Below are 57671 nucleotides of genomic sequence, written 5' to 3' on the forward strand. Positions count from 1 at the left end.
CAACACCAATAGCAACGCCAACAGCCATTGTGCGACATCCCCGGAAGTCACTACTTTCGCGGTCTGCCTGGGCAACGTAGCCGCTTCGTCAGCCCATGCAACAGGTGCAATCAATACCGAAATAATTTGGGTAGACAGGCGAGATACAGTCATCAGCCGAGCTTTCTGACTCGCTCCGACGGACTGATAATGTCGGTCAGCCGAATACCAAATTTGTCGTTAACCACCACGACTTCGCCGTGAGCGACTAAGGTTCCATTCACCAATACATCCATCGGTTCGCCGGCAAAACGATCCAGTTCCACAACAGAGCCCTGGTTTAGCTGCAATAAATTGCGGATATTAATTTTGGTTCGACCGATCTCCAGCGACACCGTCACCGGCACATCGAGAATGACGTCCAGCTTGACTTCATCACTGCTGGGACCGTTATTTCTGGATTTTTGCTCGCTAAACTCGGGAAACTCCGCTGCGGCAAAACCTTGTTGAGAGCTCTTGGCGGCGTTTGCTTGTTCCTTCAGCGCGTCACCCCAATCAGCTTCAGCATCGGCTTGCTCGTTCATCGCTGCGGCCCAGTCGTCGCCGATTTCGTCGTTTTCACTCATGCTTATCCTTCCCTGCTGTCAAATATTATCCAGCGTCATTTTTTCTGTAATTTCGATGGCGTAGTTACCATCGGAAAGCCCTAATTTGCCCCGAAAAACCGGCACATCCTCAACTTCGAGTAATACGGTTTCCGGCATTTCTATAGGAATCACATCGCCTTTTTTAAGCTCAATCACTTCGCTGATAGACATTTCTTTTTCTATCAGTTTACTGTTGACGACCACTTCGCTACGCATAATTTCAACTCTTAGCGAATCTTGCCAACGGCCATCCACCTCACCCCGGTCGCTGGTTACCGCATCCAGCAATTCTCTGATAGGTTCAATCATGGAGTAAGGCATTGCAATATTGATATCGCCACCGCCGCCCTCCAACTCCACATGGATAGTGGAAATCACCACGATTTCCGAAGGACTGACAATGTTGGCGAACTGCGGATTGACTTCTGAATTGATGTATTCAAAGTCAATATCCATCACGGGTTTCCAGGCTTCGGCTAAATCCTTGAAAATCATGTCGATGATCAGCCGAATAATGCGCATTTCGGTCGGCGTGAACTCCCTGCCTTCTACCTTGTTATAAAACTGACCGCCACCGCCGAAAAAGTTATCGACAGCGGTAAACACCAATCGCGGTTCCATCACGATCAATGCCCGCCCGCGTAAAGGTGACATCCGAATCACATTCAAATTAGTCGGTACGAATAAGCCTTGAATAAATTCGGAAAACTTCTGTACTTGAATCCCGGATACGGAGATTTCCGCAGCACGCCGCAAAAAGTTAAATAAAGCTATCCGAAAATGGCGAGCGAAGCGCTCGTTGACCATTTCCAAGGTGGGCATCCGCCCCCGAACAATCCGTTCCTGACTGTTAAAATCATAGACTCTCGCTGTGCCTCGACTGTAGTCTTCATCAGCCCCTGTATCGACGTCGCCATCGTCCACGCCATGCAGTAGCGCATCGATTTCGTCTTGTGATAATAGATCGGCGGTTGACATTTATTGCATTACAAATTCAGTGAAGTACACATCTTTAACGGTGTTTTTACCGGCCATTTTTTCCAAAACTTTACCAATTTCGGCTTGCATCATGGCTTTTAACTCTTGTTTTCCTTCCAAGGTTTTCGCCTTTTCCGCACCCACTGCACTGATGGCCATCAACAAATTGTTGCGTATCATCGGCTCATGCTTTTTCATCGCATCCTTACTCGCCTCACCTTTCATCAGTATTGTCAGGGATATTCTGATCACTTTTGCGCCGGAGCCGGCGGGAAAATTAACCAATAAGGGGCTTGGTAAATCATAATAAACATCAGGCTCAGCGACTTTTTCGTGGCCGGCCTCTTCTTCATGCGCGGCTTCATCCTTGTGCTCCGCCTTGTCGTGCTTGGCATCGCCTTCTTCTTTATGCTCGGCGTCAGCCGGCTTATTCAGAAAGAAATAAGCCCCACCTCCCGCGCCAGCCAAAACCAAGATAACCGCGACGATTATTATGATTATTTTCTTGGAAGACTTCTTACCTTCTTCTTTCCCATGGGCTTCTGCCATTTTCCACCTTTTAAATTTTTACAGCACAATACGCGCCAAAATATTCAAGCTCAATCAGACCACTGTACGAAAATCAGCTGGATTTGATCATACAAGAAAAAACATCGTTTTAGAATAATAGTATAGCCGTCACTGGAAAGCAGTTAGGCAAAAAGCGGAGCTCAGGTATGCACAAAATACCTGGAGGAATTGTAGCTGTTAAGTCAAATTTTTGACTCAGCTTGTGGATGTTTTGCAGAAAGAACTGCAAAGACCTCACGGCCTTTGCAGCTTTATCAAGATATTACAGTGAATTAACTGCGTTTAATTCTTGGAAGGCTTGCTCTAAACGAGTCACCATGCCAACTTGGCCGGCACGTTGCCAAACACGTGGGTCATAGTATTTTTTGTTAGGTTTATCGGCACCTTCAGGGTTACCGATCTGGCCTTGCAAATAGGCTTCGTTTTTCTTGTAAAACTCCATCACACCAGCCCAGGAGGCCCATTGGGTGTCGGTATCGATGTTCATTTTAATGACGCCGTAGCTGATAGATTCTTTAATCTCTTCTGGAGAAGAACCTGAACCGCCATGGAACACAAAGTTCAATGAGTTTTGCGGCAAGCCGAATTTTTCCGAAACGTATTTTTGCGAGTTAGCCAAAATTGTCGGCGTCAATTTAACGTTACCTGGAGAGTAAACCCCGTGCACGTTACCGAATGACGCAGCAATAGTAAATCTGTGACTAATTTTGCTCAGTTGCTCGTAAGCGTAAGCAACATCTTCTGGCTGGGTATACAGCGCAGAATGATCCATGCCGCTGTTGTCGACGCCGTCTTCCTCGCCACCGGTACAACCCAGTTCGATTTCCAGAGTCATACCCATTTTGGACATGCGCTCCAGATACTTACCGCAGATTTCAATGTTTTCTTGCAAGCTTTCTTCGGAAAGATCCAGCATGTGCGAGCTGAACAAAGGCTTGCCGGTTGCAGCGAAGAATTTTTCACCTTCATCCAGCATGCCGTCTACCCATGGCAGCAATTTTTTTGCCGCGTGATCTGTATGCAAAATAACAGGTACGCCATACAGTTCCGCCATGCGGTGAACATGGTGAGCACCGGAAATGGCGCCAACGATAGAGCAACCTTGGCCTTCCAGTTTCAGACCTTTACCAGCAACGAATGCGGCACCGCCATTAGAAAATTGAATGACGACAGGTGACTTGGCTTTTGCTGCCGCTTCCAATACCGAGTTAATGGTATCGGTGCTGATGACGTTTACAGCCGGCAACGCAAAATTATTTTCTTTGCAGATAGCAAAGATTTTTTGTACATCTTCACCGGTGACAACACCCGGCTTAACAACATCAAATATTTTTTGTGGCATAAATTTTATCCTGTTAATAACAAATCAAGGCCGCGTACTCGATTCGGCGGCCTTGCAAATCTTAAACAACCGAGCGCCTGCACTCGGCGGCTAGACCAAGATTAGGCTTCCAAGGCAGCCAAACGGTCCGACAACAATTTTTCCAGTGCTTCCAGCGCTTTGGCGAAACCATCGATACCTTCGGCCAATTTTTCTTTAGCCATCCGGTTTTCTTCATGCATGCGGTCAAAAGTGGCTTTATCGACTGAAATTTTTTCGATTGAAGCTGTTGCTGCTTTGGCAGGATCCAGTTTGCGCGGCAAGTCACCTTCAACGGATTGCAACTCTGCCAATAAAGACGGCGCGATGGTCAACAAATCGCAGCCCGCCAATTCGGTGATCTCGCCGATGTTACGGAAGCTGGCGCCCATGACTTCGGTTTTGTAGCCGAATTTTTTGTAGTAGTTATAGACTTCGGTCACTGACAATACACCTGGATCTTCAGCAGGCGCATAAGAATCACGGCCGGTGTCTTTTTTATACCAGTCTAAGATACGGCCAACGAATGGTGAAATCAGTGTGATGCCGTTTTCCGCACAAGCAATCGCTTGGTGTAAACCGAACAACAATGTCAGGTTGGTGTGAATACCTTCTTTTTCCAATACGGCGGCAGCTTGAATGCCTTCCCAGGTAGCAGCGATTTTAATTAAAACGCGCTCTTTTGAAATGCCTGCAGCTTCGTATTGAGCGATCAAGTCGCGACCTTTAGCGATGGTGGCTTCGGTATCGTAAGACAAGCGCGCATCGACTTCAGTCGATACACGACCTTCAACGATTTCCAGAATTTTCAAGCCAAAAGACACGGCCAAACGATCAAATGCCAGGGTCACAACTTCTGCAGCCGAAGCAGCGGCACCCAATGTTGCTCTTGCACCTTTCAAAGTATCGTCAACAATTCCTTGATATTGCGGCATTTGTGCAGCAGCGGTGATCAAAGAAGGATTGGTGGTTGCATCGCGCGGTTTGAAAGTTTCGATCGCTTGAATATCACCGGTATCGGCGACAACCACAGTTATTTCACGGAGTTGTTCGAGTAAATTTTTTGCCATAGGATTATCCTCAGATGTGTTGTTAATTTTTCCCCCTCGTTTGAACCGAGCTTTACAAGCAAAAGATGTTCAGCAATTCTTGCAGGAGATTGATTGCAAAAGAGTCCCTGGTGATGAAACTCTATTTTTAGCTATATTGATAAGACTGAATCGCCACTTGGCATATATTCAAAGCCGGAACACACGCTTTAAAACATACGAAGTGGCGATCATTTAAATCTACCGGTTCAGAGTTAACGCTTAACCCTTAAGTTCCAGCAACCGCATCAGGAATCAGATGCTATTAAGCTTTATCACGTAAATACTTTTCCACGCCAGTCGCTTTCGCAGCGGCAGCTTCCCGATCTCTTACGATTTGCTTTGCCATGTATTTGGCAACACCGGTAGCAGGATTGGAATCTTGTTTTTCCAAGTATTTGGCAACGCCGGTTTTATTCGCACCCATTTTTTCCAGATACTTTTCAACGCCGGTTGCGCCAGATGAAACTTGGTAATCATCAGCTGAAGAACCTTTGGCACTTTTAGGCGATTTTTTGTTGTAGATAAAAAATCCGGCTACAGCCAACAAAATTAAACCAATGTAGGAAAAATCAGAGGACGCAGCCTTTTCTGTTTGTATCACATCTACCGCTGCTTCCGCAGAAGTTGTGGAGGCAGCAGATGACGAACTTGACGATTTGGCCGCACTTGGTGCTGCAGAGCTGTGCTTGTAGTCAGCATCGCTATATAACACTTTAGGTTGAAAATTCGTCGCTGGGAAAGCTGGATCCGCTTCAACTTCTTTTACAGCTGGTTTCGCTGCAGGTGCTGTGGCAGCCGCAGGGGCAGCTTTGCTGTCGTTATATTCAGGATTGGTATAGAGTACCTTTGGCTGATAATCAGCCGCCGGATAATCCGATCCCGCCATAGCTAAGGAACTGGTCAGCATTAGAGCTGCCATCACGCCTTTCGTTAATTCATTTCTTTTCACGTCTATCACCTATGCTGTTAGAAACGTGAGGCTTCGATCATTTAATCCAAACCTCACCTAAGTTTACAAAATTAAAGAACGGCTTCCACATTAGCGACGACATTGTCCACGGTAAAGCCGAACTCTTTGAAGAGCTGACCTGCCGGGGCCGATTCGCCGAAACGGTCCAATCCTACGACTCTACCCGCGCTGCCGGCGTATTTCCACCAGCTGTCGGTTACTCCCGCTTCTACTACCACGCGCTGGGTCACGCTTGGCGGCAATACGCTGTCTTTGTAAGCTTGGTCTTGCGCTTCGAAGACGTTGGTAGACGGTAATGACACCACGCGGATTTTTTTGCCTTTCGCGCTCAATGCGTCAGCGGCTTTCAACGCCAATTCCACTTCGGATCCGGTGGCGATGATGATGGCTTCCGGCGCGCCGTCGCTGTCTTTCAGGATGTAGCCCCCTTTGCTGATCGCGTCAATTTGTGCGGCGGTGCGAGGCACGTGCGGCAGGTTTTGACGAGAGAAGATCAGGGTGCTCGGTCCATCTTGACGTTCGATAGCGGCTTTCCAGCAAACGGCCGACTCGACGGCGTCGCAAGGACGCCAGACGTGCATGTTGGGAATCATGCGCAGGGTGGCGGTTTGTTCGACCGGTTGGTGGGTCGGGCCGTCTTCGCCCAGACCGATGGAGTCGTGGGTGTAAACGAAGATGGTCGGGATTTTCATCAACGCGGCCATGCGCAGGGCGTTACGGGCGTATTCCGAGAACATCAGGAAGGTGGCGCCGTAGGGTTTGAAGCCGCCGTGCAGGGTGATGCCGTTCATGATGGCGGACATACCGAATTCACGCACACCGTAGTAGGCGTAGTTGCCATCGAAGCCCGGTTGGTTGACGTCTTTGCAGCCGGACCACAGGGTCAGGTTGGAGCCGGCCAAGTCGGCAGAGCCGCCCAGCAGTTCGGGCAACAGGGGGCCAAAGCCGTTCAAGGTGTTTTGTGAGGCTTTGCGGCTGGCGATGGTTTCGCCTTTGGCATCCACCGCAGCGATAAACGCTTTGGATTTTTCAGCCCAATCGGCAGGCAGTTGGTTTTTGATCACGCGACGTTCGAATTCGGCTGCCAATTCCGGATGTGCGGCTTTGTAGGCAGCAAATTTGGCGTTCCAGGCGCTTTCCAGTTGGGCGCCTTTGGCGTTGGCGTCCCAAGCGGCTTTGATGTCGGCAGGGATTTCGAACGGCGCGTGCGGCCAGCCCAGCTTTTCGCGGGTCAGGGCGATTTCAGCTTCACCTAAAGCGGCGCCGTGGCATTCTTCTTTGCCTTGTTTGTTCGGCGAACCGAAACCGATGATGGTTTGGCAGCAGATGATAGAAGGCTTGTCGGTGACTTTTTTGGCTTCTTCAATCGCGGCTTTGACGGCGTCGGGGTTGTGGCCGTCGACTTTAGGAATGACGTGCCAGCCGTAGGCTTCGAAGCGTTTCGGGGTGTCGTCGAGGAACCAGCCGGCAACGTTGCCATGACCACGGACTTCGCCGTCGATGGAGATGTTGTTGTCGTCGTAGAAGGCGATCAGTTTGCCCAGTTTCATGGAGCCGGCCAGGGAGCAGGCTTCGTGGGAGATACCTTCCATCAAGCAACCGTCACCCAGGAATACGTAGGTGTGGTGGTCGACGATGTCGTGACCGGGACGGTTGAATTGGCCGGCCAGGGTGCGTTCGGCTAAAGCGAAACCGACGGCATTGGTGATGCCTTGTCCCAAGGGACCCGTGGTGGTTTCGACGCCCTCGGTGTAGCCATATTCAGGGTGTCCTGGGGTTTGTGAGTGCAGTTGGCGGAACTGTTTCAGTTCTTCGATCGGCAGGTTGTAGCCGGCCAAGTGCAGCAAGGAATAAATCAGCATGGAGCCGTGGCCGTTGGACAAAATGAAGCGGTCGCGGTTGGGCCATTTAGGGTTGCTGGGGTTGTGTTGCAGAAAATCGTTCCACAATACTTCTGCGATGTCGGCCATCCCCATCGGGGCACCGGGGTGCCCGGAGTTGGCTTTCTGTACGGCGTCCATGCTAAGTGCGCGGATGGCGTTCGCTAAGTCTCGGCGCGAAGGCATGTTGGTCTCCTTTTTATTTTGTTATTTTAGTTGCGACATTCGATTACTCAAACATCACTCTGGCTGAGGCTGGTAAATACAAGGAAGACCAAAACCACACTCTCGTTCATTCAGACTGCTGGAATCGGTATCGCCTTGACACCCGAATGTAATGTAAAAAACCCGTGACCGAATTGCTCCGGCCACAGGTTTACACGCTAAGTTATTCCAAATTGGCGTGTCTTGATCTCATTTCTTCTTCTGCAATACCTTTGTCATGGATTACATGCGAAATTGTCGCTTCCAGGAAAAACAAGGTAGATAATTCAAACACAGTACCCATAGGCATGCCTTTGACTTTACCGTATTGTTCTGATCTGCCGATTTGCAAAGTGACATCAGCCATGTCGCCAATCGTTGAATCGTCCTTAGCCGAAATCAACACAATCTTTGCGCCGACTTCTTTGGCTTTTTTGGTAAAGGCAATCAACTGCTCGGTTTCACCGGAGCCGGAAATAATGATCAACAAATCGCCAGCTTTGATGCTTGGCGTAACAATTTCACCCACAACGCTAACGTCGTAGCCGCCATGCATCAAACGCATGGCAAAGAAATTGCCGACTAGCTTTGAACGGCCAGCGCCCGATATAAAAATGCGCTTAGCCTGATCCAGCATGTCCACCAAGGTTTTGTCATGCGAATCGGGTGTCGCTTCCAGAATCCCTGAGATTTTGTCAATAATTAACTGCTGATGCATGACTTATACCGCCGCCGCATCAACCAATTCACGGATTTCACGAGCTGCTTCAGCAGGTGAAGGAGCACCGTAGATAGCTGCACCAACAACGATGATATTAGCGCCAGCTTCAACGACTTGTTGTACAGTCGCTTGTTTGATACCGCCAGCAACAGAGATACGCACATTCAGACCCAAACGAGCGATATCGTTCAAATCGGTGAAAGGTGTATGACCGGCTGCTTGCGCGTCCAGACCAGTGTGAATACCAACGATTTGCGCGCCCAATTTGACAGACTCTCTTGCGCAGTCTGCTTTATCGGCCACGTTGATCAAGTCGATTTGAGTTTCAGCGCCGTGTTTTTTCGCAGCTTTGATAACGCCAGCGATAGTGGCCAAACCGGATACGCCCAATACGGTGCAGATGTCCGCGCCAGCAGCATAGAAAGCACCCGCTTCGTATTCGCCTGCGTCCATGGTTTTCAGGTCAACCAACAACAATTTGTCAGGGTAACGTTGTCTCAGTTCTTTAACCAGGTTGATACCGTTGTATTTAATGCAAGGAGTGCCGATTTCAAAAATATCGACATAGGGTGCTACTTGATCTGCCAACGCAACGGTTTGGTTGAAATCCAGTGAATCCAACGCCATTTGAATTAATGGTCTTGCCATGTGATGTGCTCCGAAAGTTTTAATTTTTAGTAATAGCCGATTCTTGCAAATTGCCACAACCCGCTAGGCTTGTCACGTACGTGTGATGCATTTGTAACTGTAAGGTAGAAATGGGATATATGTCAATGCTTAGCAACTGCGCGCAGCCTACAGGTTATGCGAACAAATTGTTACTAGACAAGTCCGCGGCGTAAGCTTAGGCTAAACAAAACCGCAGGCAAACCGAGCAAAATTCAATTTCAATTTTAGGATTCATCGCTTACGAACTGATAAATCTGGATATTTTTTTGGCTAATTGTCTATCCTCGCCGCAATTACACAGCATCCTTTAGCCTGATCACCAGCTCTCGACACCCAAATCGCAGCATTTTGCCTGCCATCGAAAAGATGAAAAAGTCATACCTCGATCTAACAACAACCGGAGAGGAACAGCTTGAAACGTCTCTTTTTTGCCTTATGGCCGGAACAAAACGCCAGGCAACAATGCGCGGCTTTAATCAGCCAACTAAACCGAACCGGAAAACCCGTTAAGGAAGCAAACTTACATGTCACCGCGTTGTTTTTAGGGAGAATTTCTGCAGAACAACAGGCCATAATCACCAGGGAGGCAGGAAAAATGCCAACACCGCTGATAACGTTAAATTTTGACCGCCTGAGTTTCTGGAAAAAACCTGCCGTGCTATGCCTGACCGCCAGCCAGTTCGATCAAAGCGTGTCGACATTAAACGAAAACTTGGCCCGCATAGCCAAACAACAAGGGATACCCATCGAAAACAGACTATTCAAGCCGCATGTCACTTTAGTTAAAAAGGCTAGTTCGGCAATCGATTTCGATTTCGCCCCCATACTTTGGCAATCAATAGGATTCTGCTTGGTAGAATCCTGCTCAGGTCCGGATGGCGTTGAATATCGAATTATCCAACGCTGGCCGGCAATTTAGCACCCCAAAACAGGAGACTGATCATGCCCTTTTTAAAATTGAACACCAACTCAGTGCTCGATACCGAACTGAAATCAAAATTATTAGGCGAACTGCCGCAATTGGTGTCCAAAGAGACCGGCAAACCGGAGCGCTACATCATGATTAGCATTGAGCAAAACGACGCCATGCTGTTTGCCGGCAGCACTGCCCCCTTGGCATATCTGGAATGCAAGAGCATTGGCCTGAGCAGTAGCCAAGCCAAAAACTTGTCTGCATCGATATGCCAATTGCTCAACACCCGGATTTCAATCCCTCAGGATCGGATTTATATCGAGTTCAATAACTGTCCGGCTGATTTTTGGGGTTGGAACGGCTCGACATTTGGCTAAACGACCCGGACGTCGAATAAATACGACCGTGTATTTCAGACAAAACAGACTCAATGAGTTGGCGCACCAAGCCCAAGCGCGCCAACTCAGTCGCCTTATTTGGGCTTTTTAGTTTCTTGAGGCTTTTCCGGCTTCTCTGGCTTAGCAATTTTTTCAGCCGTAGCGGGAGCAGAATCCCCAAACAAAATATTCTTCTCATTCTGTTGCGCGGTTTTCTCCCCAATTCCAGACACATTTTCCAGATCTTTCAATGTCTTAAAATCGCCATGTTCCTTACGATATTGAACCACCGCCTCGGCCTTCTTCGGGCCTATCCCGGTCAAGGCCTTGGAAATGGTTTCGGCATCCGCTTGGTTGATATTGATTGGTTCAGCAAATACGGCAAAAGAATACAGCATAAAAAGTACAAATAACTTTTTCATGGATTTTCTCCGATTGGATTTTAGGGCTGCCTGGACTAATCAGCACACACTTAATCAGCTGACTTTTCAAGCTAGCCAATCTTAGCCTGTTCTTTAAATTTTACAATTCAAAAACAAAAATCCACTGATTAATCGGCACTAGCCACAATCACAGCCCGAACCGGCGCCGGCAAGCCTTCACGAGTTAAATCCGGAGAATGCGGATCCAAAAATTCCGCCAAAGAATGAAACCGCATCCATTCGGTACTGCGCTGCTCCTCGACAGAAGTTTTGGAAACATCCACCAAGCGAATATTTTTAAACCCGCAGCGGCGCATCCATAACATCAAAGCTGCGCAGCTTGGCAAAAACCACACATTGCGCATTTGCGCATAACGCCCCTCAGGCACCAAGACATGCTGCGCGTCCCCTTCAACAACCAAAGTCTCCAAAATCAATTCACCGCCAGCGCGCAAACAGCCCTTTAATTCCAGCAAATGATCGATGGGCGAGCGGCGGTGATACAACACCCCCATCGAAAACACCGTATCGAATAGCCCCATGTTGGGCGGCACATCTTCTATCCCCAACGGCAACAGATAAATCGGCGCTTCGCCGTACAGCTTTCGGATAGCCTGGAACTGCATTACGCTGAGCAATGTCGGGTCAATGCCAACCACCAATCGCGCTCCCGCACCGAACATCCGCCAACAATGATAGCCGTTGCCGCAACCAACATCCAAAACCAAGCGATTTCGTAGCGGTGCGATCTGGTCTTTCACCCTGTCCCATTTCCGATCCGAACGCCATTCGGTATCGATGTCAATGTCGAATATCCGATAAGGTCCTTTTCGCCAAGGATGCAACTGCATCAACTGTTCGCGCAAACCGGCCCGTATCTCATCAGAAATATCCTCTGCCTGACCTATCCTGACGCTCTCCAACAAATCGACACTCGACGGCATCAAATCCGGCAAATCCTCTACCACCTGTTGCCAGCGCTTCAGATCGCCATGCGACGAATCCGCAAAAGCCGCCGCCAATTGCTCAGGCAAACGGTTTACCCAAACTTCGTCGCCGGCCGCCGCCAATGCTTGATAAAGACCTTCGTATAGCGTCATTTCAATGCAATCATCGAAGCGAAGTTGAAATACTGAAACCAAACTTCCGCGCTGGCGAAACCCGCCAACTTCAAGCGCTGTTGATGCGCGGCAAAGGTTTCCGGTATCAACACATTCTCCAAAGCACTGCGCTTCTGGCTGATTTCCAGCTCGCTATAGCCTTGGGCTTTTTTAAATAAATGATGCATATCAATCTGCAAAGCCTGCTGTTGAGCATCGTCGAACGCCAGTTTTTCGGACAAAATCAAAATCCCGCCCGGCAACAAGCCACGATAAATCTTGGCCAAAAAAGCCTGCCGATCAGCCAGCGGAATAAACTGCAGCGTAAAATTCAGCACCACTACAGAGGCATTGCTAATCGCAATATCGCGAACATCGGCACATAAAATTTCTATCTCGGCCCCACCACCGGATGCAACCGCCAGATTTTGCCTGCATTGCTCGACCATTGCCGCGGAACAATCCACAGCAACGATTCGGCAATTCTTAGTGGTGATTTGCTGATGCATAGCCAAGGTTGCAGCCCCCAACGAGCAGCCCAAGTCGTAGCAAACGCTGTCTTCCTTGGCAAAACGTGCCGCCAATAAACCGATCGCCGAGATAATAGTGTTGTAACCGGGAACAGAGCGCTGGATCATGTCGGGAAAGACTTTGACGACAGTTTCGTCGAAAGCAAATGCGTTGATTTCGCCCAGCGGACTGGCGTACAGAGAGTCTTTAGCGGATTGCATACTGATGGTCATTCCCGGCTGCCCCTAAACGGCACAACCGGGAACAATAAGAGAGGGAAAAACTTATGAATTATTTTTGCTGTTTAATGCTTCGGTATTGCGCTTGGCTAATTGGTTGATGACCTCTTGCAACGAACCGGTGCGCTCCACTTCGTTTTTGAAGCTGGTACGATAGTTGGTCACCAAACTGACGCCTTCGATCATGATGTCATAGGCTTTCCATTGGCCTTTGACGTTCAGCATCCGATAGTTAACAGCGATAGGCTGCAAACCGGGTTGCAGCACTTCGGTTTTAATCAGGACTTTTCTTTCGTCTTCTTCCGGGGTAATCGGCAAAAACCGCACGGACCAATCTTTAAATTCAAAGAAAGCTCGGGAATAGGTCCTGATCAACAACACTTGAAACTCCTTTTTAAAGCTCTCCTTTTCCGCCGGCGAAGCATCCTTCCACATTTTCCCCAACACCAGGGAAGAAATCAGATCGAAATCCACATTCGGATAAATGACTTCCTGGACGAAGGCATTGATTTTTTGGAAATCATGCGGAAAGGCAGGATCCTGTAAGCGTTGCTTCAACTTGTTGGACGCATCCTCAATGGTGCGTTGCGGCTCGCTCAAATCGGCCGCGCTAGCGGGCAAGGACAAAAACATGCCGGCAAACAAGCTAAAAACCACAACAAATATAAAATGCATATGACGTTTGATATTCATAAAAACCATCTCAAAAAGGTATCGCCGGCTAATTTCAACCGCCTTCATTCGATACACTGCTAAAATAAAGGCCGAAGCGCTAACCCGGCTCCAGATTCCAGCCAGCCCATCGGGCCAGCGAGTACCCTATTATATTACTATGGAAGAGATGTCACACCCTAACGACTTTTTCCCGGCCACCCGGATGCGTCGCATGCGTTATCAGGCCTTTTCAAGGCGGCTGATGCGGGAAAATCGCTTAAGTAGCGACGACTTGATCTGCCCGCTATTTGTTATCGAGGGCAATAACAAACAAGAAGCCGTCGCTTCCATGCCGGGCGTCAACCGATTATCCATCGACCTGGTGCTGCGCGAAGCCGAAACCTTATTAAATCTGGGCGTACCCGCCATCGCCCTATTCCCGGTAACCAATCCGGACAAAAAATCCTTAAGCGCGGAAGAAGCTTACAACCCTGACGGCTTGGCACAACGCTGCGTTCGGGCCTTGAAAGACGCCCTGCCGGAACTGGGGATCATCACCGACGTTGCCTTGGACCCTTTTACCTCGCACGGTCAGGACGGGTTACTGAATGACCAAGGTTATGTCGTCAACGACGAAACCGTCGAAGTCCTGTGCAAACAGGCCTTGTCGCATGCCGAAGCCGGCGCCGACATCGTCGCCCCTTCCGACATGATGGACGGCCGCATCGGTGCGATCAGAGCCGTGTTGGAATCACATGACCATATCAACACCCGAATATTGGCCTATTCCGCCAAATACGCCTCCAGTTTCTATGGCCCTTTCCGCGATGCGGTCGGCTCGGCCGGTAATCTGGGCGGCGGGAATAAATACAGCTATCAAATGGACCCGGCCAATTCCGATGAAGCCTTGCGGGAAATTGCGCTGGATTTACGCGAAGGCGCCGATATGATCATGGTCAAACCCGGCATGCCCTATCTGGACATCATCCGCCGCGCCAAGGAACAATTCGGTGTACCGACCTTTGCTTATCAGGTCAGCGGCGAATATGCGATGCTGAAAGCCGCGTCGCAAAACGGCTGGCTGGACGAACAACAAGTGGTGATGGAATCCCTGCTGGCATTCAAGCGCGCCGGCTGCGACGCGATACTGACTTATTACGCTAAATCCGCTGCCCAGTGGCTAAAACAACTATAACAACCAGACAAACGGACCCGGCATGAGCGAAGACTTTGATTTTGATGACAGTCATTCGACTGACGATCCACCCAAACAGCGCCGACGTTACTTCGGCCTGGAACAGGCGGTATTTATCCTGCTGGTCGTTTTATCGCTGACCGGCATCGCGATTACCGAATTCAACCCGCACGATGGCTATGGTTATTGGCTATTCATGGTGATCGTGTTTGGCATGCTGTCGATTTTCGTCTCCTGGTTACAAACCCGAACCAACGACAACGACTTTGGCGACATCGTCAAGGCCCAAGGGCTGCATTGGCTGCATACGCTGGTTGTGGTGATAGCCGCCGCATTGCTTAACAAATCCGAGCAGTTATCCGACAGAAGCGCCAGCCTGGTTATCTTGCTGATCCTGGCCTTAGCCACCCTGCTGGATGGCATCCGCATCGGTTGGCAGTACAGCTTACTCGGCTTTTTCCTGGCAGCCTGCGCGCTGATCGTGGCTTATTTCGAGAACTTTATGCCCATCAGTATAGGGCTGGGAGTGCTGGTGATAGCCTGCACTTTCCTCTGGGAATATTGGCGCAGCAAATACAGTACCGATGATGAAAATTGATAATTACGCGGTATTCGGCCAACCGATCAGCCACAGTAAATCACCGCGCATCCATAAATTATTTGCCGAGCAAACCGGCCAACTCATGGACTACGTCGCCCAGGAGGTCCCTGCGGAAACTTTTGCAGCGGCGACGACCCATTTTTTCACCGAAGGCGGCAAAGGCCTGAATTGCACCGTCCCGCTCAAGGAACTGGCTTGGCAATATGCCGACCAACTGACAGAGCGCGCTCGTCAAGCAAAAGCCGTCAACACCTTAGTCCGCCAAGCGGATGACAGCATTTTGGGCGACAACACCGACGGCATCGGCTTGCTTAACGACTTAACAATAAACCATGCCATCACGCTGAAGGACGCCAAGATTTTGATTCTAGGGGCAGGAGGCGCCACACGCGGCATCGTCCCTCCCCTACTGGAACAACGGCCATCGACATTGGTCATCGTCAATCGCAATGCGGGCAAAGCCCAAGCTATTGCCGAGGATTTCGCGGAACTAGGCGCGGTGCAAGCTTGCGATTACGCTAATCTTATAGATCGCCAATTCGATTTGATCATCAACGCCACGTCGGCCAGCCTCAGCGGCGATTTGCCGCCCTTGCCCGCCGCGCTGTTGAAAGCGGGCGGTAGTTGCTACGATCTAGCTTATGCCAACCAAGCCACCGCATTTGTGACATGGGGCTTGGCGAATAACGCCGCGCACAGCCTGGACGGCTTGGGCATGTTGGTAGAGCAGGCCGCCGAAGCGTTCTTTATTTGGCGAGGCGTGCGTCCGCACACATCGCCCGTAATTGGCCTGTTAAACGCCGAAAGAGAATTGCACAACACGAACGGATGAAATTATTGACCGGGGCGATGTCCATGGTAACAATCTCCCCAAACCGCCCGCCATTAACGTTTACTGGAATACTATGAGTGGAATTAGAGCTTTTTTTGAAAAATCCCAAGCTAAAGGCAAACCGCAGAGCGGTGGGCAACGCATTACGCCGGAAACTCTAAAACAGTTATTCCCCATCAGGAATTTAAGCGACGAGATATTACAAACTTTCGCCACTGAAAATCACGTCGAAACCCTGGCAGCCGGCAGCACCTTGTTCAGCGTCAACCAGCAAGCGACTTGCGCAATGTATTTGTTGCGCGGCACAGTGATCCTGGCCGACCACAACGGCAAAAGCTATGAAATATCGGCAGGCAGCGCACAAGCCAAATTCCCGATATGCAGCGGTATCAAGCACACCGCCACCGCGACCGCCAAAACCGAGATAGACCTGTTGCGGGTATCCCTGAAAATCATGCTGACGCCGAGTCGCCAAGACCACGGCAAACTATCTATCCCGGAAGAGTTGCATCACAATCGGCTATTGAGCTTATTCGTCGAACACTTCGAAAATAACGACCACGAGATAGAAATCCCCTCATTACCCGAAGTGGCGATCAATTTACGCAAAGCCATCCAAAAAGATGTCAACATCGACGAAGCCGTCAAAATCATCCAACTGGACCCTGCCATCTCCGCGAAATTGATCGAAGTCGCCAATTGCCCGTTATATCTGACCAACGTACCAGCGAAAAACTGCAAAGACGCTGTCGTGCGTATCGGCTTGAATGCCACGCGCAACCTGGTAACGGCGCTGAGTATGAAGCAGATTTTCAAAAGCAAATCGCCGCTGATTAAAAATCATTTGGAAGATCTGTGGAAGCAAAGCCTTTATCTGTCCGGCCTGTGCCATGTGCTGGCCAGCCACAGTATGCAGCAAAATCCTGAGAATGCCTTACTGGCCGGACTGGTCTGCGACATCGGCGTAATTCCCTTTCTAAGTTTTACCGCCAACTTACCACCCGAATACCATAATGACGCCGAAATCCTGGAAGCCATGCCCATCATCAAAGGCCCGGTCGGCGCCGTAGTGTTGAAGGAATGGGATTTTGCCGAAGAGTTCATCGACGTAGCCAAATCGTCCAGCGACTGGTTTCAAAACAGCGGCGATACCTTGACGGTGACCGATATAGTGGTCCTGTCCAGACTCCATGCCCTGATCGGCAAAACAGCGACCGCCGATTTGCCGGCGATTACCGCCATTCCGGCGGCGGCCAAATTGAAAAACTTCTCTTTGTCTCCGGAAAATACGCTGGCCATCCTGCACGATGCCAAAACTAAAATTCACGAAGCTTTGAGCATCTTTTCCTCCTAGCCGCATGATCTGGAAATTTTTAAAAAAATCCCCGGACAAAACGCCGACAGAGAGCAGCCCCTCCCCAGCAGCCGTCAACCAACTGCCCTTGAGCTATCTGCAAAAGCTCATCCCGCTGGGGGACTTACCGGCGGCGGACTTGCTGGCGATACCGGTGACCATGCGAAACTTTAACCCCGGCGACATCATATTTAACCGCGGCGCCGAGGCGGAACAATTAAGCTATCTCTACACTGGCAACGTCTATCTGGAAGCGAATAATGGCGCCGGTTATACGGTCGAAGCCGACACCTTTAAAGCCTGTTATCCTCTGGCAACATCCGGCGAACACGCCTTCAGCGCGATAGCCAAATCGCCTACCCAAGTCATCTACATGCCGCTGTCCAACTTGCAGCACAGCAGCAAACCCGTCAACAATCCGCTGATCAACCCGAAGAGCATTCCGCCCCAGCTGCGAAACAGCTTTTTTTTCGATAGCTTTTGCGATGCGTTCAGAGCCGACAACCTGCATGTTCCCAGCCTGCCGGATGTTGCCTTGCGCTTGCGTAGCGCCTTGCAAAAGGACATCAGCATCGCCGATGCGGTGAAGATTTTAAACCTGGACCCGGTTATATCCTCCAAACTGATTCAAGTGGCAAACAGCCCGATCTACCGCGGCAGCAACCCCATCACCAGTAGCCATGATGCCGTGAATCGGCTAGGATTTAAAACCACGCAAAACCTGGTTACCAGCATCAGCCTGCACCAGCTGTTCAGAAGCCGCAACCGGCAACTGAACAACATTATTCAGACACTTTGGAAACAAAGCATTCAGATTGCCAGCCTCAGCCACACGCTGGCCGGGCTTACCCGAAAAGTAAACGCCGACGAAGCCTTACTGGCTGGGCTAATTCACAACATCGGCGCCTTACCGATTGTCACTTTTGCCGAAAGCATGGACATGTCACGCTATACCGAAGAAGAATTACAGGCCAGCATCGCCTGCCTGCAAGGTTTGTTGGGCACCCATATTTTGAAAAAATGGCATTTCCCCGATAGTTTCCAGCAAATTCCCGTCAATACCACAAATTGGTACTTTGACGACGGCCAGGGCCTGCAACTCTATGACGTTGTGCTGTTAGCTAAATTTCACAGCCAACTCGGCGGCGCCAACACCCAGAAACTGCCGCCGCTAAACACCTTGCCTGCCTTTCAAAAACTGGACGATAGCGCACTGACGCCGGATATGTCTCTGAAGGCATTACAGGACGCAAAACAACAAATTGCCGAGGCCATCAATTTTTTCAGGACATAAGATGAATTGGTTTTCCAAGCTACTGGAAAAAAACACCACCGCCAACAAACCAAGCCGGAAAGCCGTGCCGCCTGGTGCAGAACACCGGGGTAGCCTACCAACCGACAACCCAGTATCCAAACCCAGCAGCACTCATCGGCAAGCGCTTAGCGTCGCACAGCTGAAAAAATTCGCACCCTTACGCGATCTCGATGACGCAGCCCTAAGCTCGCTGCCGCATCTCAGTTTGGCCTACGCCAAAGGGGCGATTATTTTTACCCTGGGGCAACCGACCAGCAGCGTACTGTATTTGTTGGCCGGCCAACTATCGATGCAACCGGATAGCGATAGCCACTATCAAATCGACGCCGATTCCACGCTAGCCAATCTGCCGTTGAACAGCGGTAGCCGCTGCGGCGCTACCGCCACGGCGCTCAGCGACGTGCGTATTTTGGAAATCCCTATCCAACTCAACCGCTTATGGACAGATAAAAGTCAGGAAAGCGCCAATTGCGTGGAACTGGTCGACATTCAACTACCGGAGCCGATCAACGGCAGCCGCTTTTTCAACAGCTTCGCACAAGCCTATCGGGAAAACAAACTGCGCCTGCCTTCCTTACCCGATGTCGCCCTGAAACTAAAAGATGCGGTGCAAAAAGACATCGGTATCCGTGGAGCCGCTGAGATTATTCAGCTGGACCCGCCTATCGTGGCGAAATTAATCCAGGTGGCCAACAGCCCCTTATATGCCACGGAAATACCGATCAACAATTGCCATGACGCGGTAGCTCGCATCGGCCTGAATGCGACGCGGAATTTGGTGATGGGCATCAGCATGAAACAATTATTCAGTTGCACCGACCCGGAACTCATGAAAGGCATGCAGGCCTTATGGAAAAACAGCCTGTATGTCTCAAGTTTAAGCTTTGTCTTGGCCCAGGAGTGCAGCAACATCAACCCGGAGGACGCCCTGCTGGGCGGTTTGATTGCCGACATCGGCGCGATTCCCTTACTGCATTTTGCCGAACAATTTCCCGACGGCGGCCCCAGCTTTCAGGAACTAAAAACCGCACTGCCCTATTTACGCGGCCCGGTCGGCGTACTGATGCTGCACACCCTGGGTTTTCCCGAACAACTGGGCAACATTCCGCATCAAGCAGAAAACTGGCTGTACGACAGCGGCCCTGAACTAACGATGACCGACATCGTCATCCTCGCCAAATTACACAGCTATTTCGGTTCCGGCAATGCCCGAGATCTGCCTTATATCAACTCGATTCCGTCTTACAGCAAACTAAATCACGGTAAACTCAACCCTGATTTTTCCTTGATGGTGTTGAAAAAAGCCCAAAACCGGGTCAACGCCGCCATGCATTTATTATCCTAATTTTCCCGATATTCATATCAGACTGGCTACCGACATGACCAATCCTTTGCTCGAAAACACCGAACTACCGCAATTTTCTAAAATCCTGCCCGAACACGTGGAGCCGGCCATCAGCCAGCTACTCACCGAAGCCCGGCAAACCATAGACCGGCAACTGCAAGCCGGCGGACCTTACACCTGGCAAAATCTGATCGAACCGATCGAAGCCGCCGAAGACCGCTTGAACAAGGCTTGGTCGCCGGTCAGCCACATGAATTCGGTAGTCAACAGCGAAGCGATGCGTGATGCCTACAATGCCTGCCTCGGCAAACTCAGCGAATACGCCACAGAAACCGGCCAAAACCGCGCCTTGTACGAGGTCTACCAAGCCATACACGACAGCGCGGACTTTGCCGAGCTCGACCGCGCCCAACAAAAAATCATCAACAACGCCCTGCGCGACTTTCATTTGTCCGGCGTGGATTTACCGCCCGAACAACAGGCGCGTTATAAAGAAATCAACCAGCAATTATCGAAACTAGCCAGTCAATACGAAGAACATTTACTGGACGCCACCAACGCCTGGCACAAACAGATTACCCATCTCGACGATTTGGCCGGCCTGCCGGAATCGGCTCTGGCCCAAGCCAAACAAGCCGCCGAAGCGGAAGGCAAAGACGGCTGGTTGATCAACCTGCAATTCCCGTCGTATCTGGCGGTGATGACCTACGCTGACAACCGCGAACTGCGCCGCGAACATTATGAGGCATTCTGCACCCGAGCCTCCGATCAAGGCCCACATGCTGGGCAATGGGACAATTCCGAATTGATGGAGCAAATCCTGGCGCTGCGCCACGAGAAAGCCCAATTGCTGGGCTTTAACAACTACGCCGAATATTCGCTGGCTACTAAAATGGCCAAATCCACCGAAGATGTGGTGAAGTTTCTGGAAGATTTGGCCGACAAATCCTGGCGCCAAGCCCGCCGGGATTTGACTGAATTGAAAGAGTTTGCTGCCGCCAAGCACGGCCTAAACGACTTGCAAGCCTGGGACATCGGCTATTACTCGGAAAAAATGCGCCAGCATTTCTACCAACTGTCGCAAGAAGAAGTGAAAGCCTATTTCCCCGACAACAAAGTCGTGCCCGGCCTGTTTGCCATCGTCGAAAAACTCTATGGCTTGCAAATCAGCGAAATCAAAGACTTCGACACCTGGCACCCCGACGCCCGCTTTTATCAAATCCTGGATAAACACGGCCAATTGCGCGGCCGCTTCTTCCTGGACTTATACGCCCGCGCCAAAAAGCGCGGCGGCGCCTGGATGGACGACTGCGTCTGCCGTAAAAAAGTCGGCGATGCACTACAAACACCGGTGGCGTATTTAACCTGCAACTTTACCCCGCCGACTGGCAACGACCCGGCCTTGCTGACCCACGACGAAGTGGAAACGCTGTTTCACGAATTCGGCCACGGTCTGCATCACATGTTGACCCAGATCGATCACCTCGGTGTCTCGGGCATCAACGGCGTCGAGTGGGATGCGGTAGAACTGCCCAGCCAATTCATGGAAAACTGGTGCTGGGAAAAAGAAGCGCTGGGCTTAATCTCCGGTCATTATCAAACCGGTGAACCGCTGCCCGATACGTTGTACGACAAAATGTTGGCGGCAAAAAACTTCCAAGCCGGCATGATGATGGTGCGGCAACTGGAATTCAGCCTATTCGATTTCAAGATGCATCGGGATTACGCTCCGGCCAAGGGCGGACAAATTTATACCATCCTCAAACAGGTGCGTGACCAGGTAGCCGTGGTCAAGGTACCGGAATTCAACCGTTTCGCCCATAGCTTCTCGCATATTTTCGCTGGTGGTTACGCCGCCGGTTATTACAGTTACAAATGGGCGGAAGTGTTGTCGGCGGACGCATTTTCCTTGTTCGAAGAGAAAGGCATTTTCGACCGCGATACAGGTGAGTCTTTCCTGCACAACATCCTGGAGCAAGGCGGCAGCAGCGATGCGATGACCTTATTCAAAAACTTCCGCGGCCGAGAACCCAATATCGACGCCCTGCTCAGACATAACGGTATCGCCGCGTAAATGTTTCCTGGATTGCCTTGGTGCTCGTCATCAAGGCAATCGAGTTTTTCAGGAGCGAAAATGAAAAACTGCCCGCAATGCGGCCAGCCCAGGTTGGGCGAGGCATTTAAATGTCCGAGTTGCGACGTGTTTTATTCCCAGCTCGACGAATTGCTGTACGCAGAACAGCAAAAGCAGGAAAGCCTGACGCTAAAAGGTACGCTTAAACGCATTCGCGCCGCCGAAGACCGCCCACAAGCCCTGAGAGCTGCGTTGAAAACCCTGTGGCTCAACACGCCCTTAAAAACCAAGATCGTGATTTGGACCTTAATAGCGTTCGTGTTTGTGCTGGTGGTGCCGGTTTTTTAATTGCTTAAACCGCTCAGGGACTAAAAATTAACCCATAGCCCCTGTCGTTATTCCACTTAATCTTCTTTAGTTGCTGCGGGTGCGGGTTCCGTCGGCGTATTGGTCACGGTTAGACTATTGGCATCCAGCTTCAGTAACACCGCATTGTTCTGATGCGCCTTCAACTCGGTCAAAGTGCGCCAGCCGGCATTATCCAATTTACGAAAAGCCGCAAAAAACCCCAATACCCGGGTATCCGCAGCCGGCTCGATCCGCAAGGATTTGTTCTCGCCGGGCTTTATCACCAACTCTTGTTTGCGTACCAGATCGGCGGCCAAAGTAGCCTGCTCTTTATCGAATATGGCAAAAAAATCGGCACCGTTAAAACCACTTTGCTCCCGCAATTCATAAATTCTTAACACCAACGGCGAGGCTTTACCGTCGGCGTCGGGGTTAATTGAGGCGGTGCTGTTTAGCGTTAGCTCAACGACTGTTGGCGGTGGCGGAGCCGGTTGCTCAGGCACCTCTGCACACGCAGCCAACAACGAGGCAAAAAAAACTGGCAGTAATCTGGCTAACAACATACGACTATCCCTTTAAAAATTAGTTAACGCCATTCTGCCATAGGCACACAGTCACAGTACAAGGATTCATTTCCGGTAATTACTCGGCCGGCGGGCTAGTTTTTCAACTTGGTTAGATGCGGTTGCGCTGGCTCAAGGGCGCCGTAGCGGTATTGCGTCGTGCCATTCGGCGTTTGGGCGTTTCGGCGTGAATGAGGCGGTTGTCGCTATAGTATTGGTAGCGGCTGACAATGAGGCCGGCCTTGCCGCGCTTTTCTTAAATCACGTGCCGCCGAAAGAGGGCCGTCTAATTCAGGACTTCACAGCGAATCAGTGCATTTCCAGGCTTACGATTGCACTGAAGCTAACAGTATCTACGCAGGCTTTATTAGTTACCACTGCAAATCATAGGCTATTGTGGGCTTAATATTGGAAGTTACCCTATTCATACTTGCACCATTCACTAGTCTATAAATGCATCATTTTCTAAATAGAAAAAAACAGCCTCTATAAATTCCTGCAATGTTGCATTTGGCACATGCTCAATCTTAAGTAAAATAATATCACTGAAATTTGGAGACTCAAGCCAGGAGTAATACCCCTGACCAGCAAGTTGACTGGGAATAAGCCCACCACTTTCTTTGGAATAATCTTCAACTTCGTCACTTGAAATAACAACAAACTCAGCCGCGACAATATTATCTTTATTGATCTTTGGCTTGGTATAGATCCTACCCGCCATGGGAAGCTCGTTAATTTCATTTTTTAAAGTTTCAAATCCTAAATAGCTTTTTAACATAACCACTCCTCTAAATAATTTTCTACTTGAAATCGGTGACGCCGCCCCATTTGTTTCGCCCCCCTTCCAACGGAGAAATAGTCAAATCTGGTGTACAGACGAACTGAATCAGGCGGCGACGTGCTGATTTTCTTCCCCATTATCTGATTCAGAGATGGCAGCAATGCCATCCTGAAACCGAATGCCGTTGATCACATCCGGTAGTTGTTTAAATCCGCGTATCTTGCGCCAACTTTTTTCGGCAGTCAGTGCCAATTGAAACACCAGGCCCAGTAGCGTATTCCGTGACACGCAGTTCTTGGTCCGCGTCGTCCGATGGCGAATGGTCGCAAAGCTCGATTCGATCGGATTGGTGGTGCGAATGTGTACCCAGTGCTCGGCGGGAAAGTCGTAAAACGCCAATAACGATTCACGGTCTTTTTCCAGAATATTGACTGCTTTGGGGTATTTGGCCTCAAAGTCACGCCGGAAGCTGTCAAAGGCTTTGCTCGCCTGAGCTTGGGTTTCCGCCATCCAGATTTCCTTCAAGCCTGCCTTGGCTTTAGCCTGAATCGAATCCGGTAATGCCGCCAGTACATTCGCCGTTTTATGTACCCAACAGCGTTGCGTCCGTGTCTGCGGCCAGGCTTCATTCACCGCCGCCCAAAAGCCCAGGGCGCCATCGCCCGTGGCGAGTTTCGGCGCGTCCTCTAAGCCGCGAGTCTGCAAATCCTGCAACACGCTCAGCCAGGATGCCTTGGATTCTGCTTCGCAGCTCTACCGGGTCTCGATAGCCATCCGAGAGTGCCAGGAGCCGCTTTTCACCGTGCTCATTGACCCCGATGATCACCAACGACACAAGCGATCATCTTCGCCGCGCAGGGCCGAATAGATGCCGTCCGCCCACACATACACATAACGCTGATTCGACAAATCCCGCCGATGCCAGGCGTGATAATCATCGGCCCACTGCGCTTTCAAGCGACTGACCACGGCTGGCGACAAGCCTTTCGCCTCTGCCCCCAGCAGCACCGACAAGGCGTCTTGCATGTCACCCGTCGAAATGCCTCGCAAATACAACCAGGGCAATGCCGCTTCCACACGCTTGGCCTTACGAACATAAGGCGGCACCAAGGTCGAGTTGAATTTGATGCCACCGCCGGAACGGTCTCGAACCTTGGGGATTTTGACGGCCACATTACCCACCCCGGTGACGATATCCCGCTCGGGTAAATACCCATTGCGAACAACCGTTTGGCGGCCTTTTAAATCCGTGACATGCCCGTAGTCATTCAAAAAGGCTTGGAGTTCCGCTTCAACAGCCTGTTGAATCAAGGCGCGGGCACCGCTTCTTAATAAATCAGTCAAACTATCCGTATTGCCTCATAGAAAAAGGTAACCGAAGTATCAGAGTCGTTGCCTCACATTAGAGGTAACCTGGACTTGTGAAAAAATGAGTTTCAATTGTTGCTCAATGGCGGCCTTAAGAGCAAATGGATTGAGTTTGGCATGATGTTCCTGGAGAGTCTGTTTGGTGGTTTCCGGAATGTCAGGATGATTGATCACCCGTTGGTAAGGGGTTTGCGGGGCATGGTATTTTTTCACGACTTTGGCGCCGTCTCGGTGTTTTTTCCGCAGTTTCAGACTGGGACAGAAATGATTCTGCAAAGGGCACCAAAGCGTGCTGTAGACCGCGTTCATCAACGGCACCAGCGCGGCATTATCCAGCCGGTCGTAGCCGAATAATTGCCTGGCGTGAGTCCAGTTTTTCTGCTCGACGTGGGCATTGTCGTTTTTCTTGTAAGGCCTGGAGCGGGTAAACGCCGGCTTTTGCGGGTGGTCGGTGAAATAGCGAACCAGGTGATGATTGAGAAATTCAGAACCATTGTCGCAATCGAAGCCTTTCAAAGGGAATGGCAACAGGTTCTCGATGGCCTGAATCTGTTCCAGGATACCTTGCGAGCCTTTATTCCAGGTGGCCCGGCATTCGGTCCAGCCGGTGACAATGTCCGTCATCGTCAGGCTCCAGACGAAATCGCCGGCCAGCGAATTGCCACAGTGAGCGACAGTATCGGCTTCGACAAAACCGGGCTGGGTCTCGTCCCAGTGATGAGTGCGGATGGGAATCTGGGTTTTCAACAGAGACCCGGGTTTGGTGCCGGACAAGCCTTTGGGGTGCTGGACGCGCAAGGGTTTGAGCAAGCGATCCAAGGTCGCCGCCGACACCTTGAGCAAGTCGGCGCGCACGCCATCCGCCAAGGGGCCGTATTGATCTTCGTAATGAGGCAGCCAGATCGGTATCGCGGCTTTCAGGCGCTTGCCGCACAGTTGATCGCTAGCAAACCAGATGCGCTTCAATGGCTCCAGCAACACCTCGGCTTGATATTTCCGCTTGGGGCCGGGCCGTTTGCTAGGCGAAGCGGTTGGCTTGGCTTTTCGATTCAGCAAACGGATCGCGTACTTACGGGCGTAGCCGCAGACTTCGCAAAACTCGTTTAGGATCGTTTGTTTCGTGGCCCTAGGTGCGGCTGCGCTGGCTATCGGTTTCTGCGAATAGGCGCGTGCCGTCATATTGAATGCGGGTTTGCATTGCGCGGTGCGTTTGGCGAGGCGCCGGCCCAGGGCAACGGTATTGCGTCGTACCATTCGGCGTTTCGGCGCGAATCAGGCGGTTGTCGCTATCGTACCTACGCGGGCTTCAAAGCACGCATAATATTAAGAGATTTTTTGTTTTTCCTAAAGTTAGTTTTGCATTCGCGAGGGAATGCGGCAGATCCATCAATATCTCCATTGCAATATCAAAATCTTCAGGAGCTTTTGTTTTCATGGTTGTGGTGTCCGGCCATATGATAAGAATATTACTATCCGGTAGGCTATCTAGCCCCGACCACAATGAATCCGCGAGCGCATCCCAGCTCTTCTTGTTTTGTAGTGGAGGTTCCAATGGTAAATTGTCGCGGACCGCTTTAAAGAACTGATCTTTAGAGCAAATGTTGGAAGGAAGCGTGTAAATCAGCCACCCATTTTGCTGACACTCGCAAACTATTAATTCGGCGTTTATTGAATCAGCAGTAATAAATCCTTGGGTATCTGACATCGTAATTACCTGATTTGCACAAACGCCGGATTTCCAGCGTCTCCATAGTGAGTCCATGTGTAGTAATCGCTCCTGCTTGACTGTTTACGACTCGCGTTCATGCTTACGATTACTCAAGAGCTGAATCGCGCATAAGTAGGTTTTCTTCAGCCTACAACTTATTCATGGCTCTTTATAGAAAAGCAATATCTGCCCCCCCTATTTCACATTCGTTTAAGTTTCTAAGCTTAATACCCAGTCCGTGCTCGGGGTCCCAATAACAATCAAAGGACAATCCTATGTTACTGGGACAATCGGCTTCCAGATCAATATATATCTTAACAAGCCTTATAAGCCGTCCCGCCTCTTCTGCCAAGCTTAACAGGCTGGTGTAAAACCCGCCGATATTTCCCCTTACCCACGATGTAAGTGATTTTTTCGAGTTGAAATCGGTCATGACATCGAGTTTCAAGCGTTTTGCCCCGGTTTCAAGGGCTTTTTATTCGCCTGAAGCCGTCTGTGGACGGTTTTCAGGCGAACTTCACCCTAGGCGGGCGCACTCCACGCCGGTTTCGGCGTGAACACCAATAGGTTGAGCATGCGCGTCAGGTTGTAGGCGGCAAAGCAAAACAAGGCCTGACCCGCGACTTTGGCTAAGCCGATGTGACGAGTTTTGCGCAGGCCGCCGACCGTTTTGACCCAGCCAAAGGCTTCTTCGACGATTTTGCGGCGCTTGAGACTTTGGGCGTAACCTTTGCCGCGCGCGGTGCGGCCATCGACGGCACTGCCGGTCTTTTTGCGGGCCACATGGGCTTTGATGTCACGGGACTCGAGTCCGTTGACGAACGCCGCTTGGTCGTAGCCTTTGTCGGCACCGACGCTGCCGCCTTGGGGCACGCGGCGTTTGATCATGTTTTGCGCGGCTTCGATTTCGGCGGTGCCGGTGGCTTGAGTGGTTTCGACATCGACAATCAGGCCGTTGCGATTCTCGGACAAGGCATGGGTGATGTAACGCAGTTTGGCCTCGGTGTATTCGCCTTTCTTGTAAAGCCGGGCTTCGGGATCGGTCGTACTGTGGTGGGTGGCGTTGCTGCGCTTTTCGCCGCTGAAGTCGACCTCGGGATTGCGGCCGGCGGGTTTGTCCGGGCCGCTGCCGTCTTTTTTAACGAAGCTTTTGTGCGAGGCCCAGGCTTCAATGAGGCTACCGTCGACGCTGAAGTGTTCGTCGGACACCAGATTTTGCCATTCGGCTATGGCCAGTACCCGCTCAAAAAATTCGCGACTCAGGGCTTCGGACAGCAGGCGTTCGCGGTTGGCGCTGAACACTGTGCGTTCCCACACGGCGTCGTCGATGCCCAGACCGACAAACCAGCGAAACAACAGGTTGTAGTCCAGTTGTTCCATCAACTGACGCTCGCTACGGACCGTATACAGGACTTGTAACAGCAAGGCGCGCAGCAGTTTTTCAGGGGCAATCGAGGGACGGCCTGTGTGCGAGTAACGCTCGGCAAAGACGGCATCCATAGAGGCCAATACGCCATCAACCAGTAGCCGTAAACGACGCAACGGATGCTGTTTGGGAATACGGTCTTCCAGGCTAACATAGCTGAACCAGCTGTTTTGAATGGCATCGTGTCCGCGCATTGAAAGGCTCCAAATTTAGGTAGCCTATTTTAACAGTTGGCGGCTCATCTATGCCTTAGCTTACTTGGCTTTTCGAGTTTTTCACCAGCCTGTTAAAGGATCAATTGTAATTTCGAATACTTGTTCGTACAGCAACTTCTTAGTTAAGACATTATCACAATAGTATTCAAAAGCCTTATCTATAACTAATTTTTCAATTCCTTCTTTATGGCTTATAAAATAATTAACAGCATCCAAGAATCTAGAGACTTCGGCATCAATATTATCAAACCTTTCTGCTTCGATAAAAATATCTATTTTTTTAGAGTCAGATAAGAATGTTTCATTGATTACCGACGAAAGAACATCATCATCCACGCGAATTTGATTTATCTCGAGCATACACATACCCCTAAAATTTTTCTTTAAGACAACCAGAGGATTTTGATCCAGAAAAATTGAGTCGCTTCGCCAAAGCCTTATAGATTGCTCCCGCCCAACAGTCCAATCGGATCCTGACGAACAAACCGCCCGGCATTCGGATCGTAATATCGATTCAGGTTGTAGTGCAAGCCGGTTTCTTGGTCGTAATACTGGCCTTGGAAACACAGCGGGTTGTCGATTTCTTGAACATCGGCCAGGGCCAGGTTTCCGTAGGCGCGGTAGCGGGCGGACCAGACGATTTTACCTTGGCTGTCGGTCAACTCCCTGGGCGTGCCGAGATGGTCCAGGTGGTAGTGGTAGGTGCTGCCGCCGGCTTGGGTGTGGTCTTGTTCGTGCAGCGCCAAGGGCCGGAAGCTGCCGGGTTCGAATAGGTAGGTGCGGTTGCGCTGGCTATCGGTTTCCGCCAGCAGGCGCGGGCCGTCGTATTGAAAGCGGGTTTCGCCCTGCGCGGTGTGTTTGGCGATGCGCCGGCCCAGGGCGTCGTAGCGGTATTCGCTGATTTCTTGCGGCGTTTCGGCGCGGACCAGGCGGTTATCGCTATCGTATTGGTAGCGGGTGACGATTGGCCGGCCTTGCCGCGTTTTTCTTAGATCAGGTTGCCGGCCCAACGAGGACAAAGCTTTCTGATTCTGGACTTGGCGACGAATCAGTACGTCTCCCTGGATAAGACTAATATACGGCTAATTTTGCCTAAGCGGCCTAACAGGCTGGTGAAAAACCCGCCGATATTTCCCCTTACCCACGATGTAAGTGATTTTTTCGAGTTGAAATCGGTCATGACATCGAGTTTCAAGCGTTTTGCCCCGGTTTCAAGGGCTTTTTATTCGCCTGAAGCCGTCTGTGGACGGTTTTCAGGCGAACTTCACCCTAGGCGGGCGCACTCCACGCCGGTTTCGGCGTGAACACCAATAGGTTGAGCATGCGCGTCAGGTTGTAGGCGGCAAAGCAAAACAAGGCCTGACCCGCGACTTTGGCTAAGCCGATGTGACGAGTTTTGCGCAGGCCGCCGACCGTTTTGACCCAGCCAAAGGCTTCTTCGACGATTTTGCGGCGCTTGAGACTTTGGGCGTAACCTTTGCCGCGCGCGGTGCGGCCATCGACGGCACTGCCGGTCTTTTTGCGGGCCACATGGGCTTTGATGTCACGGGACTCGAGTCCGTTGACGAACGCCGCTTGGTCGTAGCCTTTGTCGGCACCGACGCTGCCGCCTTTGGGCACGCGGCGTTTGATCATTTTTTGCGCGGCTTCGATTTCGGCGGTGCCGGTGGCTTGAGTGGTTTCGACATCGACAATCAGGCCGTTGCGATTCTCGGACAAGGCATGGGTGATGTAACGCAGTTTGGCCTCGGTGTATTCGCCTTTCTTGTAAAGCCGGGCTTCGGGATCGGTCGTACTGTGGTGGGTGGCGTTGCTGCGCTTTTCGCCGCTGAAGTCGACCTCGGGATTGCGGCCGGCGGGTTTGTCCGGGCCGCTGCCGTCTTTTTTAACGAAGCTTTTATGCGAGGCCCAGGCTTCAATGAGGCTACCGTCGACGCTGAAGTGTTCGTCGGACACCAGATTTTGCCATTCGGCTATGGCCAGTACCCGCTCAAAAAATTCGCGACTCAGGGCTTCGGACAGCAGGCGTTCGCGGTTGGCGCTGAACACGCTGCGCTCCCAGACAGCATCGTCGATACCCAAACCAACAAACCAGCGAAACAACAGGTTGTAGTCCAGTTGTTCCATCAACTGACGCTCGCTACGGACCGTATACAGGACTTGTAACAGCAAGGCGCGCAGCAGTTTTTCGGGGGCAATCGAGGGACGGCCAGTGTGCGAGTAACGCGCGGCAAAGACGGCATCCATCGAGGCCAGTACGCCATCGACCAACAGCCGTAAACGGCGCAACGGATGCTGCTTGGGAATGCGGTCTTCCAGGTTGATGTAGCTGAACCAGTTGTTTTGGATGGCATCGTGTCCGCGCATTGAAAGGCTCCAAATTTAGGTAGCCTATTTTAACAGTTGGCGGCTCATCTATGCCTTAGCTTACTTGGCTTTTCGAGTTTTTCACCAGCCTGCTAATCTTCAAATTCGTCAGTTTCGACAAGCTGGTTTACAAACAATTGAAAAGACACGCCTAACTTCTTTTTTGCCTTCTCATGATTTTGTTCGTCACTCAACGCTTCATCCCATCTGTCAACCGCATAAAAGTAAACTTCGCCAGATGTATCGATGCAAAAGTAATTTCCCCCATGATCAATGGCAAACGGGATCAATCCTTTGGGCATTACATTCTTTGCAACCATCAGTAAATAACTATCTTCCAAAGTCCGCTCGGTTCCAACCGGGAATTTCATAGGCAAAAATTTTTTAACCCATAGAGAACAGCCATCCTCCAAAATCCAAAAACTATTTGAAGGTATACCGCCATTATGTATTAAATAATGATTGACCAATTCTTCCGGCAAAACGAGATTCAAATGTTGCTGAATATCTCCAATATCTTCTGAAGATAAATTTACTCCCCCCTTTGAGAAAAGTATTCTTGACACCATATTCTGCACCTCCGATTTAACCACATTTAGGTTTGCGGCCCTTCAACCAGCCGTTTTTGTTGGCTATATCGACTGACTCTTTACTGTCATACTCAACACCATATTGCTTCTCAAACTGAGACACCGAGCCTCTATGCGGAAAACTAGCCTCGTGAGCCTCAGTTTTCACCAACTGCATAGTGGTTTTCCCTGTAGACGGATTAAAATCATCAACGTGATGCCAAGTATACCCTTCGGCATCTACAGGGCTTATTCCCGCAGCCTTATAGGCCTGGACAAAGTCTCTTGATCTCGAACCCTGCATCGTTATTTCCACAATGCTTTGCTGCCCAGTTCCCGATGGGAACAAATCCGGGCTACCGGAAAAATCTACACCGGTAAGCGGCGCTAATCCGAGAGGGTCCACTGACATTATCGGATTCACAAGATAACAATATATGTTTATCCCCCCTTTGATGCCAATCGGATCCTGATGAATAAACCGCCCTGCATTCGGATCGTAATACCGGTTGAGATTGTAATGCAAACCGGTTTCGGCATCGTAATACTGGCCTTGGAAACGTAGAGGATTGTCGATAGTTTCGACATCGGCCAGGGCCAAGTTGCCGTAAGCGTGGTAGCGGGCGGACCAGACGATTCTGCCATTGGTATCGGTCAGCTCCCTGGGCGTGCCGAGATGATCCAGGTGGTAGTGGTAGGTGGCGCCGTTGGCTTGGGTGTGGTTTTGTTCGTGCAGCGCCAAGGGCCGGAAGCTGCCGGGTTCGAATAAATAGGTGCGGCTGCGCTGGCTATCGGTTTCTGTGAGCAGGCGTGGGCCGTCGTATTGAAAGCGGGTTTCACCTTGCGCGGTGTGCTTGGCGATGCGTCGGCCTAGGGCGTCGTAGCGGTATTGCGTCGTGCCATTCGGCGTTTCGGCGCGAATCAGGCGGTTGTCGCTATCGTACTGGTAGCGGGTGACGCTGTGGCCGGCCTTGCCGCGTTTTTCTTCGATCAGGTTGCCGGCGACGTCGTAGCTGTAGTGGCGGTCGCCCATCATCAGCAAGCGGTCGCCTTCGACGCGGCCGGTTTCGGCGCTGGCGCCCAGCAGGTTGCCGGCCGGGTCGTGGACGAAGCTTTCCGGGCTGAGGCCTTCGCTGCGGATCAGGCGGGCGGCGGGATCGTAGTGGTATTGGCTGCGGCCCTGGCGCAGGTCGTCCAGTTCGCGGAGTTTTCCGGCCGTATCGTAGCTGTACTGGCGACCGATCAGCGGCGCCTGGCCCTTGCCGGCGACACGTTGCCGCAACAGGCGGCCCAGCGGATCGTAGTCGTAGTCGGTGTTGAGTGGGCCTTGGCTGCGGCCGATTTCCCGGCCCAGATCGTCGTAGCGGTGGCTGGTGAGGGTTTGGCCGTCGAATTCAATGCTGTCCAGGTAGCGCTCGCCGAAACGGTAGTCGATGCGGTGCCGGTCCGGGGTTTCGGTGTGGATGCGCCGGCCCAGCAGGTCGTATTTGTGGCGGACGATGGCGCCGTTCTGGTTTTCCTGGTTGATCTGGCCCAGGGCGTTGTAGCCCAGCAGCACCAAGCTGTCGGCATTTTTGGCTAGTTGCAAGCGGCCCAACGGATCGTAGCCGTATTGGCTCAGGCTGCCGTCGGCGGCGTGTTTTTTCAGCAAGCGGCCGAGGCGGTCGCGTTCAAAGCGGGTGACACTCCAATCGCCGTCGGCGGCGGGTTGCAGGTAGGCTTCCAGCGCGCCGGCGGCATTGTAGCGGTAGCGTTGGATGCGGCCGTCGAAGCCGATTTCTTCGATGAGGTTTTCGTCGCGGTCGTAGTTAAGGCTGTAGGTTTCGCCTTTGGGGTTGACCAGGCCGATCAGGTTGCGTTCGCTGTCGTAGCGATAACGCATTTCATGGCCCAACGGATCGATGCGGGCGGTGGGTTGGGACAGGCCGTCGTCGTAGCGGTATTCGGTGGTGTGACTCAGGCCATCGATGTAATGGGTCAACAAGCCGGCGGCGTTGTAGCGCAGTTGCACGGTGCTGCCGTCCGCGTGTTGCACCGCGGTGACACGGCCGGCCGCGTCGTAGCCGTAACGGGTGGTGCGTTTGTCTTGATCGACGATGGCGACGATACGATCATCATCGTCGTATTGGTAGCGGGTCTTGATGCCCTCAAAGCCGATCTCGCCGACCAGGCGCAACTGTTCGTCCCACAACAGCGAGCGGGTGCGGCCCAGTGCATCGGTGATACGCACCGGCACGCCTTGAGCGTTGTATTGATACTGGGTGACCGCGCCGTTGGCGGCGACGGTTTCTTCCAGACGGCCGTTGGCGTCGTAGCGGCGCAGCCAGCGCTGATCCAAGGCATCGATCAGTTCGACCGGACGGCCTTGTTTGTCGTATTTGACGCGCTGGCTAAAACCCAGCGCATCGGACACCCCGATCAGGCGGCCTTCGTTATCGTAGTTAAAGCGGGTGACGCCGCCATCCGGTGCTACGGTTTGCGCCAGTTGATTGTCGGCGTTGTAGCTATGGCAGGTTTCCCGGCCTTCCGGGCTGCGTTCCAAGAGCAACAGGCCTTGCGGATCGTGATGATACACCGCGACGCCGCCACGCGAATCGATGGCATGGCTGACGCCGTCCGGTAACCATTCGAAACGGTAATCGTAAACGCCGTTATCGCCCCAGTTGTGCAGACATTTGCCTTGCGGCGTGTCTTGATCCCATTCGAAGTAAAAGTTAAAGCCGGTGGGCAGGGTGCGGCGGGCGATGACATGATTGCGATAAGCGTAGCTTTCGCCTTGATCGAGGCGGTCGCGAGCACCGATTAAATCGCCTTCTTCGCTATAAAGATAATTTACCAGCGGCTCGCCGGCCGCTTCGAATCCGCTTCCGACACGTTTGCCGGGACGAATCGCGACGATGCGCCGGCCTTGGCGTTCCAACAGTAAATGCTTGTTCCAGCTGGCGGAGATGCGCTCGACGTCGCCGTTGGCGTCGCGGTGAAAATACAGGCTTTGGCCCTGGCTGTTGTGCCAGGCCCGCAGAGGGCAACGGCCAGACCGACCGGTAAAGGTTCTTGCTAAGCCGCTAGGATCGACGATGCGATACTGGCCGTTTTCCCGGTACAAGCGAACCTGTTCCGGTAGATTAATGCTATGGGCTCCGGGCTTGGGCAAGGGCAAATCGATACGCTGACCATCGGCATTGCAAAACGTCACGCGCTCGCCGATTTCCAGCCACTCGTCCAACGGCGTCAGCCAGCCGAAACCCAATTGATGATCAACATCGGATTGGCTGCTACGGTAATAACGCCGCCAAGCCAAGGGCAATGGGCCATCCCAAGTAAAGTCGATTTTTTCCAGCATTTCCTCGCCGGTGAGCATGCTGATCGGCTCGCCGGCGGTTTTGCAATCCTTACCCGGACATGCGGTTTGTTTAGAGGTGGCGGCCCCGCCGGCGGCTTCCCCCTCCGCCGCCGCACCCGCACGAGCCGGCGCTTTACCGGATGCCGATTTGCCGGTTGCTTGCGATGGCGTTACTGCTTCCGAGGCGGCTCCCGATTCGCGGGCCAAGCCTTTTTTTCCGCGTAAAGAACGCACTTTTGCCAACAGCGCGACGAAGGCCGCAACACCGATCACCGCGATGGCTTCCGCCAGATGCGTGGCAGCTTCGTCTAGATCTTGTTCATTGCCCGCAGTGGCGGTGATCGCCAAAAATTCGCCCAGGTCGCGGGCGACGCCGAATACCGCGAGCCCGAACATCAGGATGCCGCCGACCAGCATCAGAATATCGACGATTTCGCCAACGCCAAACACGTGGGCGCCAGCCCAAATAACCAATGTGGCGGCCATGATCGCCAAGCTTTCCGGACTGAGCAGCGCTTCAAACTCGCGGCGCATACTGCCGGGCAGTTTGGGTGCGGTTAAACGCAAGGCTTCGGAGAATTTGCGCTCCAGCGTCCAGCTCCCCACCGTTTCCACCGGTATGGGCATAGGCATATTAGGTGCGGGAGCCGATTGGACCGCGCTAGTACTGGCAGTTGCGGGTGGCGGTGGAGGCATCGGCGCTGCGACTTTCGCTTTATCCCCCTTCAGCAGATAAAACCAGGTGTCTTTACCGACGATACCGTCAGCGTTAATGCCGACGCTTTGTTGATACTGGCGCACGGCATTCGCGGTAGCCTGAGCAAACCGCCCATCAAGGACCAAGTTTGGCGATGGACTAAGACAGGCGTTAAGTAAGCCTTGCAACTGCCGAACCTCAGCACCTTGCGAGCCCGGCTTTAATGTCGGTAAACCGCTACGAGTCGGTACTATGCGCGGTGCTGCCTTAGCCGGTTGGCCGGGTAATACGCCTATGGGTGTCGGCCGTGGCGTAGCATCGCGGATCGTCGTGCCGGCATCGATGTTGCGCGGCCGGATCTCGGAGCCCGTTGGCCTGGGATCTTTCCATCCGGCCATCTATACCTCCATCCAGGCACACGCTGTAGTCTGGATGGACGCATTGTCGTCGCCACCCAGCTCGACGCCGGCCCGGCGTCCCTTATCCCTGTAGTATTCCAGCATTATCCTTACTCTATCCGGTTGGTTTCGCGCGGCGGAAAAATGATCATCAGTTGATCATCACCATCCCGCCTTTAAGGGTCAGCATGCCATCGCCACTCACCGTGGTCTGCAAGCCCTTCAATTCGGCCTGGGTGTCTGCCTGGATTTTAACGGTCATGCCTTTGATCGTGACGCCACTATTGTCGATTTTGATGCTGTTGGAGCCCACTTTAAGCTCTATGGACTGCCCGGCTTCTTCGGAAATGCTGCCGGCGTTGACTTTGACGGTCCGGTTCCCTTGGGTGACGGTCAAACTGTCGTTGCCTTTGTCGATTTCCACGGTGTGATTGCCGGTCTTGACCGTCAATTTGTCGTTGCCTTGGTCCAGCGTGATGGTGCGGTGATTGTAGATGTCCACGGTTTGGTCGCCGGCATCTTTTTTCTCGAAACCGATTTTTTGCACGTCGTTGTTTTCAACAATGCGCGTAAAGTTTTTCTCGGCGTGCATGTAGAGCTCTTCGTTACCTTTCTTGTCTTCGAAGCGAATTTCGTTGAAATTTTCAGCCGCCCCATTAGGCGTGCTGCGGGTTTTGATCCCGCTTTGGGTTTTGTTGGCATCTAAGCTATAAGGCGGCATTTGTTGGGCGTTATACACGCGCCCGGTGATGATGGGATTGTCCGGATTGCCTTCCAGAAAATCGACGATCACTTCCTGGCCGACGCGCGGAATAAACATCGATCCCCAATTATTGCCGGCCCAAATCTGCGCAACCCGCACCCAAAATGAGCTATTTTCATTTTTTGTGCCAAGCCGATCCCAGTGAAATTGCACCTTAACCCGGCCATATTGATCGGTCAGGATTTCGTCACCGCTGCCGCCGACGACTATGGCGGTTTGCACACCCTGCACTACCGGCACGCGGGTACGCCGCGGCGGACGGTAGGCGTATTCGGTACTGATAACGGAATAGGTACATTGAAACTCGTCCATGCCGCCCGCTTCGGCGATACCGTAGTCGTTGTTTTGGATCTGGAATTGGGTGGATACCGTCAGATATTCACGGTTTTGATCGGCACGCGGAAATTCCGACAAGGTGAATTTTTGTCCTACCGCCAGCGTGCGCACATTGCCGAGCGCAACGGTTTGCTCGTGCTCCGCGCGTAGCTCTTCCATGCGCAGGCGTGAGTATCGCTCACCCTCGCTGTCTACTTTGAACTCCCCCGGATAGTCGTAGACGGTTTTGCTGGCTTGAGCATGTTCGCCAGGCAAATCTTTGACTTTGTCCAAAGGCGCGGTTGTCGCCTCGAAATCGAAATCCTTTAAGCGGTAACTGCCGGAACGAATTTGCCGTCCAAGCCGCCATTCATAAAAATGCTCCTCGTCGCGCCCGCCCTGGTTTGCGGCAGGGTAGTATTTGACCGTGGCCGGTGTCGCTGCCGCCAACTTGGTAATGTCGTCGCACAACACCAGCGAATGAATGCTGTCGGTATGCGTGAAGTAATAGTAGATACCTTCTTCTTCGAGCAGCCGGCTAATAAAATTGAAGTCGGTCTCCCGATACTGTACGCAAAAATCGCGGGGTTGGTAGGTGGTGGAAAACTTTGTCGTTACGTCGGTATAACCATGCTCGGCGAGGACAGCCTTGACCATGTCCGGTACATTTTTGGTTGCCGACGCCGGCGATAAAACGCGACAGTTACTGGCTTGCGTCAGTAACCACACTTTCGGATGCACAATAGCTCGGTAGAAATACAGGTCGCCGAGCATACCGAATTGGTTAATCTGCGTGACAATGCCGTTGAACGGGCGTAGCGCACCGTTATCCAGTTGCAATTTGACGGTAATGCTGGTGCCCAAGACCGTTTGCAGATCAATATCGCCGTTCTCGCTCAGCAATTCCAACTCGTACTCGAACAAACTGCTCAATTGTTCTTTACCAGTCATCCGATACAGCACAAAGGTATCCGCACCGGCGGCTGTCACCACCGAAGCGGTGCGAGATTCTTGAGAAAGTGGCATGGTGAAATCCTAACGCTAAAACGATAATTTTGAGATAAAGCCGGCGTCAGCCACCGATCAGTACCGTAGGGTAACCGAGAATAATGGTGCCGCCATGGGCGCACATATCACCCATCCTGGCGGCCGGCATGTTGGCTATCATCACGGTTGCCGACCCTTTTGCGATGGTATCTGGCGGCCCAACACAGACCAACATATCAGTCGCGCGCGCCGCAGGCATATTGCCTATCATGACGGTCGGCGCACCGGGGCCGCTGATCGGTCCGCCGACATGCGGGACCGGTCCCGTAAACATCGGGCAAACATGCATATCTGTTAATCGTGCGGCCGGCTGTCCCATCGCAATCTCCTTAAGCCGCCTGCCAAAGTCGGCCGTTACCGCCGTTGGCAATATCAATAGCCTGATCGATAAAAAATTGGTATTTCTCATAGGCCTTTTCCGGCTGAGTCAATACCGCCGCCAACATTACCGCACCGGCCACCGCCTTGGCCGTCAGATTATCCGCAGGAGGAACCGATGGTGCGTCTTCCGGCGCCATACTGCCATCACTCCAAAACGCGGCCATGGCTGCCCATGCGGCAGGGTTTTCGAAGGATGCGCTGTGAGCGGCAGCGTTGGCGGCCCGGCGATTAGGCTCGGTTGGCTTAAATACCCACAACTCTGCAGCATCGAGCGCTTTAACGACTTCAGGGGGTGTTTGCGGGCTCACCACACTGCGCGCAGAAAGGCAGGCCCACCAGGTCGCTTCGCGCTTGGGTAACGCTCTGGCCATAAAACGCACGGCATCGGGATAAAGTTGCTGTTCGAGCAATTTATTCAAAAAATCAACCGGCGCAGGGTCCGCAAGTAGGCCTGCAGTTGCTTGCTGATCCAGTTGAATATCCTGGCAAATCGCCGAGGCTTTAGGTATCGATACTTTAGTTAATGACACTGCGCCAGCCATGTATTCCCCACTTTCCGTTCACCTTTCAAATATAAATCGAAAAACCGTTCAGCTTATTATGCCGTTTATCTCACTACGCAGACTCATCATCGTCACTCCATTCTTTTTCATATCCGGCGTTAACCAGATAAGATCTTAGTGTGTTCATGATGTACTCATCATAGGCTTGAAGATCGCGATGACCAGCGGCATCAAACCCTTGCTCAGCATCTTTAACCGACTCGTCGACCATCTGCCAGAAAAACGCCGTCAGCAGTTTGGCCTCGTGGGCGTTTTTTACATATCCTTTGTCAATAATCTCGATGATGCCATTTGCTTGTAGTTTATGAGCATAGTGCATGAGTATTTCTTTTTCCTCAGGATACTTGTAGGCAATCATTTCAAGAACCTTTCCACATGCGGATATACTGCCATTCTATCGGCAATCATCAATAGTTTTGCCGCTAAGGCGTCGATGGTCATACGCTCGGTAACTGTTAACAAATAGTGCTGATTATCCCGAGTATCTTGTACAAACTTGAGCCCAGCCGGCAATTCAAAGCTCGCCAATAACCAATTAATATCAATTGGCTTATCTTTATTCCATTTACGTTTTAATTTGATCTGATCTTTTAAATGATTCCATCCAGCCGAAAATGAAAGCCCCATTTGTTCATGCGGTTCCACCCAGTTTTTGCACGGCGAAAAAAGATAATCTTTTTCTCGTATACCTTCAATCATAGCTCCTTGACTTTGATCCAAATACAAAGTCGGATGCTGTCCGGCAACAATAGGCCGAGCCCGAAACTCCCCCAGCCCCTTAATATATTCCCGCAAATCATTGACTGAATTTAAATGTGTCATCTTTACTTACAGAGATTATCATTGTGAAGTACCCCAGACTTTTTTAAATTGTCAAAATAGGCGAAAGCTATCGTAGCTCAGAATAGCGTTAACGTATTCTAAGGAATGACTCCTAGAATACGTTTCACTACTCGGACCTTCAGTTCTTAGAACCCCTTAGCCATTACTCCCGATAAGCGGGAATCTTGGATTCTTACGGTTTTCTTGCATAGAGTGATAATGACCTGGATAACTAAATATGGACGGCGCAGGCCACAATTACGAAAATACATTCCCCAGAATTGTGTCTTTATATACGCTGCAAGCGTTACCGCTATCTCTATTTACAAATTTAATCCCAATTCCACGTAGCCTTATTGAAATTTAGGAACTTCCCCGTATCCAATTCGACACCGGCGTTAATCCCAGATTTTGTCGCCAAATTCGAGCCAACACCTGGGACAAATTGCTTTAGCTTGGGGTCGTAAACTTGAGTTGCACTGGCGCGTAGGCTTAGGTCTCGACAGCAACACCAGATAATTTCATGTCCAGCCAAGTCCTTAACAATATCCTTGAGTTTCTTCGCTGCGGTAACTCGATAGACTCTGCAATTGGCAGAATCCGGATTCTGAGCCAACGCAGCATCAGTTGGTCCGATATATTCTGCATCATCGGGATACAGCGTCATATTCTGGCAGCTACGATACTCACCTACGATGTTTGTTGGGCTACCTTTAAAGGTTCCATTGACAATTTTATAAACATCGCTCGAAAGCATGAGCTTTGCATTCTCAGTATAAAACTTAACGGTTGTTCCTTTTGGCAGATCAAAGTATCCATCCGACACAGTCCAACCACCATGCCCTGTCATAAAATATTTCATTTTCAACTCCCCTATTTTTTATTGAGCAAATAGTTTAATGATCTAAAAGCTTCAATCATTTGTAACAAACCCAGCGACAAGGACTGAGCAACGGATAGGCATCCGATGTGTCAGACACTGGAACCTAAAGCAGATTTTTCACACAATATCAACGCGCTCTATTCGACTATAAATTAACAAGTCGTTCCAAATAGCTCACCTGAGTTTGAGCCCCCCGGTGCTAGGTTATTAACCGACACTAATCTCGATTTTGGGTCTAGCGTTACCAGCCTGCCAATTGACCCATCTAATTTTAATGCTGCCTGCTTCCCTACACCCTGAGCCAATACTCGGAATTGCACATATTTTGCATCCTAACTTACTTTTAACAAATAGTCTTTCAACCACTTACCAAACAAATACGCCGTAAAAAATAGCCCATCTAAATAATTCAAAAATCACTCTTCCGTATTATTAAATACCCAAAAAACAAGCCAAACCATCATCAAATCAATTCTTCATATCAACTTTAAACGCGCATTTAAAATCAATTTTTTATGGCCTATATTTTCTTGTAAAAATTGATTTCACTCCAGACTCTCTAAACAAACTTTTACTCTGTTTTCCGACAGCCCGTATTAATTCACCAGCAACCACTCTTTAGGCATGAAAATACAATCAAATAACCAACTCGCAACCGAGTATTCGAACCTAATCTAAAAAGCGATAGTTAAATTTCAAACAAGTTTTTGCCAATTCGCAACATCAACCGACGACTCAGCCATCACAGTTACTATCCGATGATTCGTCCCCTGACCGACAATAATTACTATGCTAAGCCTGTCTAATTCGGCAATAGATTTACTCCCCCCATTTCCTAGTATCACTTCATAAGCCTTAACAAAACTGGGTAACGGACTTACGAAATGAAACCTGCTATCAGGATACGTAACATGCTTATAGTAGGTCGGCGACGGCGAACTTTTAAGCGCTAACGATACAAGTTGCTGCTCGTCTTCCTCTTTCTGATCCTCCCAAAAAATCTGCGGAGTCATAATAGGCACCTTGACAATCTCCTCGGTGGAAGTGCCATGCCACCCCTTCTTTATAACAACCTCTTCCTTTTCCCCTGTCTTAACTGAACGAGTTACTTTTTTTTGAAAAAACGTAACTCGTGCAGCTCCAGTTTTATGAGCCATCGCCAAAGTCTTAGAACGATGTTTGCCGTCTTTATGACCTGCGAAATAACCTGCCAAAGCGGACGCCACATCCATATTAATACCGCTCACCGCCGCTTCCGCAATGCTCTTACTGACCGCCATGATTTTATCCTCTACTTAAAATTGAACATTCGGAAAACTACAACGAGCCCCTTAAACTTTGTCATCTATGGCCCCGAGTGGAGCATCAGACCAACTTAAGGTGTCAGGAAAACCCATACCCAAACTCACCGTCCTCAACCTTCACATGCACTCTTTGGATAGGCGTACCCTCCATCATTCGGGTCAAGAACTCCTCACTAATCTTCGGCAACACGGTATTGGTCAAAATGGCGTCTATCATCCGTCCGCCGCTTTCCAATTCAGTACAACGGCTGGCAATCAGTTTGATGACTTCGTCGTCGTAACTGAACGGGACTTTGTGCGATTCTTCGACGCGCTTTTTGATTCGGCCCAATTGCAACCGGGCGATTGCGCCTATCATTTCGTCGTTGAGAGGGTAGTAAGGAATAACGACTAAACGTCCAAGCAAGGCTGGCGGAAATACTTTTAACAACGGTTCGCGCAAAGCCTTGGCAATGCCTTCCGGCTCCGGCATTAAATCCGGGTCTTTGCACAAGTTGGCAATCAGGTCGGTGCCGGCATTGGTGGTCAGCAAGATCAAGGTATTTTTAAAATCGATGACCCGGCCTTCGCCGTCTTCCATCCAGCCTTTGTCGAACACTTGGAAGAAAATCTCGTGCACATCGGGGTGGGCTTTTTCCACTTCGTCCAGCAATACCACACTGTACGGCCGGCGCCTTACCGCTTCGGTCAACACGCCGCCTTCGCCGTAACCGACATAGCCCGGAGGCGCGCCTTTCAAGGTGGAAACGGTATGCGCTTCCTGGTATTCGCTCATGTTGATGGTGATGACGTTTTGCTCGCCGCCATATAAGGTTTCGGCTAGCGCCAACGCGGTTTCTGTCTTACCCACGCCGGAAGTACCGGCCAGCATGAATACACCGATGGGCTTGTTCGGATTATCCAGGCCGGCGCGCGAAGTCTGGATGCGCTTGGCGATCATCTCCAGTGCGTGGCGTTGGCCGATGATGCGCTGCTCCAGCAAATCCGGCAGCTTCAGTACCGTTTCGATTTCATTTTTGACCATCCGGCCAACCGGAATGCCGGTCCAATCTTGCACAACAGCGCCTACAGCCTGCTGATCGACGGTTGGCAAAATTAGCGGCGACTCGCCTTGTTGTGCGTGGAGTTGAGCCTGCAAGGCTTTCAATTCGGTCAGCCAAGCGTCGCGATCATTGGCTTCGCTACCAGCATCGCCTTCCGCCGGTTCGGCTGTATCGACAGCGTGTCCAGCCGATCTGAGTTTGCCGCGCAATTCCAAAATCTTGCCGACCAATTCCTTCTCGGCATTCCAACGCTCTTCCAAACCAGCCAGCCGCTCCTGTTCGGCAGCCAATTTTTCGTTAGCTACTTGCTCCCGCGCAGCCACTTCGACACCGACGGCTTTTTCCCGGCCGATAATCGCCAACTCAGTTTCCAAGGCTTCTATGCGTTTACGGCAGTCGTCCACTTCGGCGGGCACCGCGTGTTGGCTGATGCCGACTCGGGCACAGGCGGTGTCTAATAAGCTGACAGCCTTATCTGGTAATTGCCGGGCGGGGATATAGCGATGGGATAATTTGACGGCCGCTTCCAGCGCTTCATCCAGAATCAACACCTGGTGATGTTTTTCCTGCACCGAGACCACGCCGCGCATCATGCCGATGGCTTTTGCTTCGCTCGGCTCCAGCACTTGCACGACCTGAAAACGTCGGGTCAAGGCCGGGTCTTTTTCGATATGTTTTTTGTATTCCGCCCAGGTAGTGGCCGCGACGGTGCGCAATTGGCCGCGTGCCAGCGCCGGTTTTAATAGATTGGCGGCATCGCCGGTACCTGCCGCGCCGCCCGCACCCACCAAGGTATGGGCTTCATCGATAAACAGAATGATGGGTTTTGGCGAGGCTTGCACTTCTTCGATGACTTGGCGCAGGCGGTTTTCGAATTCGCCTTTCATACTGGCGCCGGCTTGCAACAAGCCGACATCCAAAGTCCGCAAGCTCACATCGCGCAATGACGGCGGCACGTCGCCGGCGACGATCTTCAGCGCAAAGCCTTCGACGACTGCGGTTTTGCCGACACCGGCCTCACCGGTCAGAATCGGATTGTTCTGCCGGCGGCGCATCAGAATATCGATGACCTGCCGAATCTCTTCCTCACGGCCCACGATAGGATCTATTTTGCCGTTACGCGCCTGCTCGGTCAGGTCAACGGTAAATTGTTTCAGCGCCTCCTGCTTGCCCATCGCTGCCGGTGCAATCGCACCGCTGGCTTCGCCGGGCGTAGCGCCAACCAGCGAACCATCATTGGCAACCAATCCATCTTCGGGTGAACCGGACACAATCTTCGGCAACTCGTCGGAAACCGTATCCGGTCTGAGTTTTTCGAACTCTTTGGAAATTCCCAGCAACTCGTTGCGCAAGGATTTGGTTTTCAACATACCGACCAATAAATGGCCGCTGCGCACCTGAGACTCACCGAACAACAATGTGCCGAAGACCCAGCCGCGTTCGACACTATCCTCGATATGCGGCGAAAAATCGGAAATAGCTGTAGAACCGCGCGGCAAGCGGTCCAGCGCGTTAGTCACGTCCTTGGCAATCACCGAGGCATCCAAACCGTAATGCTTCACCAAGCGGTGCAAATCGGAGTCTTGCAGTTGTAGCAGTTGGCTTAACCAATGCACCAACTCGACATAGGGGTTGCCTCTTAGTTTGCAAAACACCGTCGCACCCTCGACGGCTTTGTAACAAACCTTGTTCAATTTCCCAAACAACTTGACTCGGCTAATTTCCGCCATGGTGTTTATTCCTCGCTAAAGTTTAAGTGTGGTTCAGCAGGCAGCATCAGCCTGTATAAACGGATTAAGCGTTAAATCATCGGCATCGCCTGCACCGCGGCGCGGTCCCAACCAAGTACTCCAACCCAATTGCGCATCGCCGTTCATACTATGCGCGCCGGTCGTTTCGGGTTTTCCTAAGGCCAGCTCTTCCGGTACTTCGGCTTTTTCCAAAATCAATTGTGCGTCCCAGACCATTTCGTCGCCGACATAATTGCGGACGATGGCCACCAACTTGGGCAATAACACCCCGCCCGGCAGCAAGGCCAAATATAGGCTACGGCGCAACGGCCCGATAACGACACGAAACTTATGTTGACAACCCCAAACGCTAGCGCCGATCACAACAGAGCTCCCCAGAGAACAGGTGTCTTTGCTCCAGCCCAAACGAGTTTGCTCACGGGGTTGAATGTCCATCCATTCGCCAACAAATTCGGCGACGCGGACCGGCACTTTAAAAATATCCGAGACAATGGCTTGTAAACCCCCAGGATGTTTGGTCTGCGCGGCAAAATGCCCGGCATAAAACAATTTGCCTCGGTCGGTCAGTGCGTCCCGGTTCTGAAACGGCGCCCCGGAAATACCCAGCATGGCACCCACGTAAAAACCAAAGCGGTCTGTATCCGGCCGGTCGTAATGCACTTCCGGGCGGGCATTGGCCCAGGCCCGGTAAAACAAACTAATCATGCGATGATGAAAAACATCGGCAAAACGAGCAAAGGTCGGATCGTGATGGTGGCGCTGCCGCTCTCGGGCATACTCGGTCAAATGCAGCGGCAGCGGGCCGTTGGGACCGAACAAACCCATAAAATTCACCGCCAATCTCGGTTTACCCAGCCCCGTCCCGCCCGGCGAATAGTAATCGACAGCGGTAGCAGGAAATTCCAGTTCCGGCTCCTGGGAAAAACGCACCGCATCGTCGGCCGCTTTTACACTGGTACCGAAACGCGGCTTATCGCTATTCAGGCATTCGATTAACCGCACCGCCTCGAAAAAATCGAAGCGCGACGCATCCTTCGTCAATTCACCGATTAAATCGTGTGCCGACATCCCATCCTCGCAGGCCAGCGGGCCACTTCACCACGATCAGTAGTGCGTATTACGGTTTCTACGAAAGAATTGATCGATACGTAGCGGGCGAAAAACCGCTCCAATACCGTTGCCAACAGAAAATAGCCACCACCTTCAAATGCCGACTCGTCTAGCATGACGGTAATTTCCAAGCCGCGCCCGAACACCATCGGCCCCTTGGCATCGATGCGTCTGACCACATTTTTTGAAGCTACGGAAAGCACGCCCTCAACCTGTTTCTTGATGGCCGGTTCGCGCTGGTCAGCATACAGGCCCAACAACTCACGCAATGCCGCCGCACCGCTCTTGGCATCGGTATCCAGCAGCGACAGATAGTTCAGCGACAAATGATTGATCAGGCGCCACACGGTATCCGCCTCATACGCAGCCGGCAGCGGCCGGGTCGGGCCGGCGATACAACGCACCGATTTCACTGGCGCACTAACTTGCAAGGTAAAATCGGTATCACCTTGGCCTACCGGCATCACCAGCGGCAAATCACGATTGGTACATAAGGTATCCAGCCCCAATTGCGCCAACTTGCCGGAATACGGCGCCTGGGCCGCATCGACCAAGGACACAAAAACTTCGCTGCCGATATAACTGGAACGCACGCCCTTGCGACGTTGATTTGAAGACAGCACGCGATTCACTCGCCGTAAGCTGAAAAACGCAGTTTCCCCGGCGTGCTGGTAGGACGCTTTAGAGCCGTAAAAAGGCAGAAAGGCCTGTTCGCTCTCCTGATCGGCACCGAAACCGGTGGCTTCATTGACGCTGTGCACTTCATAATCCATCGGCCGGCTGCGATCCACCACGATGTGATATTCAGACTGCCGCTGGTCGATATGGATCCGGTCGGCACGCTTGGGGAACAAATTGATAGCCGGCACGCAGAACAAGGCCAAATTGTTCTGATCCAACACATTAATCAGTTGCGGTTCGCTGCGGTCGAACAGCACGAACAACTCAATCTGTTCACTGTCACAGTTACTTGCTAGCTCTCCCAGTCCACCAAGTTCGACAAACAGGTAACGGTCCGGGAATGCGAAATATTCCTGCAATATTCGATAACCGTCGAACGAGCGCGGCGTCTGTCTGAGTAAAGCCTCGTCCGGCTCGAACCCCAGACCGCGTAAACCGCCGGCAGACAGCGTGCGAATTTCCGTCGAGACCCCGTTATGGAAACTGCCGACGATGCCGCTTACATTTGCCAACAGTTGTTCGTACAAGCGATACGGGATATTGCCGACACCGCGCAGAAACAGCGGCAGCCGGTCCAGGGCAATTTCGTTGAACTTTAAACCGCCCACACTATTCAAGACGATACGTAAGGCCGCTTTGACCGGTCCGCGAAAATGTTTGGCCGTCAAGCCGCGACTGGACACGGCAGCCAGACTCGGCAGATATTCAATTTGGCCTATCTGCAACGGTAACAGTTGCAAGTCTTGCGCAGTACGGTACTCGCAGGCGGTTTGTTCGCCTCTGGCGATCTGGCTGCGCAACACGGTATCCTTGGCTATCGTGATCCCGTCTGCCAGAGCCGCTTCGGCAAAATCGGGTTTCATCTCCACCACCGTCATTGATGGCGTAGCCGACAAATAGTGCGGATAGATAATCTGCAATAATTGCTGGGTAAAGCTGGGAAACTCGGAATCGACCTTCAATTGCACTCGAGCCGCCATAAAAGCGAAGCCTTCGAATAAGCGCTCTACGTACGGGTCGGAACATTCGAAAGTATCCAAGCCCAAGCGATTGGCTATTTTCGGAAACTCTGCGGCAAACTCCGCGCCTACTTCACGGACGTATTGCAACTCGCGGTTATAGTATTTAAGCAGCCGGGGATCCATGGTTAACCGTCCAGTTCCTTGACGCTGATTTCGCCGGTTTCCAGATCCAGGTCGCTGCGAATGTATAAATGTATCGGCAGCGGCTGCGCCCACAAATCGCCTTCGATACGAAACGACAACGCCTTGTGATTCATTTGATCATCGGCTTTTGCCAATTCTACCGACAGCGAGTCCGCCAAGATTCTCGGCTCGAAATCATTAATTGCCTGCCTAACCTTGCGTTCGATCTTTTTAACGTCAATCCCGGTCAGCGATACGCCGGACAAGACCGGCGTTCCGTAATTCAATACGGAACGAGCCACAAACGGATAGTCGGTCAAATTGACCATGCTCTCGAACGCTGCGGTATTCAGCAGCCAGCTTAAATCGCGCAATACGCTCTGCCGCAACTGGCGCAGAGACATGACACGTTGCTCGCGGGTTTCCGCGCGTTTGTCGGGAGCTTCGTCGGTCAACCGATCCAGCAAGGACGGTTGGAGACGTTCCGCGTGCAGTAAATCGGCCATTATTCCAGCCCTACCGGCGCATTGAATTCAATAGTACGGACATCTAACAGCGCGTAATCGTCGACGTCGGTGGCCAATAGGCGCTGCCCCTTGCCATGCATTAAACCGTCTGCGACTTCAGTCCATTCGGTTAAACGGGACAGGCGGATGCGAGCGTCCGAGTCGGCTTCCGAACCCGGATAACGGCAAGGTATCAAGCCGCTGGCTTCGCCACCATTGATCCAGGTAAATTGCGCCGGTATCCATACCAAATCGCGTAAATCGGTGGGTTTTTCCAGCTGTATCTTGCTGATCTGCATAAACGGCACCCAGTAGTAGCGACCATTGACGACGGCCTCCAACACCGGTCCCAAACGGCTATCAGCGTCTGCTAACCATTCAAACGGTGTACCGTCCAACGCTCCAGCGGTAGCCGGCGCCTGCTGTAAGGCCTCAGTTCGTAATGCCACGGCCTGCTGAAAATCGCCGCTGTTTTCCCGTATTAGCGCTTCTAACAGTAAAGCCAACCATGCTGGCGGCTCGCCAAAAATCAAAGGCGTTTTGCGTGCGGCAAACACGTCCTTACGTAATGCTTCACAGAGTAAAACTTGTTCGTAGGTACTAACCATCAACAAGGTGGAGGCATCCAAATCGCGCAACACATTAAGTTGATTTAGCGCCTTATCCCACAGGCCCTGCACGCAATACAGCTGAAACAGCAGGATCCGCGATTTAGGATCGGCCGGATTTTGCCTGATGTACTGCTGGGTTTGCTGCAATGCCGCATCCAGCTCGCCTTCGGCGATAAGACGTGAAACGTCCTGCATACGATTCTCCGATGAGTGCAAAAATAACCCCAGTGGTTTTGGTTCCACCGGGGTCGGGGATTACACGGTTTCGTTTTTCATCAAGTTCCAACCTTTGAATGCGCCGGCGGCTGGTGCTTCGCCTTCGCCGAAAGTGTTGTACTTCATTTTAACTTCGTTGAAGTTGATGGATATGCTCTCGTGAGGGCGGTCACCGCCGCTGGATTGGCTGTAGCCGCTGATGATAGCGTCGGCCAGTTCGATTTCCAGATACACTTGACCCTTGGCATCCGCGCCGCCGGTTTGGATGAAATGGAATGTTGCTGTACCCAAGCTTTTGCCGCAGATGGACTGCATCCACAGGTCGACGGACGCGATGTCCATGCTTTTAGTCAGGGTGACTTCGGAAAACGAAGGATTGCTGGTATCGCGGTCTTTGCCGACGCCGCTGGTCGAAATGGCACGACCTACGCCCATTTGCAAACTGTCTACGGTAATCCAGTCCGTATGGCTGGCTACGGTGCTATCGCCTTTAATTTCGGTCGCGAATTTTAATAAGATCATAGTGCTCTCCTTTCGAAGTTAGTGATAAAAATACAAACGGGCATCCACCCACAGATTTACAGCTCCGGCAAGCCGGGATATAAAACGACTAACCGCCACTGCCGGGAATTTCGTATTGCTGCCCCGGCAAATAGCGTACTTCCTAGCCTTATTCAACGAATAGGACTTAACCTTTTTGCGACGGTAATTTAGATGTCAGTCGCAAGGAAACCGTCAACCCTTCCAACTGATAGTGCGGTCTAAGGAAAAACTTAGATTGATAATATCCAGGATTACCCTCGACTTCCTCGACCACCACTTCCGCACCGGCCAATGGCCGACGCGCTTTGTCTTTTTCGGTGGCCACTGCTGGATTGGTCAACACGTATTGGCTGATCCAGGTGTTCAACCACGCCTGCATGTCTTGGCGCTCCTTGAACGATCCGATTTTGTCTCGAACGATGCATTTCAGATAGTGCGCAAACCGGCAGGTGGCAAACAAATACGGCAGGCGCGCGGCCAGATTGGCGTTGGCGGTGGCATCCGGATCGGTGTATTCAGCCGGTTTTTGCAGCGATTGCGCACCGATGAATGCGGCGAAATCGGTATTTTTTTTGTGCAACAAGGGCATGAAACCGCTTTTGGCCAATTCCGCTTCACGGCGGTCGGTAATGGCGATCTCGGTCGGGCACTTCATGTCGACGCCGCCTTCGTCGGTAGGAAACGAATGCACCGGTAATCCTTCCACTGCGCCACCGGATTCAATACCGCGAATCTGCGAACACCAACCGTAATATTTGAACGAGCGATTGATGTTGACTGCCATCGCGTAAGCAGCATTAGACCAAGTATATTTACTGCTATCGGCCCCAGAGGTATCTTCCTCGAAATCAAACTCTTCGACCGGATCGGTTTTCGAGCCATAGGGTAAACGGCTCAGGAAGCGCGGCATAGCCAAACCAAGGTAACGCGAATCTTCGGACTCCCGCAACGAGCGCCACGCCGCGTATTCCGGCGTTTGAAAAATTTTGGTCAAATCGCGTGGATTGGCCAATTCAGACCAACTTTCCATTTGCAGCACCGATGGCGCCACGCCGGAAATGAACGGGGTATGCGCGGAGGCACTGATTTTTGCCATCTCGCCCAACAATTCCACATCTTGCGGACTGTGATCGAAATGGTAGTCGCCCACCAAGCAACCGAAGGGTTCGCCGCCAAAGGTGCCGTATTCTTCTTCATACAGTTTTTTGAACAGCGGGCTTTGGTCCCAGGCGGTACCTTTGAACTTTTTCAGGGTTTTACCCAACTCGTTTTTGGTGATATTCAACACGCGAATTTTCAACATTTCGTCGGTTTCGGTGTTGTTGACCAAGTAATGCAAGCCGCGCCAGGCGCCTTCCAGTTTTTGAAAATCGGGATGGTGTATGACGAGATTTAATTGTTCGGTGATTTTCTGATCCAGGCTGGCGATAATCGACTGGATCGTTTTAATGGCATCGTCGGATACTTTGGAAACATCCTGTAACGCATATTGCGCCAACGTTGTTACTGCGGTATTGACCTGATTGGCTGCCTCGGTGCCTGGCTTGAACTCCTTGGACAATAATGCGGAAAAATCGTCCAACTCCAGGGTTTGGGTTGCGCCTTGTCCGCCTTGGGTTTCTAATTCGGCCATGGCTTACTCCCCTTTTCCTTCAGCGGCATCACCGCCTGCTTCCGCCGGTTTCGCTGACGCCGCCAAGGTTTGTAGCAACGCGGGGTCGTTAACTAACTTCGCGATTAATTCCTCCGCGCCGGTTTTACCGTCCATATAGGTAATCAAGTTGGACAACTGGGTTCTGGCTTCCAAGACTTTATCCAAGCCCGCCACTTTTTTGGCAACCGCTGCGGGAGAAAAGTCATCCATACTTTCAAAGGTGATATCGACATTCAAATTACCTTCGCCGGTCAAGGTATTGGGAACTTGGAATGCGACCCGTGGTTTCATCGATTTCAATCGATCATTGAAATTGTCGACATCGATTTCCAACAATTTGCGATCCGCCACTGGTGCTAAAGGTTCGGCTGGTTTACCGGACAAATCTGACATGACGCCCATCACGAACGGCAACTGCACCTTTTTTTCGGAACCGTAGAGTTCAACATCGTATTCAATCTGTACCCGGGGTGCCCGGTTTCGTTGTATAAACTTCTGACTACTTTCAGCCATTGTATTCTCCGCTTGACATTAAGAAGGACTACCAAAAATCAGTTTCTAACTTGGGTCGGGACCCTTTATCGCACTTATTTGGGAAAGCGCATCCGGCATTAAGTTTTGGACGATTTCCAAGAAATCTGCAGTTGCCAGATGCTTGGCCCGACGCAACAAAATGGGCACGGGGCTAGACGGCTCGTAGTCCGCATAATATTTACAAAGCGCATCCAACGTTCTAACCACATCTTGGCGCGACTCAATGGCGCCGCTCACCGCTTTGGATTTAACGGGCTTTACCTCATCACCCGCCTCAGCGCTGCTGCCATCGTCGCTTGCCTCAGTCTCGGCGTCGCTGGACAACCGCGACCCCGCGTAATGATCGAAATCATCCCTGACTTCCTTCAGTAAAGCTTTCAACGGCGTCAATACCGCGCCTTGGCTGGCTCCGACTTTTTCGTTGACGAAAACATCGATCCGCTCGACGATCTTGATACTGTCGACTAAGGCCTGATAATTATCAGCTAACGCCGCGTCATCCATATCCAGAAAAGCCGCGTTGATAGCGCCGTTGTCTGGCTTTGTCAGGCCCTTGGGCACTTCCAGCCGGTCGGTTGCGTACTGAATGTCACGCAAACAAAACCTGCCGATGGCTTTCGACTCGACCAGCACCGCCAAACTTAGAGGCCTGATTATCAGGTCGAAGCTGGCAAGCTCTTCCAAAATATTGATTCGCGACGTCGGATCCATGCCATCGTCCGGATCGAGTTGAGGGTGTATGGAATCCCAATAACGAGTCAAGGACTCTTCCAGAAAGCTCAGTCCATCGCGAAAACCTCTCCAACCTTCAACATTGATCAGTGTCCGGATCAAGTACAAAATGACTTGCAAATCCTTGGAACGCTGCAATAACGCCAAAGCCTCCTTGTAGACCTCGCGCCAGTTAGGCGGCAACGCCTTCTCGCCAGAAAACTGATTTTCCGGGGTCCCTAAGATATTGGTGTCCAATGCCACTCTGGCATTGTCATACTCAAGGTTGTCACCACAAGGCTGCTCCGCCGAAACGGGTTCTAGTAATCCGGACAAATCCGCCATTTTTAAGCCTCTATGGTAATCCAATTGTTAACATCAACCGATTGAAAAGCGGTAACGAAACCTTGTGCCTTGCGCCCCGTTTCTTACAATCGACCCAATTCTATAGTGCCCCGGACTTGTTACGCCGGTATTAAGCCCAAAACCAATTCGCATTAGTCTAGTCGGTTTTTCATGTCACGCTTTAAACTAAAAAACCCTAAATGTCGCGGAATCTTATACCTATCAAGTTGCATTTGCTCATCAATAGATAAGGCATCGGGATCATTTAACATGCCAACTCATGAACCCTACGCCTACAAAACCGTAAGACATTGATATAACATGATTTAAAATTCAAACGGCGTGCTAAATCACAACATGCACACACCATTGCAGCGCCAAGTCGGCACGATATTTCGTAACGGATACGATATTCGGTACTTGCGGTGCCTGGCTACCGCGAGGGGAAATACCGTTTTCCATTGAAAAAATCCGTCCATTGTTTCGTGGTGCAAAAGCATCTCGCGTTCTAGCGTCGCCGAATGCTCACATCGGCTGCTTCAAATCTTGGGTCTATCTATACTAAGCGCACGTTGACAGCCATTCCCCAAAGACACTACCAACCACAACCATCCATCTGATGGATCTACGCGCTTTTAAGATTGTTGAAGCGTATTTCTTCCAAAAGATACCGAGACCTAAGAATCCGGACGTAAGGGCAGCATCCTGATTTCGGCTTAACCACTAAATTCGGCGACTAACACAGTAATATTATCTCGACCGCTTCTGCTCAAAGCTTGGTTAATCAGGGCTTCAGCGGCCGACTGGCAACTGCCTGAGCCCATCAATTCCGCAATTTCGGCTTCCGATAATTCTTTATCCAAGCCGTCGCTACAGAGCAGATAACGATCACCGCCGGCAGCCTGAAAGCGCAGCACATCCAACGCCAGCGTCAATTGCCCACCCACCGCGCGGGTAATCACATTCGCTCCCACTTGCTGGGCCGCCACTTCCCGGGTCATCACACCAGAATCCATCAATTCGTCGATCAAGGTATGGTCGCGGGTAATCTGCGTAAACTCGCCTTGGCGTAATTGGTATAAACGGCTATCTCCCGCCCAAATGGCGGCGCACTGGTCACCCTTGGCCAGCAAGGCGACTACCGTGGTTCCGACAATACTGCCTTGCTGAATGCCCGAAGCAAAACGGCATAAATCGTCGTTAATCTTATGTAATTTGCGGGAAACGGCTTCGACCTGATTATCCAGGTTTTCGGTAAATTCCAAGGTCGATAAAGAATCCACCACCAAGCGGCTGGCAACATCGCCGGATTGATGCCCCCCCATGCCATCAGCAACCACCCACAGCCCCAGTGACGGGCAATCGAGCAAAGCATCCTCATTGTGCTTACGCTTATTGCCGACCACCGTAACCCCGTAGGAAGCCCACTTTGTCGAGTTCGGAAGCGTTATGTCCTGGCTCGCCGTTGCGCCTACCGCAGAGGCGCTCGGCTCTCTCTCGATTTTTTTGACGCTTTGGTCTTGGCGATAGCTCTGCACCTGCCAAGATCTGCCAGCCTGCGGCATACCCTGCAAAAAACTCGCGTAAGCATCGATAGGCGGCAAGCCTTCGCAAATCAGCAGATTGGGGCGATTCGACTGACCGCCTTCACTTGCCCAAATACTGTAACCCGGCATAAAGCGATCCAACAAACGCTGACTCAAGTGCGGAAACACTACATACGTCTGATCCAGCCCCTCCAAATCGAAACGAAATGCGAGCTTGCCGTTAGATACCCCGAATCCGCCGCTAGAATCAGCTTGAAAATACGGCGGTGTCAGGCTGTCAGCCGAACCGATTTCCATCAGCCCCTTATCAAACCGGTCCAGATCGCAGGAGTCATTCAACACTGATAGCGCAGCGTCTTCCAATTGTGCAAACCATGCCGATTCCGGCGAAAACAATGACAACAAAGACTCCGCACTGACGGCTTGCGCCAACGTCAACGGATAATAGCGACCGACCCTATCCACACTGGGCATCATGACACCGGCCCAAGCACTCGCACCGCACACGCCAGGTCTCAAAGCAAAGCGCCAAAGCGGGCTAACCAAAAACAAGGATAACCAACTCTCTCCTAATGTTTCCTGACTGGAACGCATCGACGCCTGTAACCACTGATCCCATGGCTCGATAAAGTGCCTGGGCAGCCGCCGACTGACAAAATCGCCAAGGCCCGGCACTTTTCCGAAAAAGCCGACGCTCAACCCATCCATAGCATTCATAGCGACTCCGGACAACGAAAGCTTTGATATTCGCTGATGCCAAATGGATTATTAACACTGGCCGCGCGCAACTCAAATTTTGCGGTATAGCCCTCCAGTTGTACGGTCAAATTGAAGCGGTCCGGCAGGCCAGTGGGTTGGATGTTGAATTCGTCGAACATCCTGAACAATGCCCAGGCCCCTTCCTTAGATTTGCTGACTTGTTTGCCGTCCAAACCTTCGAACACCACTCTGACCCCGGCACTATTATTGGTGCCGGGCCATTGAAACTTGGTGAGTTGCTCAGGGCCATGGCGATAAACCAACTCCTGGCCTTCGACATTTAACCTGAAGGTGCTGACTTTGTCGTCCAAGGCTAAGGGTTTTAACTCGAATTGCACTTGCGGCACCGCGCCGCCGCCGGGAAAAAATGCGTCACGAATTTTCGATGCAATCTGAAACTGGCGAATACTGGCTGCCGATAAGCCTAAAGCCTTATCCGAACTAAGCTCCTGCCACTGCACCGCTGCGGTATCGACAAATGCCTTGAGGTTAGCGTTAAAAAACTGATCGACAATCCCGTTAGCGGCAAAAACTTTGCCGAAATCAGCCATCAGCACATCCTGCTGAGTATTTTTCGCAAACGGATAACGGCCAGCCAAAGCACTTTTGCACGGCATCGTCACCGCTGTTTTCAACATTTCGTTGAGTTGCCCTTTCGCGCCGGTTTTGATTTGTTGCCCGCCCGTGCTGGTCAACGCATTCAGCGAGGCTGCAACCGGACCGGGCAAACGGGCAAATTCCATTTTGGCTGCTTGCAGAGGGTCAACACCGCCGCCGGCAAATCGCGCCGCTTCGGTAGACAAGGCTTGACCGCCACTATTGGGTGCCGACCCAATCTGCATCAGATAATCGTGCAGATTTTTGATACTCGCCATCGTCGCATTGATCGGAGCAGGCCTGTCGGCAGCGCCCCGCACTTGCATATTGTAAGGTTCGAAGTAAGTTTCCAAAGCCTTGACCGGGTCCACACCGCCGTCGCTTTGTTTAGCCATCGCCAGCAGTTTTTGGGTAGCGGCCTCCGGAACCGCCAAGGCCCCGCCGGTGGATTTTGCCAATGCATCGGCCAATTCGGACGAGAGCTTGCTTAACGCGGTATTTTTTTCGACCAACTCCAACAAAAGCTTCAATGGCGAATCGGGTCGCGACAGCAGATCCAGCGTATCTACCAGCTGGTTATTGCTGGGCTGCGGGCGGAACTTAACCGCCGTCAGCACGCTATCCCAGGTCTTTTGGTAATCTCCCAAATACAGGCGTTTGAAATCGCTATATAAACGATCAATTTCGACAGGCGTACTTGCGCCGTTTACGCCAAGTACCCAATTTTGTTCGCTGGCTTCCTTGACGTAAACCATGCCTTTTTTCAGAAATAGCTCCGTATAACCGTAACTGCTAAACAAGCCGGGGACCACCAACGTATCCAATTCCTTGCCGTTCGCAGTAAACACTCGGCCGCCATTCGGCGCTAATTGTCCGGCAACCGAAATGTCGTGGCTGCGATCAAACAGCGCCTCACTTTTAAAACGGCTATAAAGTTGATTGACCAGAGGAATTTGCGTCAATTTATTACGCACTGCGTCGACAAAACTGTTATCGATAGCAGCTGGATCCAAATTCAAAGCCAACAAATTATCCAGATGTAACTGTAATTTGGCTTGGGTCTCCGGGTCGGTGGCGAACATTTGCTCCCAATCCAATTTCACCCAAGGCTGTGCAACCTTGGCATCCATCCGTTGCGGCTCGCCGAACATCAGATAAACACGCAATAATTGGTAAAGTACATCCAGATTTTTGCCTTCATCGCTTTGCATCCGCTCTTTCAAGCGCAGCGTAATCAAGGCTTGAAAATTTTCACGAAGCAAGCGCTGATAGGCAATATCGATGGCTGAATCGATTTTGTCGCCTTGGTATAAACCAAAACCGCTGCTCCAGCCGGTTTGTGCATACACGTCTTTGGCGGCTTGTAAGGCATTAAGCTTGGGCAACAAGGCCAAAAAACCGGAGCGCGAATCGGTGGGAACAAGATTACTGGCTCGGTAAATTTCTACCTGTTTTTCGACATCGGCAATCGCCGACTTATTCGTGGCAAAACTGACCATCCACACCACTACCGCTATTGCCACAAGCGCAAAGGTGGCGGCAAAGCCGGCGAGGTTCATCAAACGAAAACGCCGCTCGACCTTTGGATCCACACCCACCAATTCGGCTTCTGGAAACACCACTTGTTTCAAAAGCTTAGTCAGAAAGTAGCTTTTACCGCGCCCGCTCATTAACGGTGTTGCTTGCCTTTCCAATCTAAAGCTTGAGGCCAACGCCGCCATCACTCTATCTATCGGCGTACCCTCTTGGGTGCCGCTGCTGAAATAAACGCCGCGCAACAGGAAAGGCTCTTCGTAGCGATTGGTGGCAAATGCGGCATCCAAAAATCCGGTTGCCACCGATTTGAACAGCATCATTTGTTGAGGAAAATCGAAAATAGCCGTACGCCGCTGCACATCGCGCTCTTCCTGGATACGCTTCAAACGGCGTTGTACCAACCTCTCGGTCAATTCGTCATAGGCCTTTTCAAATTGCACCAAGTGAGCGGCCAGATCTTCTTTATCGTTGTCGGCACGAATAAACGTCTCACCCCACACCTGGCTTCGCTCGTCTTCGGT

The 57671-nt window shown here is 51.5% G+C and carries 52 protein-coding genes and 1 pseudogene (2 of these 53 only partly in view); 10 read left to right on the forward strand and 43 right to left on the reverse strand.

All coding sequences use genetic code 11. The features are described from left to right. From fliO to hxlA, 10 genes are all read right to left on the reverse strand, one after another. A protein-coding gene (gene fliO, locus JWZ98_RS20410; RefSeq protein WP_205451543.1) for a flagellar biosynthetic protein FliO crosses the window boundary here: on the reverse strand, nt 1-153 show its 5' portion. Its footprint begins 291 nt before the window's first position; only the first 153 of its 444 coding nucleotides appear in the window; its start codon is at nt 151-153; its stop codon lies off the left edge, out of view. Beyond that, a complete protein-coding gene (gene fliN, locus JWZ98_RS20415) occupies nt 153-605 on the reverse strand; it encodes a flagellar motor switch protein FliN (RefSeq protein WP_020483679.1) in 453 nt (150 codons plus the stop codon). Before fliN ends, fliO begins: the two co-directional genes overlap by 1 nt. 18 nt (nt 606-623) lie before the next feature. Continuing rightward, a complete protein-coding gene (fliM, locus tag JWZ98_RS20420) occupies nt 624-1604 on the reverse strand; it encodes a flagellar motor switch protein FliM (RefSeq protein ID WP_033159415.1) in 981 nt (326 codons plus the stop codon). Beyond that, nucleotides 1605-2153, reverse strand: a complete 549-nt coding sequence (locus tag JWZ98_RS20425) for a flagellar basal body-associated FliL family protein (protein ID WP_205451544.1) — start codon at nt 2151-2153, stop codon at nt 1605-1607. 283 nt (nt 2154-2436) lie between these two features. Continuing rightward, nucleotides 2437-3516, reverse strand: a complete 1080-nt coding sequence (fbaA, locus tag JWZ98_RS20430) for a class II fructose-bisphosphate aldolase (RefSeq protein ID WP_205451545.1) — start codon at nt 3514-3516, stop codon at nt 2437-2439. Between the two features lie 101 nt (nt 3517-3617). Next, on the reverse strand, nt 3618-4604 hold the full coding sequence (locus tag JWZ98_RS20435) for a transaldolase (protein ID WP_033159418.1): 987 nt from the start codon (nt 4602-4604) through the stop codon (nt 3618-3620). A gap of 283 nt (nt 4605-4887) precedes the next feature. Continuing rightward, entirely contained in the window at nt 4888-5574 is a 687-nt protein-coding gene (locus JWZ98_RS20440; protein WP_240348115.1) for a hypothetical protein, read from the reverse strand. A gap of 71 nt (nt 5575-5645) precedes the next feature. After that, nucleotides 5646-7661: a transketolase gene (gene tkt, locus JWZ98_RS20445; protein WP_205451546.1), complete on the reverse strand. Its 2016-nt coding sequence runs from the start codon at nt 7659-7661 to the stop codon at nt 5646-5648. A 202-nt stretch (nt 7662-7863) separates the two neighbouring features. Next, nucleotides 7864-8397 (reverse strand): 6-phospho-3-hexuloisomerase, encoded by a 534-nt coding sequence (hxlB, locus tag JWZ98_RS23310; RefSeq protein WP_020483686.1) that lies wholly within the window; start codon nt 8395-8397, stop codon nt 7864-7866. A gap of 3 nt (nt 8398-8400) precedes the next feature. After that, nucleotides 8401-9048, reverse strand: coding sequence for a 3-hexulose-6-phosphate synthase (hxlA, locus tag JWZ98_RS23315; RefSeq protein WP_033159179.1), 648 nt, complete (start codon nt 9046-9048; stop codon nt 8401-8403). A 433-nt stretch (nt 9049-9481) separates the two neighbouring features. Between hxlA and thpR the strand changes: the two genes are divergently transcribed. Together thpR and JWZ98_RS20460 are read left to right on the forward strand one after the other, a co-directional pair. After that, the gene (gene thpR / locus JWZ98_RS20455; protein ID WP_205451547.1) at nt 9482-9988 is read left to right on the forward strand and encodes an RNA 2',3'-cyclic phosphodiesterase; all 507 of its coding nucleotides are present in this window, start codon (nt 9482-9484) and stop codon (nt 9986-9988) included. Between the two features lie 23 nt (nt 9989-10011). Then, on the forward strand, nt 10012-10359 hold the full coding sequence (locus JWZ98_RS20460) for a phenylpyruvate tautomerase MIF-related protein (protein WP_205451548.1): 348 nt from the start codon (nt 10012-10014) through the stop codon (nt 10357-10359). Nucleotides 10360-10454: 95 nt separating this feature from the next. Here JWZ98_RS20460 and JWZ98_RS20465 read toward each other — a convergent pair whose 3' ends face one another. The 4 genes from JWZ98_RS20465 to JWZ98_RS20480 form a co-directional block, all read right to left on the reverse strand. Beyond that, a complete protein-coding gene (locus tag JWZ98_RS20465) occupies nt 10455-10781 on the reverse strand; it encodes a helix-hairpin-helix domain-containing protein (protein ID WP_171697329.1) in 327 nt (108 codons plus the stop codon). Nucleotides 10782-10909: 128 nt separating this feature from the next. Then, nucleotides 10910-11881 carry a tRNA 5-methoxyuridine(34)/uridine 5-oxyacetic acid(34) synthase CmoB gene (gene cmoB / locus JWZ98_RS20470; RefSeq protein ID WP_205451549.1) on the reverse strand — a complete coding sequence of 324 codons (972 nt, stop codon included), beginning with the start codon at nt 11879-11881 and terminating at the stop codon, nt 10910-10912. Beyond that, nucleotides 11878-12624, reverse strand: a complete 747-nt coding sequence (cmoA, locus tag JWZ98_RS20475; protein ID WP_240348116.1) for a carboxy-S-adenosyl-L-methionine synthase CmoA — start codon at nt 12622-12624, stop codon at nt 11878-11880. The genes cmoB and cmoA overlap by 4 nt, the downstream gene beginning before the upstream one ends. 51 nt (nt 12625-12675) lie before the next feature. Then, complete coding sequence (locus JWZ98_RS20480; RefSeq protein WP_225892924.1) at nt 12676-13323, reverse strand: ABC transporter substrate-binding protein; 648 nt, start codon at nt 13321-13323, stop codon at nt 12676-12678. Between the two features lie 139 nt (nt 13324-13462). Here JWZ98_RS20480 and hemB point away from each other — a divergent pair, with 139 nt between their 5' ends. From hemB to JWZ98_RS20520, 8 genes are all read left to right on the forward strand, one after another. Further along, nucleotides 13463-14479 (forward strand): porphobilinogen synthase, encoded by a 1017-nt coding sequence (gene hemB, locus JWZ98_RS20485; protein WP_205451550.1) that lies wholly within the window; start codon nt 13463-13465, stop codon nt 14477-14479. 22 nt (nt 14480-14501) lie between these two features. Continuing rightward, a complete protein-coding gene (locus JWZ98_RS20490) occupies nt 14502-15077 on the forward strand; it encodes a hypothetical protein (protein ID WP_205451551.1) in 576 nt (191 codons plus the stop codon). Continuing rightward, nucleotides 15064-15912, forward strand: coding sequence for a shikimate dehydrogenase (gene aroE / locus JWZ98_RS20495; protein ID WP_026147041.1), 849 nt, complete (start codon nt 15064-15066; stop codon nt 15910-15912). The genes JWZ98_RS20490 and aroE overlap by 14 nt, the downstream gene beginning before the upstream one ends. Before the next feature lie 73 nt (nt 15913-15985). Then, nucleotides 15986-17266, forward strand: coding sequence for an HDOD domain-containing protein (locus tag JWZ98_RS20500; RefSeq protein ID WP_205451552.1), 1281 nt, complete (start codon nt 15986-15988; stop codon nt 17264-17266). 4 nt (nt 17267-17270) lie between these two features. Beyond that, nucleotides 17271-18560: an HDOD domain-containing protein gene (locus JWZ98_RS20505; protein WP_205451553.1), complete on the forward strand. Its 1290-nt coding sequence runs from the start codon at nt 17271-17273 to the stop codon at nt 18558-18560. Between the two features lies 1 nt (nt 18561). Then, nucleotides 18562-19926 (forward strand): HDOD domain-containing protein, encoded by a 1365-nt coding sequence (locus JWZ98_RS20510; RefSeq protein WP_205451554.1) that lies wholly within the window; start codon nt 18562-18564, stop codon nt 19924-19926. 34 nt (nt 19927-19960) lie between these two features. Next, a complete protein-coding gene (gene prlC, locus JWZ98_RS20515; RefSeq protein ID WP_205451555.1) occupies nt 19961-22000 on the forward strand; it encodes an oligopeptidase A in 2040 nt (679 codons plus the stop codon). Between the two features lie 60 nt (nt 22001-22060). After that, complete coding sequence (locus JWZ98_RS20520) at nt 22061-22348, forward strand: hypothetical protein (RefSeq protein ID WP_205451556.1); 288 nt, start codon at nt 22061-22063, stop codon at nt 22346-22348. Between the two features lie 56 nt (nt 22349-22404). Here JWZ98_RS20520 and tssJ read toward each other — a convergent pair whose 3' ends face one another. The 29 genes and pseudogenes from tssJ to tssM all read right to left on the reverse strand — a co-directional run. After that, on the reverse strand, nt 22405-22911 hold the full coding sequence (gene tssJ / locus JWZ98_RS20525; protein ID WP_205451557.1) for a type VI secretion system lipoprotein TssJ: 507 nt from the start codon (nt 22909-22911) through the stop codon (nt 22405-22407). 442 nt (nt 22912-23353) lie between these two features. Beyond that, entirely contained in the window at nt 23354-23689 is a 336-nt protein-coding gene (locus JWZ98_RS20530; RefSeq protein WP_205451558.1) for a hypothetical protein, read from the reverse strand. Nucleotides 23690-23797: 108 nt separating this feature from the next. Then, nucleotides 23798-25036: pseudogene (locus tag JWZ98_RS20535) on the reverse strand (IS256 family transposase). A 39-nt stretch (nt 25037-25075) separates the two neighbouring features. Beyond that, nucleotides 25076-26314 (reverse strand): integrase, encoded by a 1239-nt coding sequence (locus tag JWZ98_RS20540; RefSeq protein ID WP_240348117.1) that lies wholly within the window; start codon nt 26312-26314, stop codon nt 25076-25078. 52 nt (nt 26315-26366) lie between these two features. Continuing rightward, the gene (locus JWZ98_RS20545) at nt 26367-26765 is read right to left on the reverse strand and encodes a barstar family protein (RefSeq protein ID WP_205451559.1); all 399 of its coding nucleotides are present in this window, start codon (nt 26763-26765) and stop codon (nt 26367-26369) included. A gap of 525 nt (nt 26766-27290) precedes the next feature. Then, nucleotides 27291-28388, reverse strand: coding sequence for an IS5 family transposase (locus tag JWZ98_RS20550; RefSeq protein ID WP_205451560.1), 1098 nt, complete (start codon nt 28386-28388; stop codon nt 27291-27293). 81 nt (nt 28389-28469) lie between these two features. After that, complete coding sequence (locus tag JWZ98_RS20555; protein ID WP_205451561.1) at nt 28470-28769, reverse strand: hypothetical protein; 300 nt, start codon at nt 28767-28769, stop codon at nt 28470-28472. Between the two features lie 77 nt (nt 28770-28846). Then, nucleotides 28847-29428 (reverse strand): RHS repeat-associated core domain-containing protein, encoded by a 582-nt coding sequence (locus tag JWZ98_RS20560; protein WP_240348118.1) that lies wholly within the window; start codon nt 29426-29428, stop codon nt 28847-28849. Nucleotides 29429-29678: 250 nt separating this feature from the next. After that, nucleotides 29679-30776, reverse strand: coding sequence for an IS5 family transposase (locus JWZ98_RS20565; protein ID WP_205451286.1), 1098 nt, complete (start codon nt 30774-30776; stop codon nt 29679-29681). A 92-nt stretch (nt 30777-30868) separates the two neighbouring features. Then, entirely contained in the window at nt 30869-31345 is a 477-nt protein-coding gene (locus JWZ98_RS20570) for an SMI1/KNR4 family protein (RefSeq protein ID WP_129871448.1), read from the reverse strand. A 16-nt stretch (nt 31346-31361) separates the two neighbouring features. Next, nucleotides 31362-35783: an RHS repeat-associated core domain-containing protein gene (locus JWZ98_RS20575; RefSeq protein ID WP_205451562.1), complete on the reverse strand. Its 4422-nt coding sequence runs from the start codon at nt 35781-35783 to the stop codon at nt 31362-31364. A gap of 151 nt (nt 35784-35934) precedes the next feature. Next, a complete protein-coding gene (locus tag JWZ98_RS20580; protein ID WP_205451563.1) occupies nt 35935-37887 on the reverse strand; it encodes a type VI secretion system tip protein VgrG in 1953 nt (650 codons plus the stop codon). A 46-nt stretch (nt 37888-37933) separates the two neighbouring features. Beyond that, nucleotides 37934-38227, reverse strand: coding sequence for a PAAR domain-containing protein (locus tag JWZ98_RS20585; protein WP_101053084.1), 294 nt, complete (start codon nt 38225-38227; stop codon nt 37934-37936). Between the two features lie 10 nt (nt 38228-38237). After that, nucleotides 38238-38819 carry a hypothetical protein gene (locus JWZ98_RS20590; protein ID WP_225892927.1) on the reverse strand — a complete coding sequence of 194 codons (582 nt, stop codon included), beginning with the start codon at nt 38817-38819 and terminating at the stop codon, nt 38238-38240. Nucleotides 38820-38904: 85 nt separating this feature from the next. After that, complete coding sequence (locus tag JWZ98_RS20595; protein ID WP_205451564.1) at nt 38905-39210, reverse strand: hypothetical protein; 306 nt, start codon at nt 39208-39210, stop codon at nt 38905-38907. Beyond that, nucleotides 39207-39674: a hypothetical protein gene (locus JWZ98_RS20600; protein WP_205451565.1), complete on the reverse strand. Its 468-nt coding sequence runs from the start codon at nt 39672-39674 to the stop codon at nt 39207-39209. The genes JWZ98_RS20595 and JWZ98_RS20600 overlap by 4 nt, the downstream gene beginning before the upstream one ends. A gap of 331 nt (nt 39675-40005) precedes the next feature. Next, nucleotides 40006-40536, reverse strand: a complete 531-nt coding sequence (locus JWZ98_RS20605; RefSeq protein WP_205451566.1) for a putative adhesin — start codon at nt 40534-40536, stop codon at nt 40006-40008. 716 nt (nt 40537-41252) lie between these two features. Beyond that, on the reverse strand, nt 41253-41837 hold the full coding sequence (locus JWZ98_RS20610) for a hypothetical protein (RefSeq protein ID WP_205451567.1): 585 nt from the start codon (nt 41835-41837) through the stop codon (nt 41253-41255). Nucleotides 41838-41940: 103 nt separating this feature from the next. Further along, nucleotides 41941-44634, reverse strand: coding sequence for a type VI secretion system ATPase TssH (gene tssH / locus JWZ98_RS20615; RefSeq protein ID WP_205451568.1), 2694 nt, complete (start codon nt 44632-44634; stop codon nt 41941-41943). A 33-nt stretch (nt 44635-44667) separates the two neighbouring features. Next, nucleotides 44668-45723 (reverse strand): type VI secretion system baseplate subunit TssG, encoded by a 1056-nt coding sequence (gene tssG / locus JWZ98_RS20620; RefSeq protein WP_205451569.1) that lies wholly within the window; start codon nt 45721-45723, stop codon nt 44668-44670. After that, nucleotides 45705-47591, reverse strand: a complete 1887-nt coding sequence (gene tssF / locus JWZ98_RS20625; protein WP_205451570.1) for a type VI secretion system baseplate subunit TssF — start codon at nt 47589-47591, stop codon at nt 45705-45707. The genes tssG and tssF overlap by 19 nt, the downstream gene beginning before the upstream one ends. Before the next feature lie 2 nt (nt 47592-47593). Beyond that, a complete protein-coding gene (gene tssE / locus JWZ98_RS20630) occupies nt 47594-48097 on the reverse strand; it encodes a type VI secretion system baseplate subunit TssE (protein WP_033159218.1) in 504 nt (167 codons plus the stop codon). After that, the gene (locus JWZ98_RS20635; RefSeq protein ID WP_205451571.1) at nt 48097-48903 is read right to left on the reverse strand and encodes a type VI secretion system accessory protein TagJ; all 807 of its coding nucleotides are present in this window, start codon (nt 48901-48903) and stop codon (nt 48097-48099) included. Before JWZ98_RS20635 ends, tssE begins: the two co-directional genes overlap by 1 nt. A 60-nt stretch (nt 48904-48963) precedes the next feature. Beyond that, nucleotides 48964-49446, reverse strand: a complete 483-nt coding sequence (locus JWZ98_RS20640; RefSeq protein ID WP_033159220.1) for a type VI secretion system tube protein Hcp — start codon at nt 49444-49446, stop codon at nt 48964-48966. Between the two features lie 166 nt (nt 49447-49612). After that, nucleotides 49613-51100 carry a type VI secretion system contractile sheath large subunit gene (tssC, locus tag JWZ98_RS20645; protein ID WP_026603012.1) on the reverse strand — a complete coding sequence of 496 codons (1488 nt, stop codon included), beginning with the start codon at nt 51098-51100 and terminating at the stop codon, nt 49613-49615. Between the two features lie 3 nt (nt 51101-51103). Then, nucleotides 51104-51634: a type VI secretion system contractile sheath small subunit gene (gene tssB, locus JWZ98_RS20650; protein ID WP_033159221.1), complete on the reverse strand. Its 531-nt coding sequence runs from the start codon at nt 51632-51634 to the stop codon at nt 51104-51106. A 45-nt stretch (nt 51635-51679) separates the two neighbouring features. Beyond that, a complete protein-coding gene (gene tssA, locus JWZ98_RS20655; protein WP_205451572.1) occupies nt 51680-52711 on the reverse strand; it encodes a type VI secretion system protein TssA in 1032 nt (343 codons plus the stop codon). 716 nt (nt 52712-53427) lie between these two features. Beyond that, complete coding sequence (tagF, locus tag JWZ98_RS20660) at nt 53428-54975, reverse strand: type VI secretion system-associated protein TagF (protein ID WP_205451573.1); 1548 nt, start codon at nt 54973-54975, stop codon at nt 53428-53430. After that, nucleotides 54972-57671, reverse strand: partial view of a type VI secretion system membrane subunit TssM gene (tssM, locus tag JWZ98_RS20665; protein ID WP_240348119.1) — the 3' portion only. Its footprint extends 813 nt past the window's final position; only the last 2700 of its 3513 coding nucleotides appear in the window; the start codon falls outside the window, past its right edge; it ends in the stop codon at nt 54972-54974. The genes tagF and tssM overlap by 4 nt, the downstream gene beginning before the upstream one ends.

It is taken from the genome of Methylomonas sp. EFPC1 (assembly GCF_016925515.1).
GTDB lineage: Bacteria > Pseudomonadota > Gammaproteobacteria > Methylococcales > Methylomonadaceae > Methylomonas > Methylomonas defluvii.

What these genes read in the sequence shown, in the direction of transcription:
- JWZ98_RS20460 (WP_205451548.1), top strand. Translation starts at nt 10,012, where the DNA reads ATGCCCTTTTTAAAATTGAACACCAACTCAGTGCTCGATACCGAACTG.
- JWZ98_RS20605 (WP_205451566.1), bottom strand. Translation starts at nt 40,536, where the DNA reads ATGAAATATTTTATGACAGGGCATGGTGGTTGGACTGTGTCGGATGGA.
- JWZ98_RS20550 (WP_205451560.1), bottom strand. Translation starts at nt 28,388, where the DNA reads ATGCGCGGACACGATGCCATTCAAAACAGCTGGTTCAGCTATGTTAGC.
- tssG (WP_205451569.1), bottom strand. Translation starts at nt 45,723, where the DNA reads ATGTCGGCACACGATTTAATCGGTGAATTGACGAAGGATGCGTCGCGC.
- fliN (WP_020483679.1), bottom strand. Translation starts at nt 605, where the DNA reads ATGAGTGAAAACGACGAAATCGGCGACGACTGGGCCGCAGCGATGAAC.
- JWZ98_RS20500 (WP_205451552.1), top strand. Translation starts at nt 15,986, where the DNA reads ATGAGTGGAATTAGAGCTTTTTTTGAAAAATCCCAAGCTAAAGGCAAA.
- JWZ98_RS20635 (WP_205451571.1), bottom strand. Translation starts at nt 48,903, where the DNA reads ATGCAGGACGTTTCACGTCTTATCGCCGAAGGCGAGCTGGATGCGGCA.
- tssB (WP_033159221.1), bottom strand. Translation starts at nt 51,634, where the DNA reads ATGGCTGAAAGTAGTCAGAAGTTTATACAACGAAACCGGGCACCCCGG.
- JWZ98_RS20640 (WP_033159220.1), bottom strand. Translation starts at nt 49,446, where the DNA reads ATGATCTTATTAAAATTCGCGACCGAAATTAAAGGCGATAGCACCGTA.
- JWZ98_RS20580 (WP_205451563.1), bottom strand. Translation starts at nt 37,887, where the DNA reads ATGCCACTTTCTCAAGAATCTCGCACCGCTTCGGTGGTGACAGCCGCC.
- cmoB (WP_205451549.1), bottom strand. Translation starts at nt 11,881, where the DNA reads ATGACGCTATACGAAGGTCTTTATCAAGCATTGGCGGCGGCCGGCGAC.
- tssC (WP_026603012.1), bottom strand. Translation starts at nt 51,100, where the DNA reads ATGGCCGAATTAGAAACCCAAGGCGGACAAGGCGCAACCCAAACCCTG.
- JWZ98_RS20530 (WP_205451558.1), bottom strand. Translation starts at nt 23,689, where the DNA reads ATGTTAAAAAGCTATTTAGGATTTGAAACTTTAAAAAATGAAATTAAC.
- fliM (WP_033159415.1), bottom strand. Translation starts at nt 1,604, where the DNA reads ATGTCAACCGCCGATCTATTATCACAAGACGAAATCGATGCGCTACTG.
- JWZ98_RS20540 (WP_240348117.1), bottom strand. Translation starts at nt 26,314, where the DNA reads ATGGTACGACGCAATACCGTTGCCCTGGGCCGGCGCCTCGCCAAACGC.
- tssH (WP_205451568.1), bottom strand. Translation starts at nt 44,634, where the DNA reads ATGGCGGAAATTAGCCGAGTCAAGTTGTTTGGGAAATTGAACAAGGTT.
- cmoA (WP_240348116.1), bottom strand. Translation starts at nt 12,624, where the DNA reads ATGACCATCAGTATGCAATCCGCTAAAGACTCTCTGTACGCCAGTCCG.
- JWZ98_RS20565 (WP_205451286.1), bottom strand. Translation starts at nt 30,776, where the DNA reads ATGCGCGGACACGATGCCATCCAAAACAACTGGTTCAGCTACATCAAC.
- tssJ (WP_205451557.1), bottom strand. Translation starts at nt 22,911, where the DNA reads ATGTTGTTAGCCAGATTACTGCCAGTTTTTTTTGCCTCGTTGTTGGCT.
- hxlA (WP_033159179.1), bottom strand. Translation starts at nt 9,048, where the DNA reads ATGGCAAGACCATTAATTCAAATGGCGTTGGATTCACTGGATTTCAAC.
- JWZ98_RS20545 (WP_205451559.1), bottom strand. Translation starts at nt 26,765, where the DNA reads ATGTCAGATACCCAAGGATTTATTACTGCTGATTCAATAAACGCCGAA.
- JWZ98_RS20480 (WP_225892924.1), bottom strand. Translation starts at nt 13,323, where the DNA reads ATGAATATCAAACGTCATATGCATTTTATATTTGTTGTGGTTTTTAGC.
- tssA (WP_205451572.1), bottom strand. Translation starts at nt 52,711, where the DNA reads ATGGCGGATTTGTCCGGATTACTAGAACCCGTTTCGGCGGAGCAGCCT.
- JWZ98_RS20520 (WP_205451556.1), top strand. Translation starts at nt 22,061, where the DNA reads ATGAAAAACTGCCCGCAATGCGGCCAGCCCAGGTTGGGCGAGGCATTT.
- JWZ98_RS20555 (WP_205451561.1), bottom strand. Translation starts at nt 28,769, where the DNA reads ATGCTCGAGATAAATCAAATTCGCGTGGATGATGATGTTCTTTCGTCG.
- JWZ98_RS20435 (WP_033159418.1), bottom strand. Translation starts at nt 4,604, where the DNA reads ATGGCAAAAAATTTACTCGAACAACTCCGTGAAATAACTGTGGTTGTC.
- JWZ98_RS20465 (WP_171697329.1), bottom strand. Translation starts at nt 10,781, where the DNA reads ATGAAAAAGTTATTTGTACTTTTTATGCTGTATTCTTTTGCCGTATTT.
- tagF (WP_205451573.1), bottom strand. Translation starts at nt 54,975, where the DNA reads ATGAATGCTATGGATGGGTTGAGCGTCGGCTTTTTCGGAAAAGTGCCG.
- hxlB (WP_020483686.1), bottom strand. Translation starts at nt 8,397, where the DNA reads ATGCATCAGCAGTTAATTATTGACAAAATCTCAGGGATTCTGGAAGCG.
- prlC (WP_205451555.1), top strand. Translation starts at nt 19,961, where the DNA reads ATGACCAATCCTTTGCTCGAAAACACCGAACTACCGCAATTTTCTAAA.
- JWZ98_RS20610 (WP_205451567.1), bottom strand. Translation starts at nt 41,837, where the DNA reads ATGGCGGTCAGTAAGAGCATTGCGGAAGCGGCGGTGAGCGGTATTAAT.
- JWZ98_RS20510 (WP_205451554.1), top strand. Translation starts at nt 18,562, where the DNA reads ATGAATTGGTTTTCCAAGCTACTGGAAAAAAACACCACCGCCAACAAA.
- tssF (WP_205451570.1), bottom strand. Translation starts at nt 47,591, where the DNA reads ATGGATCCCCGGCTGCTTAAATACTATAACCGCGAGTTGCAATACGTC.
- JWZ98_RS20585 (WP_101053084.1), bottom strand. Translation starts at nt 38,227, where the DNA reads ATGGGACAGCCGGCCGCACGATTAACAGATATGCATGTTTGCCCGATG.
- tkt (WP_205451546.1), bottom strand. Translation starts at nt 7,661, where the DNA reads ATGCCTTCGCGCCGAGACTTAGCGAACGCCATCCGCGCACTTAGCATG.
- JWZ98_RS20505 (WP_205451553.1), top strand. Translation starts at nt 17,271, where the DNA reads ATGATCTGGAAATTTTTAAAAAAATCCCCGGACAAAACGCCGACAGAG.
- tssE (WP_033159218.1), bottom strand. Translation starts at nt 48,097, where the DNA reads ATGGCCGATTTACTGCACGCGGAACGTCTCCAACCGTCCTTGCTGGAT.
- JWZ98_RS20600 (WP_205451565.1), bottom strand. Translation starts at nt 39,674, where the DNA reads ATGACACATTTAAATTCAGTCAATGATTTGCGGGAATATATTAAGGGG.
- JWZ98_RS20570 (WP_129871448.1), bottom strand. Translation starts at nt 31,345, where the DNA reads ATGGTGTCAAGAATACTTTTCTCAAAGGGGGGAGTAAATTTATCTTCA.
- JWZ98_RS20575 (WP_205451562.1), bottom strand. Translation starts at nt 35,783, where the DNA reads ATGGCCGGATGGAAAGATCCCAGGCCAACGGGCTCCGAGATCCGGCCG.
- hemB (WP_205451550.1), top strand. Translation starts at nt 13,463, where the DNA reads ATGGAAGAGATGTCACACCCTAACGACTTTTTCCCGGCCACCCGGATG.
- aroE (WP_026147041.1), top strand. Translation starts at nt 15,064, where the DNA reads ATGATGAAAATTGATAATTACGCGGTATTCGGCCAACCGATCAGCCAC.
- fbaA (WP_205451545.1), bottom strand. Translation starts at nt 3,516, where the DNA reads ATGCCACAAAAAATATTTGATGTTGTTAAGCCGGGTGTTGTCACCGGT.
- JWZ98_RS20595 (WP_205451564.1), bottom strand. Translation starts at nt 39,210, where the DNA reads ATGATTGCCTACAAGTATCCTGAGGAAAAAGAAATACTCATGCACTAT.
- JWZ98_RS20490 (WP_205451551.1), top strand. Translation starts at nt 14,502, where the DNA reads ATGAGCGAAGACTTTGATTTTGATGACAGTCATTCGACTGACGATCCA.
- JWZ98_RS20425 (WP_205451544.1), bottom strand. Translation starts at nt 2,153, where the DNA reads ATGGCAGAAGCCCATGGGAAAGAAGAAGGTAAGAAGTCTTCCAAGAAA.